The following is a 56,619-nucleotide window of genomic DNA, read 5'->3' as shown; positions in this document are numbered from 1 at the left end:
AGAGCGCTTGATCGGCGACATGCTGGGCCGCGGCGCGCCGTCCTGGCGGCGCGGCGCGCTCGGCGCCACGCTGCTGAAGGACCTTTCGCCTGCAGATTTCACGCAGCTCCGGGGCTATGTGCATCGCGAGATCTTCGCGCCGCAGGAGGTCATCTGCCGGCAGGGTGATACCGGTTCCTCTGCCTATTTCATCCATCACGGCCGGGCCGAAGTCTTCATTAGACTCGGCGGCGCGCGCCAGACTAAGCGCCTCCATACGCTGACACCCGGCGCCCTCTTCGGCGAAATCAGTCTGCTCGACGGCAAGGCACGCACGGCCAGCGTCATCGCCCAGACTCCGGTGGTCTGCTATAGCATCGACCGAGACGGGTTCGCGCGCCTGCGTACCGAGCACCCGGAAATAGCCGGGCGCCTGCTGCAGAATCTTTGCATCATCCTGTCGCAGCGCCTGCGTGACGCCAATGATTTGATTGTCGAGCTGGAGGCATGACAGCCCCCGTCGCGGGACGAGGGCTGCCGGCTGGTCAGGTTGGCGCTCTGGGTCAGGCCGCGGCGGCCTTGTCCTCCGCTGGGGCGAGGCGGATGAGATAGTCGAAAGCCGACAGGGAAGCCTTCGAACCCTCGCCCATGGCAATCACGATCTGCTTGTAAGGCACCGTCGTGGCATCGCCAGCGGCGAATACGCCCGGTTGCGACGTGGCGCCGCGATGGTCCACCTCGATTTCGCCGCGAGGGCTGAGTGCCACGGCATCCTTCAGCCATTCGGTGTTCGGCATCAGGCCGATCTGGACGAAGATTCCTTCCAGGTCGAGCTGGTGGATGTTGTCGGTGTTCCGGTCCTTGTAGGAAAGACCGGTCACCCGGGTGCCATCGCCGCGGACTTCGGTAGTCAGTGCAGAAGTGATAACCTTGACATTGGGCAGAGAATTCAGCTTGGCGACGAGCACCGCGTCGGCGCGCAGCTTGCTGTCGAACTCGATCAGTGTCACCTGGGCGACGATGCCGGCAAGGTCGATCGCCGCCTCGACCCCGGAATTGCCGCCGCCGATCACCGCGACGCGCTTGCCCTTGAAAAGCGGGCCGTCGCAATGCGGGCAATAGGCGACGCCCTTGTTGCGATACTCGTTTTCGCCCGGCACGTTCATCTGCCGCCAGCGCGCGCCGGTCGCCAGAACGATGCTTTTCGCCTTCAGCACGGCGCCATTGGCGAGATGCAGCTCGGCGAGGCCGCCCGGCAGTCTTGCCGGCACCAATTTTTCGGCGCGCTGCAGGTTCATGATGTCGACGTCATAGGCCTTTACGTGTTCCTCGAGCGCGACGGCGAGCTTGGGACCGTCCGTGTGCGAGACCGAGATGAAGTTTTCGATCGCCATCGTGTCCAGCACCTGGCCACCGAAACGCTCGGCAACGACACCGGTCCGGATGCCCTTGCGTGCGGCATAGATCGCGGCTGCAGCGCCGGCTGGACCGCCACCTACCACCAGCACATCGAACGCTTCCTTTGCCTTCAGTTTCTCGGCCGCACGGGCCTCGGCGCCGGTATCGATCTTGGCGAGGATCTGCTCGAGGTCCATGCGGCCCTGGCCGAAACTCCGCCCGTTGAGGAAAATTGTCGGCACGGCCATCACCTGGCGCGCATCCACTTCCGACTGGAAGAGGGCGCCGTCGATGGCGACATGGCGGATCTTCGGATTGAGGACGCTCATCAGATTGAGCGCCTGCACGACATCCGGGCAATTCTGGCAGGATTGCGAGAAATAGGTCTCGAAATCGTATTCGCCGTCCAGCGCCTGTACCTGCTGGATGATGTCCTGCGCCAGCTTGGATGGATGACCGCCGACTTGCAGCAAGGCGAGGACCAGCGAATTGAACTCATGCCCCATCGGCAGGCCGGCAAAGCGCACGCCGACAGTGGTGCCGGTACGATGAATGGCGAAGGAGGGCTTGCGCGGATCGTCGTCCCGGCGGGCCAGCGTGATCCGGTCGGAAAGGGCTGCAATATCTTCCAGGAGGGCGAGCATCTCGCGCGAACCATCGCTGTCATCGAGCGAGGCCACCAGCTCGATCGGCTGGGTAATACGCTCGAGATAGGCCCTCAGTTGGTCTTTCAGATTGGCATCCAACATGGCGTCATGCTCCTGCGAGGTGCTCGTTGATTGGCTATTGGGTACCCGTCATGGCCGGGCTTGGCCCGGCCATCCACGATTTCGACAGTGATGAGTGAATTTCGTGGATGCCCGCTGCAAGTGCGGGCATGACGGCAACCGAAGTGCGCTTAGATCTTGCCGACCAGATCGAGGGACGGGGCGAGGGTCTTCGCACCTTCCTTCCAGGCGGCCGGGCAAACCTCGCCAGGATGCGCGGCGACGTACTGCGCGGCCTTGATCTTGCGCAGCAGTTCCTTGGCATCGCGGCCGATGCCGCCGGCGGTGATCTCGACGATCTGGATCACGCCGTTGGGGTCAATCACGAAGGTACCGCGATCGGCCAGGCCGGCTTCCTCGATCAGAACCTCGAAGTTGCGGCTGATGTTGAGGGTGGGATCGCCGACCATCGTGTACTTGATCTTCTTGATGGCGGCGGAGGTGTCGTGCCAGGCCTTGTGGGCGAAATGGGTGTCGGTCGAGACGCTGTAGATCTCGACGCCCAGCTTCTGGAACTCGGCGTAATTGTCGGCGAGGTCCTCGAGCTCGGTCGGGCAGACGAAGGTGAAGTCGGCCGGATAGAAGAACACCACCGACCACTTACCCTTCAGGTCGGCATCGGTGACGGTGATGAACTTGCCGTCCTTGAAGGCTTCGGCTTTGAACGGCTTAATGGCGGTGCTGATCAACGACATTCTTCTTTTCTCCAGTTGATAGGTGATTTCCGTGCGAACGGTTCGCACTTGATATAGTGCGCTGCTGCATTGGTGAAATCGATTTTTTAATCGATATTGATCGACCAAACCGATTAATAGGAATCTGGAGAATAAATCATATTTTTCCAATAAGTTAGAAGTGAACGACTATTGTTGTTCGAATTTGCTGCGGCAATGCGCCACGTCCAGGTTGCCAGATATCTGTCTTGGCTATGTCCGCTCGGCTAAAGTCGCGAACTTCCGGATTACTCGCCGCCTTTCCCTGGTACCGCCCATGACCTCCCTTCGTCGTTCGCTGCCTTCTGCCAATGCCCTCTTCGTTTTCGAGGCAGCGGCACGGTATCTGAGCTTCACGCGGGCGGCGGTCGAACTCAATGTCACCCAATCGGCGGTGAGCCGCATGATTGCCCGGCTGGAAGCCCATATCGAAGCCAAGCTCTTCATCCGCACGGCAACAGGCATCGAGCTTACCGATGACGGCCGCCAGCTCTACCACGCCGTGACCGGCAGCTTTCAGCATATCGAGATGGCGTTGGAGGCCATCCGGGCAAGGCGCGGTGACGCCGGCATGGTAACGCTCTCGCTCTCCTCGGCCTTCGCGATGCACTGGATCATGCCGCGCCTCGACCGCTTCCAGGCGCTCTATCCGTCAATCGACCTGCGCTTCCAACTGGTGCGAGGGGAGCCGGTCGGGCCGATCGAGGATGTCGACCTCGCCATCCGCTACAACTTTCCGAGTGACGTCGATCACCTGAGCTGGCCGCTGATGGCCGAGAAAGTGCTGCCGGTCTGCAGCCCAGCCTACCTGGCCTCGCATGGCCCGATCAAACATGACGGCGATCTGGGTCGTCACACGCTGGTGCACCTTTCCGGCTCGACGCGGATTCCCTGGAGCCGCTTCCTGGCCGAGTTCGGCTATCCCGTCGCGGATGGCAGCCGAAGCCTGACTTTTTCCGATTACTCCCTTGTCATCCAGGCAGCGATCAGCGGCCGGGGCGTTGCCCTTGGCTGGTGGCATGTCGTGGCCCATGAATTGGCACAGAAGGAGCTTTTGCCGGCTGCGCCGGAGGTCCTCAGCACGGGCAACCATTATTACCTGGTGGCAAGCACGCGCCGCCCGGTCCGCAATCCAGCCATCCTGGTCCGCGACTGGCTGCTTGCGGAAATGGAAGCATTGCGGACCCGAATTCTCCCAGACTGAAGGCCTCGGCGACGCCTCGCCCATGATCTCAGATCATGGGGCACTGACTATTGCTGACATTTGATCACGGGTCCCCGCTGCTAGGCTTGGTGACTGAAAAATTGTCATCTGGGAGCCGGTCATGGATCTGGAACTGAGCACTCGCGAGAAGGAACTGGCCGCCAAGGGCCGGGCTTTCTGCGACGAGGTGCTGCTGCCTCTTGAACTCATCACCGACGAACACGGCGAACTGCCGATGGAAAAGCGTGCCGCCGTGCGCCAGGCCGTGCGCGATTGGGGCCTCGCCGGCATCAACCACGCCAAGGAACATGGCGGCCTTGGCCTAAGCATGGTCGAGCAGACCGCCATCGAGGAGCAGCTGGGGCGCGTCACCAACGGTCTCTGGTCTTGCGTCTGGCGCGCCCCGGTCAGTCTGAAATCCGGCTCGCCCGCCCAGATCGACCAGTATCTCCGCCCCTCGATCCAGGGGGAGCGGCGCGGCTGCTTCGCCATTACCGAGGCGGAGGCCGGGTCCGACCCGCGCCGGGTCAAGACCAAGGCGATACGGAAGAACGGACAATGGCTGCTCTCGGGCGAGAAGTGGTTCGTCACTTCCTACAACGCCTCGGACTTCATCATCGTGCATGCCCATGTCGACGACGATCCGGACAAACCGACGCTGTTCCTGGTCGACAAGCCGGTGGCCAACATGGTGCATCTGCGCTCGCCGAAATTCATGCACAACTTCGCCTTTGACCATGCCGAACTGCGTTTCGAGGAGACGCCGGTTCCCGAAGACCGGATGCTGGGCCAGGTCGGGCAGGGACTGGAACTCACCAAGGACTGGTTCGTCGAGGCGCGGATGCAGATTGCCTCGCATACGCTGGGCGCCGCCATCCGTGCCGCCGAAATCGCCAACGACTACGCAACGACGCGGCACCAGTTCGAGCGGCCGATCCGCGATTTCCAGGGCGTCGAGTTCATGCTGGCCGACATGGCGGTCGAAATCTTCGCGGCGAAATCCATGCTCTATCGTGTCGCCGCCGAGATCGACCGCGGTCTCGACCGCAAGGTGGTGCATGCCCATGCCAGTGCCCTGAAGCTGTTCTGCTCCGAAGTGGCGGGCCGTGTCATCGACAGGGCGTTGCAGGTTCTGGGTGGTCGCGGCTACATGCGCGAGAACCCCGTGGAGCGGCTCTATCGCGACATCCGCGTCGACCGCATCTGGGAAGGGACTTCGGAAATCCAGCGCGTCGTTGTTGGCGGCCAGATCCGCAAGCGTGGCCTCGACATCTACAGTGGCTGGCAGTGAGCCTACGTTAGGCAACGGGCAATGGCATTCAATCAGGGTGCCTCGAATCCGGGCGCGTCGAACGTTACCGATTTTACCAGGGCAAAAACACCGAAGCCTGGTGCGAGACCCAATTCATGGACTGATGCCCGGGTGATGCGGGCGCGCAGGTGTCGACCATTGCCGATCTCCAGCAGCAAATCTGCCTGCGCTGCTTCCACCGGTGCCACAATCTCGACGATGCGCGCAGCGAGAATATTTCGTATGCTGATGTCTTGCGGCCGCCTAGTCGCAATGGAAACGTCCCGCGCCTTGATCCGCAGGCGCAGGCGGCTGCCGATCGGGCCAGAGACGAGCGGGACGGACAAGTGTTGGCCGTCCAGATCCAACTGGCTCAGCTGATAATGCGGATCATGGGAGACGATCCGCGCGGTCAGTGCGACGCCTGGCTCGAAGCGCTCCCCATTGGCGGGAAGATCCAGTCGCTCCAGCACGTCCTCGACCGGACCGGCGGCAAGCAGGCGCCCGTCGCGCAACACCATCATGCGATGAGCCAGCCGCGTCACTTCGTCGATATCATGGCTGACATAGATCGCCGGCACACCGAATACCACGGGTAGTCGCTCGATATAGGGCAGGATTTCGGCCTTGCGCTTGAGGTCGAGGGCGGCCAGGGGTTCGTCCATCAGCAGCAGGCGGGGCCGGGTGAGGAGCGTGCGGCCAATGGCGACGCGCTGGCGCTCGCCACCAGAGAGCGAGGTGACGCGTCGGCCGAGCAAGGGGGCAAGGTCGAGCGCGCTCACCACCTGGTCGAAGTCGATTCCACTGCTGACATGGCGCGAGCGTCTCTCGGCAAAATGTAGGTTGCCGGCAACGTCGAGATGCGGGAACAGGCGCGCATCCTGGAAAACATAGCCGGCACCGCGTTTGTGGGTGGGCATTGCCTTGGCGCCGGGGCCGGATTGCCAGGTCTCGCCGGCGAAGTCGATCCGGCCCATGGCCTGGCGCTCCAGACCGGCGAGGATACGCAGCAGCGTGCTCTTGCCGCAGCCCGATGGCCCGAACAGGGCGGTGATGCCGTGCAGGGGAATCTCGTGCGCCACATCGAGCGTGAAACCCGGAAAAGCGATGCCAAGATCGAAGGCAAGCGTGTTCATGTGCTGCCGCCGACATGAATCGGAAAGCGCCGGTTCATCACATAGACAAACAGCAATACCAGGAACGAGAAAGCCAGCATGCCGGCCGAGAGGATATGGGCTTCGGCATAGCGGATCGTCTCGACATGCTCGTAGATGGCGATGGAGATGACCTTGGTCTCGCCCGGGATATTGCCCCCGACCATGAGGACGACGCCGAACTCGCCGATAGTATGCGCGAAAGTCAGCACGACGGCGGTGAGATAGCCGCGCGCCGCCATTGGCGATATGACCGTGAGAAAGGCGTCGAGTGGCCCTGCGCGAAGGGTTGCCGCCGCCTCCATCGGTGCCCGGCCCAGAGTCTCGAAGGTCGACTGGAGGGGCTGCACGGTGAAGGGCAGGGAATAGATCGCCGAGCAGACCACGAGGCCGGTGAAAGAGAAGGTGAGCTTGGTGCCGGTTGCCTCGACCCAGAGCCCGCCGATCGCCGAGTTGGGGCTGAAGAAGACCAGCATGTAGAAGCCGAGCACGGTCGGCGGCAGGACCAAGGGCAAGGCGGTCACGGCCTCGACCACCGCCTTGAGGCGAGAGCGCGTGACGGAGAGCCACCACGCGATCGGCGTTCCCACGATCAGCAGAATTATCGTGGTGAGGGCGGCGAGGTGCAGCGTGAGCCAAAGGGGGCCGAGGTCGGGAATGGTCATCACCCGGATTGTATCCGCCGCTCCCGGCTCACGCGCAACCCCTAAACGGGACTAGAAGCCGTAGCCGAAGCTGTCGATGATGGCATGGGCCTCGTCGGATTTGAGGAAATCCAGGAAGGCCCTGGCGGCGGCGTTGTCCTTGCCCGCATTAGTCAGGATGGCATCCTGCCTGATCGGCTTGAACAGATCCTGCGGCACGATCCAGAACGAGCCTTCCGATGGCTTGGTCGGGCTTTGCACCGCCGAGAGGGCGACAAACCCGAGTTCCGCATTGCCGGTTGCCACCATGCTATGGGTCTGGCCGATGTTCTCGCCCATCACGATCCTGGACTGCAGCGAATCCCAAAGCCCAAGGGCCTGCAGAGTCTGCCGTGCCGCGACACCATAGGGCGCCAGTTCCGGATTGGCGATGGCAAGATGCTGGAAGCTGCCGGCCTTCAGGGTCTCGGCCCCGTCGCTGCCGATCATTTCCTTGTTGCCGCTCCAGAGCGCCAGCTTGCCAACCGCATAGGTGAATTGGCTGTCGCCGTCGCCCGCCCCTTCCTCGGCCAGCTTGGCCGGGGTCCTGGCATCGGCCGAGAGCAGGATATGGAAGGGCGCTCCTTCCTTGATCTGGGCGTAGAGCTTGCCGGTAGAACCGGTGGTGGCTACGATCCTGTGGCCGGTGGCGGCTTCGAATTTTGGCGCCAGTTGTTCAATCGCTTCGGCGAAATTGGCTGCGACAGCGACCAGCGCCTCGTCAGCCCTGGCGCTCGAACTGCCAGCAAGAATGGCCATGCCGAGAACGCCGGCGATGAACAGCTGGATGGCGCGCAGGCGCAACATGTTGGATCTCTCCCGTCAGACGTTATATGCAACCGTATATATCGAAACTGAACCGCCGTCAAAGCGCTCGCTTCACGGCTGTTTCGCGTTGATTTTCTTGGATAATCGAATCACCTCGATTAACATCCCGGGCAGCGCGATTCCGCGCGAGAGAGGGAGATTTCCATGGCGCATGACGCACCCGCCGGCAATTCCGGCCCCGGCAAGCTGGCCATCCGCAATATCGGCATGATCCTCTCGGGCGATCTTGAAAACCCGATCCTCGACGGCGACGCGCTCCTCGCCGAAAACGGCAGGATTACCGCCTGGGGCAAGGCCAAGGACCTCGATCTCGACAATGCGGCGACGGTGATCGACGCGCAGGGCGTCACCCTGGCGCCGGGCCTCATCGACAGCCATGTGCATCCAGTAGCCGGCGACTGGACGCCGCGCCAGAACCAGATCGGCTGGATCGATTCATCGCTCCATGGCGGCGTCACCACCATGATCTCGGCGGGCGAGGTGCATATGCCCGGCCGGCCGAAGGACATCGTCGGTCTGAAGGCGATGGCGATCTTCCACGCGCGCGCCTTCGGCGCCTTCCGCCCCGGCGGCGTCAAGCTGCATGGCGGGGCACCCGTGATCGAGCCCGGCATGACCGAGCAGGATTTCAAGGAACTCGCCGATGCCGGTGTCAAACTGCTGGGCGAGATCGGTCTGGGTGGCGTCAAGGACGGGCCCACCGCGCGACAGATGGCGGGCTGGGCCAGGAAATACGGCATCCAGACGACCATCCATACCGGCGGCCCCTCGATCCCCGGTTCCGGCCTCATCGACAAGGATGTGGTGCTCGAGGTCGACGCCGACGTCGTCGGCCATATCAATGGCGGCCACACGGCCCTCCCCGACAATCAGATCCGCTGCATCTGCGAGGGCTGCCAGCGCGGGCTCGAAATCGTCCATAACGGCAACGAGCGCGCGGGACTTTTCACCCTGCGCACAGCGAAGGAAATGGGCGAACTCCGCCGCGTCATCCTCGGCACCGATGCGCCGGCCGGTTCCGGCGTACAGCCACTTGGTATCCTGCGCATGGTCTCGATGCTTTCCTCGCTGGGCAACATCCCGGCGGAGGTCGCCTTCTGCTTCGCCACCGGCAATACCGCGCGCATGCGCAGTCTCGACACCGGCCTCATCCGACAAGGCATGGCGGCGGATTTCGTCTTCCTCGACAAGGCGCAGCATTCCGCCGGCAGGGATTTGCTCAATTCCGTCCAGCTCGGTGATCTGCCGGGCGTCGGCATGGTCGTGATCGACGGCGTGCCCCGCATCCAGCGGAGCCGCAACACACCGCCCGCCACGCGCATCCCTGATCTGGTGAAGGGCAAGCTGGGGTAGATCCAACGTGCCGCCGCTCGCTTCAGGGGGGAGCGCTTCGGCTCTCAGCTCAACGCCTTCAAGAGCGCGATGAGTTGTGCCCGTTGCGTTGCATCGAGCGGGGCCAGTGTTTCTTCCGTTATTCGGCGCGCAACCGCAAAACCCTTTTCGGCCTCGGCACGGCCGGCTTCGGTCAGCGCTACGACCACCCGGCGCGCATCATCGGGGTCCGGGCTGGTTTCGGTGAGGCCACGAGCGGTCAAGCGGTCGACGACACCCTTGATGGTGGCGGCGTCGAGGGCGATCAGGCGCCCAAGCTGGTTCTGCGAGGTCGGCCCCATTTCATGGAGCTTGGCCAGCGTCGACCATTGCGGCGCGGTGAGGTCGCTGCCGAAGGCGGCAGTGAAAATCGCGGTATGGCGCTGGCTGACCTTGCGCAGGATGAAGCCGATCTGCTCGTCCAGCGTATAACTGGCGTCGGCATGCGCCTTGCTGCCGAGGGGGGCGGCCATCAGCGTAAGCCGTCCTCGCCCTTGATCTCGGCCTTGGTAAGCCCGCCGACGCGGGGCAGGGGGCGGCCGCTATCGGTGACGGCGATCGCCACCATGATCTCATTGGCGCGCGGCGCGTCGTTGATCTGCACCTCCATCCCGTCGAAATGGCTGCGTACATAGGCGGCGTCCTTGTGGCCCAGCGGCACGTCGAGGACGCAACCCAGGCCACCGCGCTTCTTCGAGGAGGGGATGAGGGCGGCGCCCTTCTCGAGTACCTTCCGGACCGGCGCGCCCATCTTCGGGTGCAGGATGGCGGCGGCGTGTTCCAGTTCGCCGTTCTCGCCGACGGCAGCCGCCTTGCCGTAACTCTCGGCCCTGGCGCCCTCGATGCCCAGTGCGGCGACCGCCTTCTCTGTCAGCAGCCTGCCCAACTCCTCGCCGATTTCCATCAGCGGCGTCAAATCCTCGACATACTTGCCGGCGAACGGATTGGCGATCACGGCGACGGCGGCGGCACGCCGCGTCGGCGGGTTGATACCCTTGTCCATTTCGCGATGGGTTTCCTCGACGAAGGTAGCAATCTTGCGGATCTCGGCTTTCATCGCAATCCGTCCTCTCCCTTGATCTCGCTGGCGGCAAGGCCGCCCATACGGTTGTGAATGCGGGCGCCCGTCGTCATGACCAGAGCAAAAAGCAGTTCGTCGGCGCGCGGACTGTCCGGAATGCCGATCTCGACCGCGTCGAAATGGCTGCGCACATAGGAGGCATTGACATGCGTCACCGGCACGTCGAGGCGGGTACCCGGTCCACCCACTTTCTTGGTGGAAGGCACGATGGCCTTGCTGTTGCCGAGTACCTCTCGCATGGCATAACCGCCCGGCGCATGCCACAGGGCGCCATGTTCCAGTTCACCCGCCGACCCGACGATGGACCCCTTGCCGTACCCCTCGACGATCGAGCGGTCGCCACCAAGTGCCGTCACCATGTCCTGGGCAAGGGCGAGGCCGACGGGCTTTAGGTCCTCCATGAAGGGGGCGATCTCTTCGACATAGCGGCCGGCAAAGGGGTTGCGGATGACGACCAGGCCGGCACAACGGCGCAGCGGGGTGTTGGCCCTGGGGCCGCCTTCGTGAAAGATCTCCTCGACGGAGATCAGGCGCTTGCGGATCTCAACCTGCGGCATGGCTGCGCCACTCCTTGTTCGTTTTGTTCGCTTTGTTCGTTTGTGTCGTCGGGGCCCGCGCGATGCCTGCGACAGGACCGGACAGGCCGACCAGCCGCGTCGATCCAGCGAGGCGCAGCGCGGCGGCGCGAATGAGTCCGCTTTCGACCAAAAGTCCGGCATGGCGGGCGCCATGATCAAGGGCCTCTTCAATCTCGTCTTGAGAAAGCGCGGCAACCGCGCGGGTGACGAGTCGCTCACCCAGATCGCTGTCCGGCTGGATCGAGATTGCCTGGGCGCGGGTGATTGCCGGATGTCCAGGCAGGTCGACGCGGTTGGCGATCATGGTCGCGGCGGCATCGGCCTCGGCAGCGCTGTCCGCCAGCACGGTGACCGCGTCGGCAATGCCCAGCGAGAACGACCGGCCGTGCCGGCCGCTGGTCGCGATGCCATGGATGCCATCCTCGGCCTGGATGACGATCTGGCCATCCAGGATCGTTGACAGTTCCGGGCGCACCATCATGCCGATGGCGAAACTCTGCCCTGGCGCCAGATGCAGGGCAATGTCGCCGCCATTATTGACATAGGCGCGGGTGAGGGGTGCCGCGCGCAGCATGGCGGCAAGGATCGTGTCCGCCCCGGCACCGGCCACCGCCGCCATCGGCGTGATGAAGTCCAATGCCGCAAAGGGTCTTGTTGCCAACAACATCTGGCGCGCAGTTTCGCCGGTGGGTTCCTGCCCGGCTTCCTGCCGCAGCAGCGGTAATTCCGCGCACAACTCATCCAGCAGCGTGGCGAAGCGGGCGCGCGCGGCTTGATAGGCGGCCGTCACTGCTTCCCACGTGCCCTCCGCGCCGATAACGAGATCGATCGGCCCATCCTGCAGATGCAGGCGCTTGCCGTCCGGCAACAGGCGCATCTGCTGGCGTGGCATCAGCGCCCTCCGCCCTTGGTCGGCTGCATGTTAAACGGCCAGGGCGAATCCCGACGCGTTGCTACGCGCAGCCTCTTGTTGTTGTCGCCCGCCAGGGTCTCCAGCCGCCGCACGTGATCCATATGGCCGCCGAGTGTCGCGTAATCATCCAGCCGCAGCGTGAACTCGATCGGCGCCACCAGGGCCGGCGTCGGCACATAGCCGAAGGCGTTTTGCGGCAACAATGTCACATCGACCATCAGCGTGATGCCGCCGCCCGGCCAGACATAGGCCGGTGCCCCGCCGCAGGTGACATAGGTCAGCGCGCTTTTGACCGATTGCGTGAGGCGCACCGGGTTTTCGGTAACACCGGCCCGCAGCGACCCGCCGGCCCCACCCATGAAGAGCACCGTGGAGAGGGCCGGCTCGCAATTCTCCTTGATCCGTGCGACGGAGTCCTGCAGTGCCTGCGGCATGTCCGTTTCGACCGGCTGCAACGCGTCGTCGAGCACGTAATAGCCGGCATGCTCGCCGGTGGTGCTCACCATCAGCATGGTCGTGCCGGGCTTCGCCACCTTGGCATCGAAGGGCAGCAGGATGGAGAGCGGGTCCGAAATATCGGTGCCGCCCCAGCCGGTGCCGGGCTCGGCCACCTGGAAATAGCGGCCGGGTGTCGATTTGCGGCCCTTGAGCTTGATGCCGGTATCGGGAATGCCCAGCAGCTTGCCAGCCTGGTGCTCGGACAGCACGCCGGTGATGTGGTCGTCGACCACCACCACCTCGTCCACCTTGCCCTGCCATTGCTTGGCGAACATGCCGATGGTGGCCGAGCCGCAGCCGACCCGCATGCGTTCTTCCTGTTGCCCGTTGACGATCGGCGCCTTGCCGGCTTCGACGATCACGGTCGAGCCGCCGTCGATGGTCAGCTCCACCGCCTTGCCGTTGCACAATTCCAGCAGCGTGTCGCAGGTGACGCGGCCCTCCTTCTTGGAGCCGCCGGTCAGATGATGCACCCCGCCCAGCGACAGCATCTGCGAGCCGTATTCGCCGGTCGTCACATGGCCGACGGCCTCGCCTTGCGCACGCACGCTGGCCTGTTCCGGGCCGAGATGCCGGTCGGTGTCGATTTTGATCTTGACGCCGCAATAGCTGAAGATGCCCTCGGTCACCACTGTGACCATATCGACGCCCTCGACCTCGGCGGCGACGATGAAGGGCGCCGGCTTGTAATCGGGATAGGTCGTACCGGCGCCGATCGCGGTGACGAAAGTGTTGCCGGCATGGAGGAGGTCGCCGTCCCAGTCCTGGACGCTACCGCCGAAGGGCACCACCGCCTGGCCTTCCGCCAGCGTCTTGTTGAGGAGCACATGCGGATCGACCCGCACCAGCTCGCCGCCCGCATTGGCATAGCGGTCGCAGGCACCCGTGGCGCCGTCGCGGATATAGCACAGCACGGGGCACGCGTCGCAGCGGATCTTGCCGTCTTCCGTCTTGGCTGGAATGGCGCTCATTTGCGGCTCTCCAGGATCGCGGCACGGATGCGGTCGGGTGTTGCCGGCACGCGGGTGAGGCGCACGCCGGTCGCATCGGCAATGGCATTGAGAATGGCGGGTGCCGTCGGGATCAGCGCCTGTTCGCCGATGCCCTTGGCGCCGAACGGACCGATTGGCGCCGGGTCCTCGATCAGGATGCTTTCGATCGCCGGAACGTCGCCGATGGTTGGGATCAGATAATCGTGCAGGTTCTCGCCGCGCCCCGGGTGGAATTCCTCCATCAGCGCAAGGCCGATGCCCTGCGCGATGCCGCCCTCAATCTGGCCTTCGACCAGTGTCGGGTTGATGGCACGGCCGACATCATGGGCGGCGGTGATCTTCCGGAGTTTGACGGTGCCGAGCTCCGTATCGACCGCCAGTTCCACCAGATGGGCGCCAAAGCCATAGACGGCATAGGGCACGCCCTGACCATCGGCGTCGAGCGGTGCTGTCGGCGGATCGAAGGTTTCCTCGGCCATCACCACGTAGCCGTGCTGGTCGCAGGGCAGGGGACCAAGGTCGATGCGGTGCGCTGCGGCGCCGTCGCGCACGGTGATGTGCCCGTCGCCGAAATCGAGCTTCGCATCCTCGCCGGCATTGGCGAGGCGCAGGATGCGCGCGCGCAAGGCGCGGCCGGCCAGTTCCGCCGCCTTGCCGCTGACGAAGGTCTGGCGCGAGGCGGAGGTCTTGCCGCAATCGGGTGTCTGATCCGTATCGGCCGACAACAGGTCGAAGCGTGCGATGGGCGCCCCCAGCGCGTCGGCGCAGATCTGCGTGATGACCGAGTTCGACCCCTGGCCGATATCGACCGCACCCTGGTGGAGCGCCAGGCGTCCATCCGGCTTCAGGCCGAGGCGCATGGTGGAGGGGTTGGGCAATGACGTGTTGCCGCAGCCATACCACATTCCGGCGACACCAACGCCGCGGCGGGTAAGCGAGGGCACGGCATTGGCCTTCCCCGCCTCGGCCCGCGCGCGCGCCCAATGCGGCTTCAGCGCCTCAAAACAGGCCCGGATACCGGTACCGGGCCCCAGCACCTGGCCGGTCACGGTTGGCTGGTCCGGCCCCAGCGCATTGATCAGACGAAAATCGAGGCGGTCGATGCCGGCCTTGTCCGCCAGCATGTCATAGAGCTGTTCCTGCGCGATCGTTGCCTGCGGCACGCCGAAGCCGCGAAAGGCACCAGCCGGCACTACATGGGTATGAACGGCGCGGGTGAGGGCCCGGTAATGAGGCAGGAAATAGGGCCCCGAAGCATGCACCGGCACGCGGTTGGCGACGGTCGGTCCCCAGGAGGCATAGGCGCCGGTGTTGAAGTCGCCCTCGAAATCCATCGCGACGAGCTTGCCGTGCCTGTCCGCGCCGACCTTCACCCGCATGCGCCCGGGATGGCGCTTGGTGGTGGTGGCGATGGATTCAGTGCGTGAATAGACGAGGCGCACCGGCTTTCCCGTCAGCCAGGCGGCCAGCGCGAGATAGGGTTGGACCGAGAGGTCGAGCTTGGAACCGAAGCCGCCACCCACTGCCGTCGGCACGATGCGAATTGCTTCCGGCTTCAGCCCCATGATCTTGGCGAGATCATCGCGGTCCATAAAGGGGGCCTGGGTGCAGGCATGGATCTCGAGGCGCTCGCCGACCCGCCGGGCAAAGCCAGCCTCGGGTTCGATATAGGCGTGTTCGACGAAACCGGTCTCGAATATGCCCTCGACCACATGGTCTGCACCCGCCAGCGCCGCCTCGGCGTCGCCCTTGACCACACGGCCGCGCACCAGGATGTTGCCGGCTCGCGCCTCATGCACCAGATCAGTTGCAGCGAGAGCGGTGTCGAGGGTGAGGTGGGCCGGAAGCTCGGTCCAGGTGATCGGGAAGGTCTTGAGGTCGAGCGCCTCGATTTCATCCTTGTCGCCCACCACGGCCGCCACCGCCTCGCCCTTGAAACGGGCGTGGGTTGCAGCGAATACCGGCTGGTCGGCGAAGGGCGGAATGACGCCAAAGCAATTCTCGCCCGGTATGTCGGCGGCGGTCAGGATGCGGGCGATGCCGGGATGCGCGCGCTGATAGGCGGCAAGGTCGCCGAAGGCAAAGGCGGCGTGATGATAGGGCGAGCGGATCACCCGCAGCAGCAACGCATCCCGGGGATGCGCGTCGGCGCCGAAGACGTCCTCGCCCTTGACCTTGCGCTGCCCGTCGAGCCGCTCGATGCGGGCGCCAACAGCAGCACCACTGTCCGGCAACTTCGCCGCTTGCTTCTCGGCAGTCGCATCCAGCACGGCGGCGACGATCTTGCGATAGCCGGTGCAGCGGCACAGCACACCGCCCAGCGCGTCCTGCACTTCCGTCTCGGATGGCGCCGCCTTCCGCTCGAGCAGGGCGGTGGCCGCCACCAGCATGCCGGGCGTACAGATGCCGCATTGCGCGGCTCCATGGCGGAGAAAGCTTTGCTGCAGCCGGGCCGCCGTCTTGCGCTGTCCCAAACCTTCGATGGTTACGATCTCGCGCCCGGCCACCTGGCCCAGCGCCACCAGGCAGGCACAGGACGCCTCGCCGTCGATCAGCACCGTGCAGGCGCCGCAATCACCGGCATCGCAGCCGATCTTGGTACCCTCCAGATGCAAGGCATCGCGCAACGCCTTGGAGAGGCGCCAATCCGCCGGCGCGTTCACGGTGATCTGCGCACCGTTGAGGGTAAGGGGAATGCCGGCTCGTGAAGCGTATTTGGGGGAATCGTACATGTCAGTTCCCCGCGGCCAGCATCGCTGCCGCCGCCACGCGCCGCAGCAGGATCAGGGCCGCATCGCGACGATAGCCGGCGGTCGCACGCACGTCGTCGATCGGGGCTAAAGCGGCCAGGTGTCCGGCGTGAAGCCGGCCCGCGATCTCCTCGGCCTTCCGGCAACCCACCAGCGCCGCTTCCGCCTCGGCAAGGCGCTGCGCCACGGCCGAACAAGCGCCGATAGCGATGCGCGCCTGGCCCACGCGGCCATTTTCCAGGGACATGGCAACGGCAATCATGACAATGGAAATAACCAGGTAGCGGCGCGCGCCCAGTTTGCCGAAGGCCGAGGCGTTTTCAGCCACATTGCGCGGCACAAGGATGGCGCTGACCATTTCACCGGGGAGGAGGGCCGTCTTGCGATTGCCGAGGATGAAGGCGCCGAGCGGCAGCCGGCGCGTCCCCGCCGCACTCAGCAATTCGACCTCGGCTTCCAGCGCCATCAGCGGCGGCACGCTGTCGGCAGCCGGCGAGGCGTTGCAGAGATTACCGGCGATGGTGCCTCGGTTCTGGATCTGGATCGAGCCGATCTCTTTTGCCGCCGCCTTCAGGGCGTCGAAACCCCTGGGAAGGGGCTGTGCCACGATCTCGCTCCAGGTCGCGGCGCCGCCGATCCGGATATGTGTGGGCGTGGTGGCGATGCCGCGCAGATCGGCCAGGCGCGAAATGTCGATCACCGGATGTTCGATCACCTGCTCCCCCTGGGCGGGGAAGAAATCCGTGCCGCCCGCCAGCAGGCGCGCGCCCGGTTCGGCCATCATCGCCAGGGCCGCCTCGACCGATTTCGGCTGCAGAAACATGCCGGCTGGAACCCCTCTTGCTTGGCAGCCTCACCCGCAACCTCCCGCCGCCACTGGCGCAATTGCGGAAGATTGTTTGTATGCAAATAATTCTCCCGTGCGCCGCTGCCGTCAAGAGTGGAATCGGAGAAGCCTTCCGCTTCTTGCCCTGCAGCATTAAATCTTCGAAGAATGGCGTCCCATTTCGGCATGAGGTGCGCGCCATTCCCGCTTCCCGGTCCTGGATCGTTGGCCTTGTGGTAGCGGCATCAATTCTTGGCGCCGTGCCGGCCCTGGCGCATACGACCGGCAATGCCTTCGTTCTGCTGCTGCCGACCGGCTACTACCTCGCCGGAGGCACGCTGGCGGTGGCATTCTCCGTCGTCGTCGCCTTCTTCCTGCCGGCGCGGATATGGACATCTCTCCTGCGGCAGCGGGTTGATCTCGGCGCTGTGCCGGAACCGCCGCGCGTGCTGCTCGGTTCCGTCGCATCACTCCTGTTGCTCGGCCTCATCGCCGCCGGCTTCCTGGGCAATCCGGATCCCCCTGCCAATCCGCTCCCCATCGTCTTCTGGTCGCTGTTCTGGGTCGGCTTCCCCTTCGTACAGGCGGTCTGCGGCGATGTCTGGTCATATCTCAACCCGTTCCAGGCGCCTTACCAGCTGCTCCGCCGCCTGACCGGTGGGCGGACATTCGCCTATCCCCCCTGGCTCGGGCATTGGCCGGCGGTCCTTGCCTTCATCGCCTTCGCCTGGTTCGAACTGGTCGATCTGGCGCCCGACGATCCAGACCGACTTGCCTCGGCGGTACTCGCCTATTGGGGGGTCACGCTCCTCGGCATGCTGCTCTTCGGCGGCGAGACCTGGCTTGCCCGGGCCGAGGCCTTCACACTCTTCTTCCGCCTGATGGCCGCGCTGGCGATCTTTCGCCGGGAGGTTGGCGGCGATGGCCGGCCCCGGCTTGTTCTCGGCTGGCCCGGCACCCGCCTGCTCGACCAGCCGCCGCTCGGCTTCGACGGCATCTGCTTCGTGCTGCTCACCCTGGCGACGGTTTCCTTCGACGGCCTATCCAAGACCTTCTGGTGGCTGGCCTTGGGCGGCATCAACCCGCTGGAATTCCCCGGCCGCAGCGCGGTCATGGAACTGAATTCGCTGGGCCTCGCAGGAACATGGTTGGCGCTGCTCGCGGCCTATCTGCTGGCCTGTGGCTGGAACCGGGCCTTGGCCGGTCGCCTTGCCCTCAGCATCATCCCGATCGCACTCGCATATCACTTCGCGCACTACCTGACAGTAATGATGGTCGATCTGCAGTATGCCGCCAGAGTGGCAAGCGATCCCTTTGGCCTGGGCTGGAACCTCTTCGGCAGCGCCTCGCTCTATGTCACCACCTCCTTCCTCACGACCTATTCATCCGTCGTCATGATCTGGAATGCCCAGGCGGGTGCCATCGTGATCGGCCATGTCATCGCCATCGTCCTCGCCCAGGTGATGCATGCCGAGCAGTTTGTCGGCAACCGCCTCGCCCATCTGCCGCTCGCCGCGCTGATGGTGCTCTACACCCTGTTCGGTCTCTGGCTGATGGCGACGCCGGTTGCGGGGTAGACGATCGGCCGCTTGAGTTTTGCGGAGGCCCGTGTTTTATTTGTACACAAATGGTCGCCCACAAGACCAAACGAGGCTGAGTGATTCGAGCGATCCGCTCAAAACCGTCCGCTCAAGACAGGGAGTTGCGACATGAATCCGAAGTCCCCCATACCGGCATCATCCAAATCGGTCACCCGCCGTTCCGCGCTGAAAAAACTCGGCGCCGCCGCCGGCGCTGCCTCGGCGCTGACACTGGCGCCCGGCTTCGTGCGCTATGCCCAGGCGCAATCCAGTGCACCGATCAAGCTCGGTTTCCAGGTGCACAGCACCGGCATCGGCGCCGCCTATGGCCGCTGGTATGACCGCACGACCCAGGCGGCGGTGGCGCTCATCAACGAGGCGGGGGGCATTTCCGGCCGGCCGATTGAACTCGTTAGCGAGGATGACGGCACTGACCCCAAGCGCGGCGCCGAGGTGGTCGAGAAGTTTGCCAGCCAGCACAAGGTCGACCTCGTCTTCGGCACGCTCTTCTCCCATGTCGTGATCGGTGCGGCGCCGCGCGCGGGCGAACTGAAGATGCCCTATTTCGTGGTGAGCGAGGGCTATCACGTCGCCTCCGGCGCCCTCAATCGCTACGTTTTCCAGCCCGGCATCACCGATGTCCGCTCGCAGGTGAGCGCGATGGCGCCCTGGATCGCCGGCAATCTCGGCAAGAAGGTCACCATGATCTTCCCCGACTATGCCTTCGGCCATGACCATCGCGACTTCTTCTCTGCCGCCATCGAAAAGCAGGGCGGTTCCATTGCGGCCCTCCTGCCGATTCCGCCGACGGAAGCCTCCTACACGAAATATTTCCCGCAGATCCCGGCCGATACCGAGGTGATCTATCACGTGATGGTCGGGCCGGGCGTGCTCACCTTTGTCAAGGAAATGGGCGAGCATTTCGGCTCGCAGCGGCCGCAGATCTTCGGCTTCGTCGATTCGCTTGAGGCTGTCGACATCGCCAGTCCCGGCCTCGAATTCCTCGACGGCACCTATTTCTGGGAGGCCAATCCGCGCTATGCCGGACCGAGTCAGACTGAATTCGACAAGTTCTTCCGCGAGAAGGTGGGCGTCGACGCCAACGGCGCCAGCGTTTCTGATCCGAAGGACATTTCGACCTATTCACACATGTTCGGTTGCTGGGAAACGCTCTACGTCATCAAGCAGGCGATCGAGGCCAGCGGCTATCAGGGACCGGCCGATAGGGCCAAGCTGATCGAGGCCACCGAGGCCATGACCACCTTTGCCGCCGGCAACGAGCATCCACAGGGCGACAAGACCTTCGACGGCAAGCGCCACCAGTGCTACGGCCATCAATTCATCTCGAAGGTGGAAAACCAGAAACTCAATGTCGTCCACCAGACCTCGATCGAGGACGGCATGTACGAGAACGATACCGACTACACCAAGCAAGCCCTGTAGCCCCAGTTCTCCCTTGTCATCCTCCGCGAAGGCGGGGGATCCACGAGTTTTTCTGCCTGACGAATTCGTGGATGGCCCGCCTTCGCGGGCCATGACATGGAGGGGCCGACTTCATCGAAGATAGGACATTCCCGCTTGGCATTCGGGCCGCATCTACTTCTTGCTGTGATGGAAGGAACCGTGACCGCCTTCGTGCTGGCCCTCACGGCACTTGGCCTGTCGCTGGTCTTCGGTGTCATGCGCATCGTCAACGTGGCGCATGGCGAGTTCTTCATGCTGGGCGCGGTGCTGGCCTGGGGCTTCACCGCGCTAATCCCCGAACTGCCGTTCTGGGGGTTCATGCTGGCTCTGCTGGCGGCGCCGGTCTGCGTCGCCGCGATCGCGGTCATCGCCGATGCGCTCGTGCTGCGCCGCCTCAATTATGAGCCCGAGGCCACCATCGTCGCCACCATCGGCCTGCTCTACATCCTGCAGCAATCGGTGCTGACGCTCTACGGTCCCAATGCGCAGCCGGTGGTGGCGCCGATCAGTTTCCGCGTCGTACTCCCCTGGTTCGGCTATTCCGGCTACAAGCTGGTCGTCATCGGCGCCGCGGCCCTGCTGCTGATCGGCGTCTGGTATGCCATCACCCGTACCAAATTCGGCCTGGTGATGCGCGCGACGCAGTTCGACCGCGAGACGGCGCAGGCCTTCGGTGTGCCGGTGAAACTGGTCTACGCCGCCGTATTTGCACTGGGTGCCGCACTTGCGGCCATTGCCGGCGTCCTGGTGGTGCCGCTGCAGCAGGCGCACTACCTGATGGGGCTCGACCCGCTGCTGCTCTCCTTCATCGTGGTCATCATCGGCGGCCTCGATTCCCTCAAGGGCACGGTCGTCGCCGCCTTCATCATCGGCCTAAGCGACGGCATCATCTCGATGTTCTTCTCGCCTACGCTGGCAAAAATCATCGCCACATTGGCGGTTGCCCTGGTCCTGGTGTGGCGGCCCCAGGGCCTCTTCGGGGCGCGCGCAAGATGACAGGCAGAGCGCGCGTATGGGTGTTGCACGGCGGCGTCATCCTGCTGCTGTTCCTGCTGCAATTCGTGCTGCCGGACTATCACCACACCAACGTCGCCCGCATCATGGTGCTGGCGACTTATGCCATAGGCTACAACCTGCTCATCGGCTATACCGGGCTCCTGAGCCTCGGCCATGCCATGTTCTTCGCCACCGGACTCTATGGTGCCGGTCTGCCGATCTACTATTTCGGCCTGCACCCCGTGGCTGGCTTCCTGCTCGGGGCGCTGCTCGCTCTCGTGCTGGCGTTCGTCGTCGGCCTGATCGTGCTGCGCACCAGCGGCGTCGCCTTCATGATCGTCACCATGATGTTCGCCCAGGCCTTCTTCCTGGCGACGCTCTATTTCAACGGGGTGACGCGCGGCGATGAGGGGCTGGTGCTGGCAGCCGAAGCGCGGCGCTTCGGTTTCCTCGGCCTCGATCTCGATCTGGCCGAGCCCGCTACCCGCTACAATATGGCTCTTTCGCTGTTCACGGGTGCCCTGCTGATCTGCCTCGCGCTGGTGCGCTCGCCATTGGGTCGCGTCATGATTGCCATCCGCGAGAACGAGGAGCGGACGCGGATGCTGGGCTACAACGCCCGCGACTACAAGCTGCTGGCGCTCTCGCTTTCCGGCTTGCTCTCGGGCGCAGCGGGCGCCGCCTATGTGCTGCTCTTTGCCTATATGGGGTCCAGCTTCGCCGCCATCCAGTATTCGATCCTGCCGCTGCTCTGGGTCCTCCTCGGCGGCATCGGCACGGTCATAGGCCCGCTGATCGGCACCGCGCTGATGTTCTACCTGATCGACAAGACCAGCGAGGTGATGCAGAGCTACCTCATCGTGGTAGGCGCTGTGCTGGTCGCGCTGGTGCTATTTTTCCCGAAGGGGCTCGCCGGAACGCTGCGGCAGCGTTATGCGCGGTGGCTGCCATGAGTTTCCTGCGGACCGAGGCGCTCAGTCGCAGCTTCGGCGGCCTTGCCGCCGTGGCTGGCGTCGATCTTTCCGTCGAGCCGGGCGAGATCCGTGCCATCATCGGCCCGAACGGCGCCGGCAAGACGACTCTGGTGAGCCTGATTTCAGGTCGGGTGCCACCCAGTTCCGGGCGCATCGAATTCGACGGCGACGACATCACCGCGCTGAAGCCCTGGGAACGGGTGCTGCGCGGGATTGTCTACACCTTCCAGATCACCAGCATCTTCCGCAATCTGACCCTGGCGGAGAATGTGATGCTGGCGGCGCAGCGCGCGGCAAGCCGTGACCAGCCGCTCTGGCGCGGGCTCGATGACCGGGCCGTGACGCAGGCCGTCGATGCGGCGCTGGAGCGGGTCGGCCTGGCCTCCCGAGCGCAGGAACTGGCGGGCGAGCTTGCCTATGGCCATCAGCGCCTGCTGGAAGTTGCCATGGGTCTTGCCTTGCGGCCGAAGCTGCTGATCCTCGACGAACCGACTCAGGGTTTGTCGGAACAGGAGATCGCGGATTTCTGTGCTCTGGTACGGTCGATCGCGATGGATGCCACGATCCTGCTGATCGAACATAATATGGATGTGGTGATGGCGCTGGCCCAGCGCATCACTGTCATGAACAACGGCGCCCTGCTGGCGGAGGGGACGCCGGACCAGATCATGAACCACGCCGAAGTCCAGCGCGCCTATCTGGGAACGTGATGCTTAAGGTCGATGCCATCAATGTGTTCTATGGCAGCGTGCAGGTGCTGCGCGATGTTACGTTCGACCTGAATCCGGGCGAGATCCTTTGCCTCTTGGGGCGTAACGGCGCCGGCAAGACGACAATCCTGAAATCCGTCATCGGCCAGATGAAGCCACGGACCGGCCGGATCTCGCTCGAAGATATCGATCTGACAGCGCTGCCGCCGCATGAGGTGCCGAAGCAGGGCATCGGCTATGTTCCCCAGGGCCGGCGGTTGTTCGCCGAACTCAGCGTCGAGGAAAACCTGCAGATGGGCCTGCTGGCGCGCAGGCGCGGCGGCGACGTGCGTGCGCGCGTACTCGATCTCTTTCCGGTCCTGCGAGAACGCCTCGGCCAGCGTGCGGGTACGCTTAGCGGCGGTGAGCAACAGATGCTGGCAACGGCGCGCGCCCTCTGCCTCGAACCACGGATTTTGCTGCTCGACGAGCCGACCGAAGGCCTGATGCCGATCATGATCGCGAAGATCCTCGAGATCGTCGGCACCCTGCGTGAAATGGGGGTCGCCACCATCCTGGTGGAGCAGCGCGTCGAATCGGCCCTCCATGTTGCCGACCGAATCGCCTTCATCGAGAACGGCCGCGTCGCCGAGGTGATGACGCCCGATCGTCTGCGCGACGACCCCAGATTGCTGCATCAGTATGTCGGCGTCGGGGTCAAGGGCTAGAAGCCGCACACCCCGCCGCCATCGACCGAAAGAATGGCGCCGTTGACGAAGCCGGCCTCGGGCGAGGCGAGATAGAGAATTGCCGCCGCCACTTCCTCCGGCGTCGCCATGCGCTTCATGGGCGAGCGGTCATGGGCGGCTTTCAGATACTTGCCGGCATCGCCACTGGCCTCGGCCGCCTGCCGGATCATGTCGGTATCGACATTGCCGGGACAGACGCAATTGATGCGGACCTGCTGCGCCAGTTCCAGCACCATGGCACGGGTCATGTTGACGACCGCCGCTTTCGAAGCGGAATAGATCGACCCCAGCGGATAGCCGATGATGCCGGCATCGGAGGCAAGGTTGACGACGCAGCCGCCGCTTGCCTTCAGCGCCGGGAGGGCGGCCTGGATGGCGAAGAAGGTGCCGGCCACATTGGTTGACATGGTGCGGTCGTAATGCGCCTGGTCCACATCCTCGATCTTCACTTCCGCGAAGAAACCGGCGGAATTCACCAGCACGTCGAGTCCACCCAGCCCGGCGATGGCGCCACTGACGATGGTCGCTGTTTCGCGCTGGTTGCCGATCTCGCCCAGTGCCGGAACGATGCTGGCGCCGGGGTGGCTGGCAGCGAACGCATCATAGCTGTGCCGGCTGCGGGCGCCGACGGCGACCCGCGCTCCCTCGCTCACAAAGGCCGCGACGGCAGCCGCGCCGATTCCGCGTGCGCCGCCCGTGACCAGGATTTTCTTGTTCACAAACCTCATTGCCTTCCCCTGACGGACGAATCTCGGCCGGGCCAGTCAGGAGACTGGCAGGGCCGGTCGCTTGATCTTGATCAAAGATGCCACCCGATGGCCAGATACATCAAGCCGCCGCCCGCCTTTGCCGCATCCTGATCGGCAGATATCGGCCTTCACCGGAGGGAAGCCTGTGAGTGCGCAGCCCGAAGCCCATCTCGCCAGAGCCGGCAACCCTAGCATCCGGCGCCTGTCCGGCCGCATTGGCGCTGAAATCTGCGATATCGATCTGGCTGGGCCGCTGAGCGACGAGACGGTGGCGGCGATCCGCAGCGCGCTGCTTGCCTATCGCGTTATCTTCTTCCGGGGTCAGGGGCATATGACGGACGGGCAGCAGGAAGCCTTTGCCGGCCGCCTCGGCGATCTGGTGCCGCATCCGACCGAGAAGGTGAAGGCCGGCACCATGGGCATCCTGGAACTGGATGCCGCCGCGGGCAACGGCAAGGCCGATGTGTGGCATACCGACGTTACGTTTGTTGATGCCTATCCCCGCTATTCCGTGCTGCGCTCGATCGTCATCCCGGAATATGGCGGGGACACTATGTGGGCCAGTACGGTTGCGGCCTATGAGGATCTGTCGCCCGAATTGAAGCAACTGGCCGAGAGCCTGTGGGCCATTCACAGCAACAAGTATGACTACGCCAGTACCGCGACCAACATGACGGCGGCCGAGAAGGCGCATTACGAGAAGGTCTTCGCCTCCGCGCAATACGAGGCGAAACATCCGGTCGTGCGCATCCATCCCGAGACCGGCGAAAAGTCGCTGGTGCTGGGTTATTTCATCCAGCGTATGGCCGGTCACAACCATGTCGATTCGGCCCATCTCTTCAATCTGCTGCAGAGCCACGTTATTAGGCCGGAAAACACCGTGCGCTGGAACTGGCGCGTGGGCGATGTCGCCATCTGGGACAACCAGGCGACCCAGCATTACGCGCTCAATGATTACGACGGCCAGCGCCGCGTCATGCGCCGTGTGACCATTGCGGGCGAGGTCCCGGTCAGTGTCGATGGTCGCCGGTCCGAACAGCTCCGCAAGGGCGCCTAGTTGATCGGTACGACGGAGATCGCATTGTAGGGTGAGCCGTCGATGAGACGGGTCGACCAGACGAGATAGACCAGGACGTTCCTTTCGGTGTCGAGGAAACGGGTTACCCGCAATTCCTTGAAGAAGAACGAGGTATCTTCGGAGAAGACGACCTCGCCATCTTCGTCCTGCGCGATCTTGTCCTTGAAACGCAGCGGCCCAACAGCCCGGCAGGCGATCGAAAACCGGCTGGGATCCTCTGCGAAACCCATGGCGCCGCTCCACCCGCCTGTTTCCGCCCGGCTGATATAGCAGGCGGCATTTTCCACCTTGGGATCGTCATAGCGTTCTACCACCACCTTGTCGTTCGGACTCATCATCCGCCAAGTGGTGGATACCTCGCCGATCCGATCCTGGGCAAATGCCGGCGCACCCCAGATCAGGAGCAGGGCAAGGCCGGAAATCATCCGATTGGTGCGCATTCAACTCTCCCTGTTGAGGCGGGCACGGGCGTCAAGCTGGTTCGGCCCGCTTTTGTTCCAGGGCCAGAATAACAATGCGACCGGGAACCGCACAGGGGCTGATCCTGTTGCACCCGGAGCGCCAACCGACCACATTCTCCTCATGACGCCAAAGGAAACCATCGCTGAAGACAGGTTGCGGCGCCTGGTCGAAAGGTTGCCGGCCGGGATGGCGCGGTTCGTCCACCGCCTGCGCCGGCCGGCTGCGCGCTGGCTACGCATTCCGGCGGCACTTTTTTTCGTCGCCGGCGGCATCCTGTTCTTCCTCCCCGTGGTCGGCCTATGGATGCTGCCATTGGGTCTGTTGCTTCTGGTTGAGGACGTGCCGGTCCTGCGACGCCGTGTGTATGGGGCCGTAAATTGGCTGGCCGAACGCCGGCCGGACTGGTTTGCATGAGCGACTGGCTGCCGCCACCTCTTGCCTTCCTGTTCTCCACCCTGCACACCGTGCTGGCGCTGGCGGTAAGTATTCATGTATTGCTGCGCAAGCGCGAGGCGGGGTCTGCCATCGCCTGGATGGGCCTCGCCTGGCTGTCGCCGGGCATCGGAGTCATCCTTTACCTGCTGTTCGGCATCAATCGCGTCCATCGCAAGGCATATCGCATTCGCAGCAGGCGCGAACTGCCACGCCTGCTGCGTCTGCCGGATGCACCACGACGCAGCGATCATCTGGCTCCGCTGGAACTGGCGGTCGACAGCCTGACGGGGAGCGCGCTGCCACCGGGCAATCGGATCGATCTGCTGCGCGACGGCGAGGAAACCTATCCGGCCATGCTGGAAGCGATCGACCGCGCGTCGACCAGCATCGCCCTGGCCAGCTATATATTCGAAATGGACGACATTGGCCGGTCGTTCGTCGCGGCCCTGGCGCGTGCACGGGAGCGCGGGGTTGCCATCCGGGTCATTGTCGACGGCGTCGGTAGCGGCTATCTCCTTTCGCCGGCCTATCGGGCCATGAGCGCGCATGGAATCGAGGTTGCGAGGTTCCTGCACTCTCTCCGGCCCTGGCGCATGGGTTTCCTGAATCTCCGCAATCACAAGAAAATCCTGGTGGTCGACGGCCGCATGGCTTTTGTCGGCGGCCTCAATATCAGCATCGACCACCTGCCGGGCAGCGATCCGCCACATCCCATACGCGACGTACATTTCCGCGTCACCGGCCCGGCGGTAACGCAGATTGCCGAGGCCTTTGCAGCCGACTGGTACTTTGCCGTCGGCGAGGAACTCAGCGGGGAAAGCTGGATCCCGCAGCTTGGACCTGCCGGGACAGCCGAGGCGCGCGTCATCACCTCAGGGCCGGATCAGGATCCAGCCCGGCTCAGCCTGCTTCTGCAGCAGGCAATCAACTGCGCCCGCCATTCGATCGCGCTGGTGACGCCTTATTTCCTGCCTGAGGAGCGCCTTGTGACTTCGCTGATGCTGGCGGCGATGCGCGGTGTTGCAGTCGACATCGTACTGCCCCAGTCATCCGACAACTTGCTGGTCGACTGGGCGACGCGGGCGCATGTGGCGCCTCTGTTGGAGGCCGGCTGCCGCATCTGGCGGGCGCCGCGGCCCTTCGATCACTCCAAGCTTCTGTCGATCGATGGCGAATGGTCGCTGATCGGTAGCGCCAACTGGGATGTGCGTAGCCTGCGCCTCAATTTCGAGATCAGCCTCGAGGTTTATGACCGCGACTTTGCCAGGCTGATCGAACAGCAGGTCATGCGGCGCCAGGGACGTCGGCTGACCTTGCGCGGCCTCAGTCGACGCTCACTTTCGATCCGGTTGCGCGATGCCGCGGCGCGGCTCCTGCTGCCCTATCTGTAGTGCGGGGCTTGGGCTCGATCAGCACCTCGATCGGATGATGATCTGACGGTCCGCGTGCGAGTACGCGGCTTCCACTGCAGGAGAGAAACCGGACCAGGCAGCGGTCGAGCCGGGTTTGCAGGCGGTGGGTGGCGCTCCGCGGCCCGACTTCCACAAAATCGGGGATGCGGATGGCGCCGATGGCGTTGCAATCACCGATGATGACGGTCGGTCCCTCGGTTGCATGGGCGACCGCCAGGAGTTGGCGTCGATTGAGGATCTGCCCGTGCGAAAGATGCACATTGGCAAAGGCAATGCCGTCCAGGAAGAGAAGCTGGGCAAGGCGTGGCGGTACCCGCAGCGGGAAGGGCGAAACCGGCAGTGGCACGGAATAGGGGCTCTCGACGTCGTGCGGCGACCAGGCCGCAAGGCCATAAACCCGACGCTGCATCGGTTGCCAGTGCAGCGTTCCGCCGACGAAATGCACCAGGCTTTCCAGCGGCTGCTTGGCTTCCTGCATCAGCAGCAGGTCCGGCCTCTCGGCCTCGACGAGGTCGGCAAGGTCGCCGACCACGGCGCCGCCACGATGCCAAAGATTCCAGGAGATGACCTTGAGTGGCGCAGTCATCCGCTGTTTCTGGCGCCTGTCATGTCCTTCAGGCGGCAAGGGCGGTGGAATCGGTCAGCGTCACGCCGGTCTTCTGCATATCGGCAACCGCCCCGGCCAGCGATCCGCCGAGATCGATGGCACGGCAGGCGTCCATGACGACCCGCGTTTCGAAGCCGAGACGCCGGGCGTCGATGGCCGAATAGGCGACGCAGAAATCGGTGGCGAGGCCCACCAGGGTGAGGCGTCCCAGCCCACGCTCGCGCAGATAACCGGCAAGGCCGGTCGGCGTGGAGCGGTCGTTCTCGTAGAAGGCGGAATAGGAATCGATCGCGTGGCGGAACCCCTTCCGGATGACAAGTTCCGCCCGGGTCCAATCGAGGCCGGCATGAAAGGCGGCGCCACTGGTGCCCTGCACGCAATGATCCGGCCAGAGGGTCTGCGCGCCATAGGCAAGTTCGATGGTCTCGAATGGCGCCTTGCCGGCATGCGAGCTGGCGAAACTTGAATGGCCGTGCGGGTGCCAATCCTGGGTCAGTACGACATGCTCATGGCCGGCGATCAGGCGGTTCACCAGGGGGATGATCGCGTCGCCGTCCTTAACCGCAAGCGCACCGCCGGGACAGAAATCGTTCTGCACATCGATGACGATCAGGCAGTCTTGTGCAGCAGGCATCTCGGCTGACCTCCTGAGTGAATTGTCCGGCCAAGATCATAGAGCGAAAGCCGAGCGTGTCGCAATTCCGCCACTGCTGAGAAAATGGGCAGGCTGTCACCCGATCCGCCGCGATCGACACCGCTCGCCACCCGGCCGGCCTTGCAGGGCTCAGGCCGTCGTGCCGGGATACTAGCCGCGCAGCACCTGGCCGCCATCGACCACCAGCGTTTGGCCGGTCACCCAGGAGGCCTGCGGCGAGGCGAGGAAGAGAACGGCATTGGCAATTTCGTCCGGCCGGCCATAGCGGTCGAAGGGGATGCTCCTGCGTACGTTCTCGTAGGTTTCCGGCTCATTTTCGCGGCAGCGGTCCCAGAAACCGCCCGGAAAGTCGATCGATCCCGGCGCCACGCAGTTGACACGTACCCTCTTGGGCGCGAGGCGCAGGGCCTCGGAAGTGGTGAACTGGATGAGGGCCGCCTTTGCGGCCGCATAGGCGGGCTGGTCGGCCGAGGGCATCAGGCCAGAGATCGAGGAAATGTAGACGATCGCCCCCGCCGGCGCCTGTACCAGGTGCCTCTCGGCCGCTGCACTGCCCCGCACGGCCGCCATCACATCTACCTCGAAGCAGGCCTTCCAGGGATCACCGGTCTCGTCCATGCCAGAGGCATTGCTGACGAAGACGTCGATCCCGCCCAGGGCCGATGCCGCCGCATCGACATAACCGGCAATGGCCTTGTCGTCGGCGAGATCGCAGGTCGCAGCATGCACCTTGCCTCCGATGGCAGCGATCTCGGCGCGGGTCTTTTCCAGCGTCGCGGCGCCACGGGCGCAAATGGAGACGGCGGCACCCGCCTGCGCGAAGCCAAGCGCAATCGAGCGGCCGATCCCGCGACTGCCGCCGGTGACGATAACGCGGCAATTGGTAAAGTCGAATGTCATGATCCCCTGTCCCTCCGGATACTCAGTCCGCCATGTTCCGCTCACGCGAGCATGGCCTCGATCAACTCCACGACGGCCAACCCTTCGTCCAATGTCGCAAGATGGTTGGGTTTGCCGTCCAGCAGCAAAGCGAGATGGTCGAGGGGTGCCGAGGCGGGGTAATGCGGGCCGGCTTCTCCTGTGAATTCGAGGTGCTGCCAGTCGACGATGGCGGCCTCGCCCCTCGAGCCGGTGACGGCAAATCGGATGTCGTCATCCCGGTCGCCGCCGATCGCGGCATCGAGGTGAAAGACGAGATCGCCATGGCTGATCTCGGCCACCAGCGCCGTTTCCGTCCCGTGGGCCGGGCGTGTGACCAGCGCCTTTTGCAATTTACCCGGACCGAACAGCCGGTTGGCGAGAAAGATGTAATGCGAGACGACCTCTCGGGTGAAGCCACCTTCCTCCGCGCCGGCAAGCCAGGCGCCGGCGCCCGATTGCCAGGAACGCGGCCATTGCGCGAAGCGGGCACGCAGGCTGATACCGGTCAGGTGGTCAAGCTGGCCGCTGGCGACTACATAGCCGAGGCGCAGCGCCACGTCGCGGGCGGCGAAGCTGAAATTGACGGCCGCCGGAATGCCGGCTTCGGCCGCGATATCGCGGCAGGCGCGGGCGGAGGCGATGCTGTGGGCAAGCGGCTTTTCGCACAGGATCGGCTTGCGGTGTCTGGCCGCCAGGCGAACCACTTCCTCATGTACCCGCGGTGGCGTCGCCGTGTAGACCGCATCCACGGCCGGGTCGGCAATGACGGCTTCGGCGCTCGGCAATTGGGGAAAGGATACCTGCGGCCGTGCCGGGTCGAAACCGGCGGCAACGCTGAAGCGTGGATGTGCCGCCAGCAAATCCGCCATTTCACGTCCCATCACACCAAGCCCGACGATGCCGAAACGATAGGTCTTCATGAACCCTCCACACCTGAGACTCAGGCCAGTGAATAGAACATGCGCATCGATGTCGCCAGCAGGAACAGGGCGAAGAACTTGCGCAGGATACCCCCCGGCACCGTATGGGCGACGCGGGCGCCCAGCGGCGCACAGATCAGGCTGCCGGGCACCAGCATTGCGACAGCCAGCATGTTGACATAGCCCAGGGACGTTTCCGGCAGGCCGGCGAGACCCCAGCCGGTGACGACGAAGCTGATCGCCCCCGGCACCGCGATGATGAGTCCGACCGCCGAGGCGGTGCCGACCGCGCGTCGTATCGGATAGGAACAGAGGGTGAGGGTGGGCACGGTGAAACTGCCGCCGCCGATACCCATCATGGCCGAGAAGCCGCCGATGGCGATGCAGATCGCCTGCCGCCAGGGTGCCACGGGGAGCGATTTGGCGAGGTGGTAGTCGCTGCGGGCAAAGGCCAGATAGCTGGCGATGACGAGGGCCATGACCGCGAAGATCAACGTCAGGGTGGCACCCTTGGCGATGCTGGCGAGGACCGAGCCGATAACGACGCCGACGGCGATCCAGGGTGCCCATTGCTTCAGCAGCCCCCAATCCACCGCGCCGCGACGATGATGAGAGCGCAGCGAGATGATCGAGGTCGGCACGATCGAGCCCAGCGACGTACCGATGGCGATATGCATCCGGAGGTCGAATTGCACGTCGAAGGCGCCCAGCACATGGAACAGGACCGGGACGACGACGATGCCGCCGCCGACGCCGAGCAATCCCGCCAGAAACCCCGAAAAGCAGCCAGCCAGGGCAAGCATGCCGGCAAGGAGCAGGATATCGTAATCGAACATGGCGCCATTTACCGTCGCCGGCTCAGGCCGGCAGGACGTTCAGTTTTCGGAACTGGAGCGAGATTCGCTGGCCCCGGGCGAGTGCCATCTGCGCGAATTCGGGCGGCAGGGCGACATCCAGCGAAACGGGCGCGTCTGCCAATTGCACCTCCACCCGCGGCAATGCGCTGGCCCGGAAGATCTGCTGCACGATCGCCGGCACGCCTTCCGAACTGATGACGATTTCTTCCGGACGCACATAGGCGATACCGGTGCCCTGGGTGAAGTCCGCCGGCTGCCCTGCCGCGACATAGGTTCCGGCAACCCGGATGCGACCGCCCTCAACCGTGCAGGGAATGCGGTTGGCACCGCCCAGGAATTCGTAGACGAAGGCCGTGCCGGGGCGATGGTAGACCTCCTCCGGCGAACCCACCTGTTCGATGCGGCCGTGGTTCATCACCACCACCTTGTCGGCCAGTTCCAGGGCCTCTTCCTGGTCATGGGTCACGAAAACCGAGGTCAACCCCATGGTGTCGTGCAGGCGCCGCAGCCACTTTCGCAGATCCTTGCGCACCTTTGCGTCGAGCGCACCGAACGGTTCGTCGAGCAGCAGGACCGAGGGTTCGATGGCGAGCGCGCGGGCCAGGGCCACACGCTGGCGCTGGCCGCCGGAGAGCTGGCTCGGGAAACGGCCACCGAGGGAATCGAGCTGGACCAGGCCGAGCAGTTCATCGACCCGGCGCTTGATCTCGGCCTTGTCGGGCCGTTGCCCGCGCGGACGAACGTCAAGGCCGAACGCGATATTGTCGGCGACGCTCATGTGGCGGAACAGCGCGTAATGCTGGAACACAAAGCCAACCTGGCGTTCGCGCAGCTTGCGCCCGGTCATGTCGAGATCGTTGAACAGGATCTGCCCGGCATCCTGTTGCTCCAGCCCGGCCAGGATTCGCAGCAGGGTGGTCTTGCCGGAGCCCGACGGCCCCAGCAGTGCCACGAACTCGCCCTTCTCGATATCGAGGCTCACTCCATCGAGCGCCGCAAAATCGTTGAAGCGCTTGGATATATCCTTGATCTGCAAGCTCATGGCGAGCCACCTTTCTGTTCAAGCTGAAGTGCCGCAGCTTGCTTCGATGCCGCGTGTCAGATGCCGTCGCCCATCGTCATGCCGGCGGAGCGCCCCAGCAGCACATCGGACAGCGACGTGCGGTCGAGAATGCCGGAGGAGGCGTCGCGCACCTGCTTCAGGACGTGCCGGATGGCGCAGGTGGCCTCGTCCTCGCAATCGCTGCAGCGCCGATAGGCGGTAAGGCTAGCGCAGGGTAACTGCGCCAGCGGACCGTCGATCAGGCGAATGACATCACCGAAATAGATATTCTCGGGCGGCGTGGCCAGGGCATAGCCGCCACGCTTGCCGCGGAAGCTCTGCACCAGGCCATGGCGCTTCAGTTCCAGCAGGATAAGCTCCAGGAACTTGCGCGGCACTGCCTGCTTTGCGGCGATTTCGGCAATGCCGACAGGATTCGAATCCGATGGATTGTCGCGGGCCTTGGCCAGATAGATCAGCGCCCGCATGGCGTATTTGGCTTTTTGGGACAGCATGCTCAAATCTCGATAGGGTTACTAGAGAATTGAGCGTTGCGTCCAAAAATGTCAAGGATTTTCAGGGGAAATTTTCCGTGAGCCACCCGAAAGTGGGGCGACAATAGCCAAGCTGTCCGCCGGGTGCCAGTGGATTTGCGATCCCCGATGCAAAGGCGGCTGGAACCATTCGAGCAACAAGGTTCAGTGCGCCATCGCCCGACCGTGGCGGATCAGATCGGCAGCGCGTTCGGCGATCATCACCACGGCGGCGTTGATGTTGCCGGTGATCATGTCGGGCATCACCGAGGCATCGACCACGCGCAGGCTCTCGGCGCCGCGCACGCGAAGCGCGGTGTCGACCACGGCCAGCGGATCAGCGTCCGTGCCCATTTTGCAGGTGCCAAGCGGATGGTGGACGGTGATCGACGTCTTGCGGATATGGGCGTCGATCTCGGCATCCGCATCCTTGTCGCCGCCGGGAAAGAATTCGCGCTCGATGAAGCGCCGCATCGGTGATTGCGCCGCCACCTCGCGCGCCAGGCGCACACCGGCGCGCAGGGCCTTCCAGTCGCTATCCGTCGACATGAAGCGTTGCAGGATCCTGGGATGCGCCGCTGGATCGGCCGATTGCAGGGTCACGGCACCGCGGCTCTCCGGATGCAGCATGACGATGCGGCAGGCAAAGCCGTCCTTGAAGGGCTGCTTGAAGGGCTTCATGTAGGGATAGGCCCCCAGTGGAGCTGCGGTTAGCAGGAACTGGATGTCGGGCAGGGGAACATCGTCGCGGCTCTTGAGAAAGGCGGTGATGCCGCCCGGCACATCGGCGGCAAAACCGGTGCCGAGGAAATAGGCCTTGCCAAGTTCCCGCGCGATGCGGTCGTAGCGCATCATGGGGAGGAACGGCCCCGGTTCCTTGCGGTGGTACATCAGGATCACCGAAACGTGGTCCTGCAGGTTCTTGCCGACCCCCGGCAGCGCCACGCGCACTGGAATATCGTGTTGTTGCAGCTCCGCGGGATCGCCGATGCCCGAAAGGTTCAGCAATTGCGGCGTGTTGACCACGCCACCGGCCAGGATCACCTCGCGCCCCGCCCGCGCTGTCCGGGTGACGCCGTCCTGCACATACTCGACGCCGACGGCCCGATGGCCGTCCATGACGAGGCGTGTGGAAAGCGCCCGCACCTCGATGCAAAGGTTGCCGCGCGACCGCGCCGGCTTCAGATAGGCGGTGGCGCAGCTTGAGCGGCGGCCGTTGCGAATGGTCATCTGCAGGCGGCCAAAACCGTCCTGGCTGGCGCCGTTGTAGTCCGCAGTCCAGGCATGCCCGGCGCGCTTGCCGGATTCGGCGAAGCTTTCCAGCAGCGGATCCTGGTAATGGCAGAATTGCGTGCCGAGCGGCCCGTCGCCACCGCGATAGGCATCGGCGCCACCCTCCCAGCTTTCCTGTTTGCGGAAATAGGGCAGGGCATCGTCATAGGACCAGCCGGCAAGTCCCGCCGCAGCCCAGCGGTCGAAATCACCCTTGTTGCCGCGCACATAGGCCATCGCGTTGGTCGAGGAACAGCCGCCAACTACCTTGCCGCGCGCACACTCCACGGCACGTCCGTCGACGCTGGGCTCCGGCTCGCAGAAATACATCCAGTCATGAAGCCGCTTCTGCAGGATCTTGCCCCAGCCCAGCGGGATATGAATCCAGGGATCTCGATCCCAGTCGCCGGCCTCCAGGATGAGAACCGATGCGCCGCCGTCTTCGCTCAGCCGGTTGGCGAGCACACAGCCGGCAGACCCGGCGCCAACGATGACGTAATCGAATTCCGAAGCCCGCGCCATGACCGCCATCCCTGTTTGCGCAAAAATGGTTCACGCCATCCGGCGGAATGTGAACCAATCCGGCTTTTGCCGTTACCAATCGTTAACACGGGCAAGGCGGGGCGACAAGCGCCCGGGCGCTGAACCTGGACGCCGCGGCTGGTACCGGCAATCGGCTATTGCTGCGCGCTGCCGGCGGGAAAGGCGTGCTGGAAGATATAGCGCTGCACGTCACTGAGGTGCTGCTGCATCAGTTCCTGGGCGCGGTCGCCCTGGCGCGCCGCGATCGCCGCGGCGATGTCGCGGTGAAAATCGGCATAGACCGCCTGGCGCTTGTAGCAATTGGCATTTTCGCCGAGGCGCTGCCAGCCGCTGTCGCGCCGGCTCGATTGCAGCGTATCGTAGATGGCAAGGAACAGCGTGTTGCGGGCGATCTCGGCGATCGTGCGGTGGAAGCGCGAATCGGCCTCCTGATAACTGATCGTGTCGCTGGCGCTGCGCGTTTCCTCGACCAGGATCTGGAGGCGATTGATCTCGGTCTGCGAGGCGCGAAAGGCGGCAAGCCGGGCCATGACCGGCTCGATAGCAAGCCGCACTTCGATAACTTCCAGCGGATTGGTATGGTCGAGAATGCCGTCGAAGGCGCCGGTCACCGCAGCATCGGCGAGGGCGCCGAGAGATACTCTCTCGGCGGCCACCGCAACGGCGGCAAGCCCGCCGCCATTGCGGCCGGAGCCGTTTTCGCCATTGCGCTGGCGGCTGACGAAGGTGCCGCGGCCCTGATGTCGCGAGATCTGGCCTTCCTGCTCAAGCACATCGAGGGCGCGGCGCAGCGAACGCCGCCCGACCCCGAGTTCGAGCGCCAGGGTCCGCTCCGGCGGCACGCGCGAATCGGCCTCCTGGCGCGCGATCAGGCGCCGCAATTTGCTCAAGGTTGGGTCCACGCGTTCCATGCAGTGTTCCGGAACCGGCTTTCTCTTTCAAAGGCGGGCAACAGGGGAAGCATTGGTACCAATGTTCCGACAATTGATACCACGATCTGCAGACTGCGACAATTGTCGCACCATTAGGCCGCAATCTGCTGGATACAACGCTGGCGCCCGATCTGGCTCCGACTTCCCGTTGACGCTGTCGGAAAGAAATGGTTACGTTCTCGGCCAGAAGGACGCCCGGGAAACGAACCAATGCCGAATTGGTTCGGAACGGCGAATAGCGGAGGGTGATGATGTCGGCACAAGGCAAGACCGGCGCCCGGCTCGAGGGTAGCAATCTCCAAGCGGCGCTCGACCAGTTACACGCCGATGTCGAGAAGGCGAACATGGCCGGCTATTGGGTGGTCGACCGTACCGTCAAGAACGACGAAGACCGCCAGGTGATGGACAAGCGCAAGGCCATCCCGTTTTCATGGAAGTACAAGTCCGAGATCGAACCGCTGCTCTACCGCTCGGCCGAACTCATCACCACCGAAAGCTCCGAGCGTCGCTCGCTTGTCCTGGTCAATCCCGGGCTGGCGCCGAAGCGCGCCACCACCACCAACATGTATGTCGCCTATCGGCTGAATGATCCGCGCGAGATCATGCCGCCACACCGGCATTCGCCGAACGCGATCCGCCTTGGCCTAACCGGCAAGCAGAACTTCACCGGCGTCGAGGGCGAGAATATCACCTTCGGACCGGGCGATCTGGTGCTGACTCCCCATGACACGTGGCACAATCACGGCAACCAGGGTGACGACAACGCCATCAACCTCTCGGTCCTCGACCTGCCCCTGGCCGAGACCATGAATTGCATGTATTTCGAGCACGACTACACGGAGGAGGAAGAGGGCATCCGGGTCGCGCGCAAGATGCAGTCGGAGCGCTTTCCGCCGACCTATTCCCAGATGGTCTATGGCCATGGCGGCCTGCTGCCGCGCTTCGTCTCGCATCATCGCGGTGCCGGCGCGGCATCGCCGATGTATGTCTATCGCTACGACATGATGCGCGAGGCGCTAGAAAGGTTCCGCGACTGGGACGGCGACCCGCATGAAGGTATCATGATCGAGTATGTCGACCCGACCAGCGGCCAGCCGGTATTCAAGACCATCACCTTCTTCATGCAGATGCTGCGGCCTGGCGAAAGGACGCTGCCCCTGAAGCAGAGCGCCAGCCTCGTGATCTCCCCCTTCGAGGGTGAGGGCTACAGCATCGTCAACGACCAGAAGATCGAGTGGAACCAGTTCGACACGGTGGCCGTGCCGGGTGCTTCCTGGTGCCAGCACGTCAATACGTCGGATCGCGACCCGGCAATCCTGTTCGTGGCCAGCGACGAGCCGGCGCTGAAGGCGCTCGCCTTCTACCAGAAACACGGCAGAAACCAGAACGGCGACATTGTGAAGCTTGCCTAGGCGCGGCTTCGCTACGGACAGGAAATTATGGCACGCGCGAAGAATACCAAGCTGTTGGCCAATATCGACTGCCCCGGTGGTGGTCAGGTCTGGATCGATGGCAACATTCTCTATATCGGCCACATGCGCCAACCGACGGGAACGACCATCGTCGACGTTTCCGATCCGAAGAATCCGAAGACGCTGGCCCGTATCGACATGCCGGTGGGCTGGCACTCGCACAAGGTGCGCGTTGCCAACGGAATCATGGTGGTCAATCACGAGCGCCAGGGCATGGAAGGCGATGCCGAATTCGGTGGCGGGCTCGGCATCTATGATGTCTCCAGGCCCGCCAATCCGCGCCTGATCTCGAAATGGCGCACCCATGGCAAGGGTGTGCATCGCTACGATTTTGACGGCCGCTACGCCTATATCTCGCCGACCGCGGAAGGATATGTCGGCAATATCGCCATGATCCTCGATCTGAAGGATCCGGAGAAGCCGGAAGAGGTCGGACGCTGGTGGATTCCGGGGCAGTGGCAAGCCGGCGGCGAGGAATATCCCTGGGACAACTGGACGCCACCCCGGTGCCATCATCCCCTGCGCATGGGCGACCGGCTCTATGTCAGCTACTGGCATCATGGCTTCTTCATTCTCGACATCGCCGACATGGCGAAGCCGCAGCTGATCTCCGCGGTCAATACCTCGCCTACCTTCCCGCACCCGACCCATACCTGCCTGCCGATCCCGGAACCCCTGAAGGGGCGCAGGATCATGGTGGTTGCGGATGAGGACGTGGCAAAACTGTGGCCGGCAGCGCCTGCCTTTACCTGGATCTACGACATCACCAACGAGCATTGCCCGATTCCCATCTCGACCTTCCAGGTCGAGGGGCTTGACAGGGACGGGGCGCCGCAGCCGCCGATGATGGGTTGCCACCAGCCTTCGGAGCGGTTCAAGGGAACGACCATCCCCTTTGCCTGGTTCGCGCAGGGTTTGCGCATTCTCGACATTGCCGATCCCTTCAACCCCAGGGAAGTGGCGTTCTATGAGCCGGATCCGCCGAAGGGGTTCGAATTGTCATCATCCAATGATGTCACCATCGATGATCGCGGTCTGTGCTATCTGATCGACCGGCAGCGCGGCGTCGACATCATCGAAACCTCGGTGCTCTGATTTGAACGGCTTGACGGAAGAAACGGGGATCTGAAATGAGCGATATCACCACCATCGGCAAGAAGAACCCCAATCTGCCATTCCATCCGGCGGTCCGTGCGGGCGACTTCATATTTGTATCGGGACAAGTTGCCAAGGATGCGAACGGCAATATGTGCCACGGTAATATCGAGGAGGAAACACGCTGGACGATCGAGTCGATCCGGCGCATCCTGGCCGAGGACGGCGCCGATCTGAGCGACGTCGTGAAAGTGACCGTCTATCTCGAGGACGCGCGCAACTTCGGTCGCTACAACAGGGTCTTCGCCGAGTACTTCCCGGAGGGTCGCGTTTCGCGCACCACCGTCGAGGCGCGCGCGGTGATCGAGTGCAAAATCGAGATGGATGCCGTCGCCTACAAGCCGAAGCGCTGAGGCGAAATCGGGTAGAAATCGAACCGGCGGTTTGTCTCCGCCGTGACAGGGAGAAGAGAGATGCTGCGAGTTCTGGGCCGTTCCACGTCGGGCAACGTGCAGAAGGTTCTGTTCCTGCTGGAGGAACTGGGTGTGCCCTACAACCGCGAGGATTACGGTCGCCAGTTCAACAATACCCAGGACGAGACCTATCTCTCCCTCAATCCGAATGGCAAGGTGCCGACCCTGGTGGACGGTGATGCGGTCATCTGGGAATCGAACACAATCCTGCGCTACCTGGCGTCCAAGCATAAAAGCGCACTCTATCCGACCGATCTCGTCGCGCGGACGCAGGTCGAGCGCTGGATGGACTGGCTGCTGGCCTCGCTGAACGCTCCCTATGTGGCGATCTTCAAGGAATCCAAGAAACCGGCCGCTGAACGTGGGGCCAGTTTCGATGCCGATGCCAAGGAACTGAGGGCGCAACTGGAAATCCTCGCCAGGGGAACCGCTGGCCGGCCGTTCCTTGCCGGCAATGACTTCTCGCTGGCAGATGTCTGCCTCGGGCCCATCGTACATCGCTGTCTCGATTTCCCGGTCGATCTGCCGGGCCTCGACTCCTTGCGCGCCTGGCGCGACAAGGTGACATCGCGCCCGGCCTTCAAGAAGGCCATCGGCTGACGCAGGTTCGGAATTCCGCAGGCGGCAAAAAGACCGCCGACGAAGAAGAAACAAGAACAGGATCTGGCTCTATTCCGTCTGGGGGCGGCATGACCAAGGCAGCCGTTATCGGCTTGGGCACCATGGGACCTGGAATCTGCGCGACGCTGGCGCGGGCTGGGTTGACCGTCGCTGCCTTCGATCTCAGTGCCGAGCAGTGCGCCAGGGCGCCGGCCATGGTCGACATGGCAACGCAGGTGCTGGAGAAGCTCGGCGTTAACCTCGTCCCGGGTGGCTCGGTCGGCATTGTCGAATCGCTCGACCGTGCCGTGGCCGGGGCTGATCTCGTCATCGAGAACGTGCCGGAGAAGCTGGAACTCAAGCGGGAGATCTTCACGGCGATCTGCCGGGTCGCCGGCGATGGCGCGATCTTGGCCAGCGATACCTCCGGCATTCCCATCACCGACATCCAGGCCGGCATGGCAAACCCTGGCCGGATCGTCGGCATGCATTGGTCCAATCCGCCGCATATCATTCCGATGATAGAGGTGATCGCCGGCCGCGAGACCAAGCCGGACACCGTCGACTGGATGAAGGCATTCGCGCGTCGCATTGGCCATCTGCCGGTCGTCATCCGGAAGGACGTGCCGGGTTTCGTCGAGAACCGGGTGCTCTATTCCGTGATGCGCGAATGCGTCGATCTGGTGGAGCGGGGGGTTATAGACGCGCAAGACCTCGATACCTGCGTATCCTGGGGCATCGGCTACAAGCTGGCCGTGGTTGGCCCCATGTCGCTCCTCGATATGGCTGGTCTCGACATTTACAACGCCGTCGGTTCCTATCTGAATCGTGAGTTGTGTGATCGTGCCGACGTGGCACCCTATGTGACCGAGCGCGTCGCTGCGGGCAGGCTCGGCATGAAGACCGGCGGTGGTATCTACGACTATACGCCGGAAGGGATCGCAGCTCTGCGCGACGAGCGCGCGCGCAAGCTGGTGGCGGTACGGCGGATATTGCAGGAATAAGACGGGCGGGAGGAACCAGGAAGTACCGGCGGGAGCCCGAGATCCGGCCGCAAGATGACAACTGAACTCTGCAACAGACTGTTTGCGACGAGTACAACATCGAGAAAGAGCAGGAGGCTTTCGACATGATCAAGATTTCGAGACGGAATGCAGCACGGTCTGCGCTCGCTGCGGCAATGATGACCAGCATGTTCGCGCTTGCCGGCGGTGCGCTGGCGGCGGACGTGAAATCGATCGCAGTGCTGACGCCGGAGGAGCCGACCGATTACGGCTGGAACCAGCAGGGCCATGATGCCGCCAAGGCGGTGGCCGAGAAGTTCGGCCTGGAATTCATCCCGGCCACCGGCCTCGGCTATGGCGATGTCCATCCGCAGCTGCGCGAAGTGGCCGATGACGGCGCCAGCCTGATCATCGCCCATGCCAGCGGCTACAACACAGCCGCACCGGAAGTGGGTGCCGAGAAGGGCGTTCCCGTGGCGATCGTCGACCGCCCCGACGCCAACAAGCCGGGAGCCGTGGCCGATTACACCCTCTCCGGCCATGAAGGCGCCTATCTCGCCGGCATTCTCGCGGCGAAGACCACGACCACCAAGTCCGTCGGCATCGTTGTTTCCGGCGAGCCGCCCTCATGGAACTCGCAATCGGCCGCATTCGCCCAGGGCGTCAAGGCGGCGGATCCGTCCGTGAAGGTGCTCTATGCCGTCATCGGCCCGGCTGCCTATTCCGATGCGGCGGGCGGCCGCCGTGTGACCGACCAGGTCATCGCCGCGGGTGCGGATGTGATCTTCGGTCAGGGCGACGGTGCCACTTTCGGCATGCTGCAGGCGACCGAAACGGCAAAGTCCGCTTCCGGCGGCAAGGTCTTTTTCATCGACGTGATCGGTGACAAGACCGGCATGGAGGGGGCGACCAGCCTGCTCTCCTCGGTGGTCTGGAACCTGGTGCCGGTCTATACGGCCATGGTCGAGGATCTGCAGGCCGACAAGTTCGGCACGCGCGGCTACTCGATCCAGCTGGCCGATGATTCCGTGCAGCTGATCAAGACTGACAACGGCTCTGCCGAGGCCTGGGCCGCTGTGGACGAGGTCAAGAAGCAGATCGTCGACGGCAGCCTGAAGATCGATCCGATCTGGGATGCCAAGGACGTCCGCGCTCTGATGAGCTCGGTGACGGATGCCCCGGCCCAGTAAGTATTGACCAGCAGATACGTCGCCCAACGGCGACGATCCATAGGGGGCCACGCCGCGCCCGTGTGCACGGCGTGGCCCGCCTGTCGAGTGGATAGATGAACGCAATCACCGCGCCCAGCCCAGTTGTCGCCGTTCGTAACGTCACCAAGAGGTTCCCGGGGGTGCTCGCGAACGACCGTGTTTCGCTGGCGTTCCATGCCGGCGAGGTGCATGTACTCCTCGGTGAGAATGGCGCCGGCAAGTCGACACTGATCGGTATTCTGGCCGGCATGCAGCAGCCGGACGAGGGCGAGATCCTGATCGACGGCCAGGCGGTGCGTATCGGCTCGCCGCGACAGAGCCTTGAATTCGGTATCGGCACCGTGTTCCAGCATGTCCTGCTGGTGCCGAGCCTGAGCGTCATCGAAAACCTGATGCTGGGCGGCGGCTGGTGGGGTCGCCTCGTCAAGGCGCCGGCGCTCGCCCGCTTCCGAGAGCTGTCGACGCTGCTCGGCGTCGCCATCGATCCGGACGCGATCGTGGGGCGCCTTTCGCTCGGCGAGCAGCAGCAGGTCGAAATCATGCGCGCCCTCTGGCGCGGCGAGAAGGTACTCATTCTGGACGAACCGACCTCGATGCTGACGCCCCAGGGGGTGCGGGATCTGGGCGAGGTCATCAAGCGCCTGCGCGCCAAGGGGGTAGCGGTCATCCTCATTACCCACAAGCTGCTCGAAGCCTATGAGTTCGGTGACCGCATATCGGTCCTGCGATTAGGCCGCGTCGTCGGCGATATTCCGCCGGAGCGCCTCTCGGCGATGGGCGAGGCGGAAGCGACGGATGCCATCATCGAGCTGATGTTCGGCAAGGAGGCGGCGCGCTCGGGCGAGGCAGAGACCCTGGTCGACACCGCGCATCGGCAGCGCCAGGTGGCGCGCGACCGGGCGCCGCGCCTGACCCTGCGCGGCGTCAGTACCGAGGCGGCGCGTGGCGAGTGTCCGCTCCGCGAAGTGAGTTTCGAGCTCTGGCCTGGCGAGGTTCTCGGCATTGCCGGTGTCGACGGCAACGGTCAGAAGCATCTTGCCGAAGTGCTGGCGGGACAGCGAGGCGTTAGTGCCGGGCGGATCGAACTCAATGGCGGCGACATCACCGGGGCCGGCGTCCCGGCGCGGCGCCAGGCGGGGATCCGCTACGTTACCGACGAACGCCTGGGCGAGGGCACCGTCGGCATCTTCTCGGTCGCCACCAATCTGGTTCTCAAGGAGATCGGCCGGCCGCCCTATTGGAGCAGGGGATGGAGCGATTGGGACGGCATCCACGGCCATGCCCGCGACCAGATCGGCCGCAACGACATCCGCACGCCCTCCGAAAGGACGCCCGTCGCCAAGCTTTCCGGCGGCAACATCCAGAAGGTGCTGCTGGCGCGCGAGATCAACAGCGAGGCGCAGGTGGTTGTCTTCAACAAGCCGACCTACGGTCTCGACCTGCAGAACACGCGGCTGGCCCATGAACGCATCATCGCCAGCGCCGATCACGGAATTGCCATCGTGGTGATCTCAACCGATCTCGACGAACTCATCAAGGTCAGCGACCGCATCGGCGTGATGTTCCAGGGGCGTCTTGCCGGCATCGTCGAGAACGGCCCTGACATCGAACGCCGCGTCGGCCTGCTGATGACGGGAGTGGAAGCGGCATGAGTGCCAGCGCCGACATCGATTTGACCGCTGCCGAGCAGGAGCGGCAGGAACGCCGGCGGGAGATCCTGGCGGCGGTCCTGCGCGTTCTCATTCCGGTCATGGCTGCCCTGGTGATGGGCGGAATCATCCTGCTCATCCTCGGCAAGAATCCGCTCGACTATTACGGTTTCGTCCTGCGGCGCGGCCTGCTCACCTGGGGCGGCCTGCAGGAAACGCTCACCCGCATGGCACCCCTGCTGCTGATTGGCGCCGGGCTCATCGTCGCCTTCCGGGCCGGCATATGGAATCTCGGCACCGACGGCCAGTTCCTGATTGCCGCTGTGCTGTCCGCGGCCTTGGCGCCGGCTCTCATCACCGTCCTGCCGGATGCGTTGACCATCATCATCTGCATGGTGGTGTCGATGCTGGCGGCGGCGATCTGGTCGCTCATCCCGGCAATCCTCAAGGCACGCTATGGCATCAACGAGATCATCACCTCGCTGATGATGAGCTTCCTCGGCGTCAGTTTCGCCAATGTCCTGGTAAAGCTCTTCTTCCGCGATCCCGCGACCACGGTGCCACAGACCATGAGCCTGGCGGTTGAGGATCGCCTGCCGCGCCTCTTCGACACCACGATCCATCTGGGGCTCATCATCGCCCTTGTCGTCATCGTCCTGGTCCATGTCATGATGACGCGGACCGCCTTCGGCCTGAAATTGCAGGTAGTCGGGGCCAATCCGGCGGCAGCTGTCCATGCCGGCCTCAGAGTGGGCTGGCTTACCATCGCCACTTTCGCCATCAGCGCGGGATTGATCGGGCTTGGCGGCGCTGTCGAAATTCTCGGCGTCTGGGGTGTGGTGCGGGCGGATTGGAATCCGGCTTTTGGCCTGCTCGTGGTGCCGCTGGTGTTCCTCGCGCGTTTCAACGGCTATGCGACGATTGGCTTTACGCTGTTCTTCTCGGCGCTCATGATCGGCGGCGACAGCGCTGCACGGCGCGTCGGCGTGCCCAATGACTTCGTCCTGGTGCTGGTGGCATTGCTGCTGATCTTCCTGGCCGTGGTCGAATATCTCGACCATCTGCGCCGCAAGAAAGCGGGGGCCTGACTTCATGAACGCGCTTCTGGCCCAACCCTTCCTCACCGCCCTCGTTTTCGGGGCGATCACCGCCGGCATCCCGCTGCTGCTGGCTGGCCTTGGCGAGCAGATCTCCGAGAAGGCGGGTGTCCTCAATATCGGCATCGAAGGTATGATGTTGTTCGGCGCCTATGCCGGCTTCGTCGCCGCCTATTATTCCGGTTCCTTCCTGGTCGGGTTCGTCGTCGGCGGCCTCGGCGGTGCATTGGTCGCTGCCCTGGTCATGCTGCTCTGCATCCGCTTCGGTCTCAACCAGATCGTGATCGGCATCGCCGTCACCCTCGGCTTCGAGGGCCTGACCGCGATCCTGCATCATTTTCAGTTCAGCCGGACCTATCCGCGCCTTGCTGCGGCACCTGTCGTCGACATTCCGGGCCTTGCCGCCATTCCCGTGATCGGTCCTGGCCTCTTCAGTCACAATGCCATGGTCTATCTGGCTGTCGCCCTCGTGGCGGTGCTGGCCTGGGCTTTCCGCCACACCTATTTCGGCCTCAACCTGGAGGCGGCCGGCAACAAGCCTGCCGCCCTCGACGCCGCCGGTATCGACGTCATGAAGACCCGCACCATCGCGGTCCTTTGCACCGGCTTGCTGGCGGGGGTCGGCGGCGCCTATATGGCCAATGTCGGCGCCGGCATCTTCGTCCCCTTCATGACCGGCGGCGCCGGTTTCATCGGCATCGTGCTCGCCATGCTGGCGCGGGGGCGGCCCCTCTGGGTGCTGCTCGGCGCGCTGCTCTTCGGGGTCAGCCTATCCATGACCACGGCGCTGCAGGTGGCCGGCGTCAACATTCCCACCGATGTGGTCCAGATGCTACCATTCACCATGGTCATGCTGGTTCTGGTAATCTTCGCCCGGCACAGCGTGCTGCCGCCGGCACTGGGATTGCCCTATGTGCGGGGTGACCGCTGACGACGACCCGGATCCGTTTCAAGGGAGGTTGGAGAATGACCGATACGAAAGTCTATCTGCTCGATGGTGGTACATTGGTTATCGACGGTTTCCACGCCTTCTGGAACCGTGGCCCGGCCGGTGAGGTGCGCTTTCCCTGCTATTCCGTCGTGATCGAACACAAGGACGGACGCTACATGTTCGACACCGGCTACGATTTCGACCATGTCATGCGCGTTCTCCCGTTCGAGAAGCCGATCCAGGACGAAAGCCAGAAGATCCCCGGTCAGCTCGCCAAGATCGGCTTGAAGCCGGGCGACATCAACTATGTGATCAATTCGCACTATCATTTCGATCATTGCGGCGGGAACAAGCACCTGCACAATGCCTGCACCATCTGCCACGCCAAGGAGCTGGAGCAGAGTGCCAATTGCCAGCCCTTCGAGCATCTCGGCTATTCGGACCTTACCTTCTCGCCGGAAATCATGAAGGCGAAAGGCGTCGAACTGCCGCCCGATCCCGTGCTCGACGTCTATACCCCGAAATTCGAGACGCTCTCCGGCGATCAGGAGATCGCCAAGGGGCTCTGGCTGTTCGAGACGCCGGGCCACACGGCCGGCCATTACAGCCTGATGGTGGAGCTCAAGAACCGCCGTCCGATGCTGTTCACAGCCGATGCCTGCTACAGTCAGAAGAACATGGACATGATGTGCATCTCCAGCTTCCACCTCGACCCGACGGCGAGCCTCAATTCGATGAAGCGCCTGAAAGCGCTGGCCGAGAAGTACGACGCCGAGTTGTTCTATTCCCACGACCTCGAAAGCTTCAAGACCTACCAGACCGGCGCCAACTACTATTCGTGAGGCAGGCCGGGTAGCAAGAAAAAGGGGCCTGCCTCAGGCAAGAGGCGGGCCCCAGTCTTTAGGGACGTTTCTCCAGGGTAATCCTGCTAGTAGCGCACCATGCCGGCATCGACATTGAGCGCCTGGCCGGTGATCCAATGCGCTTCCTCCGAGGCGAGGAAGGCGACCGCCGGCACGATGTCATTGGGCTTGCCGTGGCCCTTGATCGCCTGCAGCATCTCGACGAAGCCGAAGGCCTCCTTGTGCGGCGTCTGCTGCACGCCTTCGGTATCGACAAGGCCCGGCAGCACTGTGTTGACGGTGATCTTGTAGGCGCCAAGCTCGGTCGCGAGTGCACGGCCGAAGGCCAGCACGCCGCCCTTCGAGGCGACGTAATGCGCCATGTTCGGCGTTCCCGCCAGCATCGAGTTCGAGCCGAAATTGACGATGCGGCCGTAATTGTTCTTGCGCATCATGTCGGAACCAGCCCGGCACATGAGATAGAGCCCGTCATAATTGACGCGGGCGACGCGGCGCCATTCCTCGAAGGTAAGCTCATCCCACTTCACGAAGGGCACGATGGCGGCGACATTGACCAGAACGTCGAGCTTGCCGGCCTTGGCGGCGACCGCCCCGAACAGATTCGAGACCGAGTCCGGGTCGCCGATATCAACTTGATGGCCGAACGACTTGCCGCCGATTTCCCTGGCGGTCGCCTCGGCGCCGGCACCGTTGATGTCGGCCGCGACCACGGTGGCGCCTTCCGAGCCCAGGCGCAAGGCGACGGCCTTGCCCATGCCCTGTGCCGCACCGCTCACCACTGCCACGCGACCTTCAAATCTGCGCATTTCGAACTCCCTGCTCATCGTGTTTGCTGATTGGTTTCCTATGCCTTGCCCTTGGCGATCACCCTGGTTGCCGCCTCGACGCCGGCACCGATATCGACTCTGCGGCCCAGTTTCCGGAGCGCGCCGCCAAAGGCGGTGACAGCGACGACGGCATAGATCGGCTCCGCCACCGGGCCCATATGGCCGATGCGGATGAGCTTGCCGAGGGTGTCATTGCGCCCGGTGGAGAGCACCACGCCGTATTCGGCGCGGGCGGCGGCGATAATGTCGGTATCCTTGAGGCCTTTCGGGACCCTGACCGCAGTGCAGGTGGGCGAGGCGATGGCTTCGCTTTTCGCCCAAAGCTCCAGGCCCATCGCCCGGATGCCGGCGCGGGTCGCCCTGGCGGTCAGCGCGTGGCGATGCCAGACCTTTTCCGGCCCCTCGTCCAGATACTGGTCGAGAGCCGCGTCAAGGCCGTTCACCTCGGCGACCGAGGGCGTGAAGGGGAACGGCTTCTTCCTGCTCCAGGCATCCTTCCAGTCCTTGAGGCTGAGGGCCGAGGCGAACGGCGCCTTCGGATTCTTCTCGATATGCTTCCAGGCCCGGTCGCTGACTGCCATCACGGTGAGGCCCGGCGCGCCGCCGAGGCATTTGCCGGGGCCGGTGATGAAGACGTCGGCGAAGCAGTCGTCGGGATGGATGTCCATGCCGCCGAAGGACGAGACCGCGTCCACGATCAGCAGGGCATTGTTGTCGCGCACGATCTTGCCGATCTCGCGGGCGGGGTTGATCGTGCCGGAGGGGGTGTCGTGGTGCACCAGCGACACGATCTTGATTCCCGGGTTCTTCTTGAACGCGGCAGCAACCGCCTTCGGTGAAATTGCCTCGTTATAGGGGACCTCGATCTCGACCATGTCCTTGTGATAGCGCGCCGACCAATAGCCGAAACCCTTGCCATAGACGCCCGACGCCAGGTTGAGGACGGTATCCTCCGGCCCGATCAGCGATGCGGCCGTGGCCTCGATGCCCGGTGCCGGCTCGCAATGCAGGATCAGCGCGGGCTCCTTCACCCGCATTGCCCTGGCGCATTTGCGGGCGACGGCTTCGTAGAATTCCTGGAACCAGGGGTCGTAGTCGTACTGCACGGGGCGGGAGAGGGCCTGCAGGATGCTGGGATAGGCCGCCACCGGTCCCGCCGACAGGGTGATCACCGGCTCCTTGACGCTGGCTTTGAAAGACATTTGGTTCGGCCTCCCCTGATTTGGTTCGTGGCGGCATCGTTCCGACCGCGACATTTGATATCTACAATGAATGATAGACTGGCGCGGCGGAAAGTGAAAATACTTATCCGCACGATCGGGAAAATTGGTGCAGGTGCCATGGCGACAAGGCGGGATAATTGGTTCGACGTGCTGATTATTGGTTCAGGGACCGCTGGCGCTGTCCTGGCCGCGCGCCTATCCGCCGACCCGGCGCGGCGCGTCGGCCTGGTTGAAGCCGGTGGTGCGGCCACCCATCCGTTCATCGCCGAACCAGCCAAATGGCCGCTGCTACAGGGCAGCGAGGTCGACTGGGGATACCGCACCGTTCCGCAAGTCCATACCGCTGGGCGCCAGCATGACTGGCCGCGCGGCCGCGTGATCGGTGGCTCCACCGCCATCAACGCCATGGCCCATGTGCGCGGCCATCCATCCGATTTCGACCGCTGGGCGGCGGCGGGTTGTGCCGGCTGGGGGTTCGCCGATCTCTTTCCCTATTTCCTGAAATCCGAGACTTATGTTCCCGGCCCGGATCCCTATCACGGGCAGAACGGGCCGCTCCACCTCATCCGGCCGACCGAGCCCCATCCGGTTACCCTTGCCTATATGGCGGCGGGAGAGGAGCGCGGGCGCCAGCCCACGCCCGACCACAACGGGGCGCGGATGGACGGGCCCTGTCTCAACACACTCACCATCAAGGACGGTCGTCGCCAGACCATCGCCGACGCCTATCTCGCTCCCCTACGCGGGCGGCAGAATCTGTTCGTCCTGCAGACGACCGAGGTTTCGCGTCTGGTGTTGGAAAACGGACGGGTCACCGGCATATGCGCCGGCTCCATCACCTATGGCGCCGACAAGGTCGTCCTTGCCGCGGGCGCCATCGGTTCGCCCCTGCTGCTGCTGCGCTCGGGCATCGGGCCGGCCGACGAATTGCGGGCCCTGGGGATCGCCGTCCAGTGCGACCTGCCGGGGGTCGGGCGCAACCTTCATGATCATCTGCTGTCGGGCGGGAATGTCTATCGCGCCCGGCATACGGTTCCGCCCTCGCGCTACCAGAACTCGGAATCGCTCATGTACCTGCACCGTGCCGGCGCGGATCCGGCGGCGGCGCCGGAGATGGTGCTGGCCTGCGTCGTGGCGCCGGTCGTGACCGAGCAGTTCGCGGCCCCGCCCATGGGCGAGGCCTATACGCTGATGTTCGGCTTCACCCATCCCCGCAGCCGCGGCAGCCTGCGCCTGGCTTCGGCCGATCCAGCCGTCCCGCCGCTGATCGATCCCAACTACCTGGCCGAAAGCTACGATCGGGAGGTCTATCTCGAGGCGCTCGACACGGCGCGGGAAATTGGTGCCGCCCGCGCCCTCGACGACTGGCGCGCTGCCGAAATCCTGCCGGGCGCGGCCAGCCTCGGCCGCGCCGACAAGTTCGCCTTTCTCGCGAAAGCGGCATTCACGCACCATCATCCGGTCGGCACCTGCCGCATGGGCGTGGATGCCGGTTCGGTGGTGGGGCCGGGCCTCGCCCTGCGCGGAGTCGACGGGCTCTATGTCTGCGATGCCTCCGTCATGCCCACCATTACCACCGGACCAGTCAACGCCGCTATCGTGGCCATGGCCGAGCGCTTCAGCGATCTGCTGGCGGATCGCGTGCCGCTTGCTCCAAGGTTGCCGCATGGTCAGGTGCATGTGCCGTGAGGCAATGCTTGACAGGATGGTCTCTCTCGGGCGCCATGCGCACCACTTCTGGCGGATTTCACGAACAAGGACGGGATTGGGTGTGCGGATAGGACCTGCTTTCTTGCTGCCATTGCTGGCTTTGACTGCCGCCTGCACCGGCGTGGCGGGTCAAACGGACGCTGCCCCGGTCCGGTTCAGTTTGCAGAATACCGGCACGACACCCATTTCCTGTCGCCTGATCTATGGCCATTGGGTCGAGCGCGATTACGGCGAACTGGCACCGCGCGAAAGCCGGCAGGACAGTTTTGCCCAGCAGGGCGACGGTGGCCTCTTCACCATGCGCCCCGATGGCGCTGCGCGCATGATGATCGAGACCGTGCAATGCGCCCAATATCCGGATTGGCTGGGCACGGTCGGGCAGGTTGACTTCACGCCGGCGCGACGCGGGAAAGTGCGAGCGCTTGCGGCGCGCTGCGCCATGCCGTCACAGGGTGGCAGGATCGCCTGCGAGCCGCTAGAAATGACGACTGCCCCATAACGCGGCGCAGCCGAAAACGTTAAACGATCGGGAGGATGGATAGATGAGTCAGTTTTCCGCCATTGCCGAAATGCTCAGCGACGGCGACGCAAAGGCGCCGGCGATCGGCGCGCCCGATCGCCGTGACATGTCGCGCGGTGAACTGGCGGCATTGGCGAGAAGGGTCGGCGCCGATCTGCGGGGCATCGGTATCGCCCGCCGCGACGCGGTCGCCATCGTCATGCCAAATGGTCCGGAAATGGCCGCAGCCTTCCTCGCCGTTGCCGCGAACTGCGTCGCCGCCCCACTCAACGCCGCCTATCGTGCCGACGAATTCGATTTCTACCTCTCCGACCTCGACGCGCAGGCACTGATCCTGCCGGCAGGCGCCGAATCGCCGGCGCGCGAGATCGCCGCCAAGCGCAAGATCCGCGTGATCGAACTCGCCCCCGATCTCGCCGGCCCGGCCGGCGCCTTCTCGCTTTCGGTGCCGGCGGGCGGCGATGTAGCGGACGCTGCCTCGCCCGATGACGTGGCGCTGGTGCTGCACACCTCCGGCACGACCTCACGGCCGAAGATCGTGCCGCTGACCCAACGCAATCTGATGACCTCGGCCGGCAACATCGCGCGCACGCTGGCGCTCACGCCCCGGGACCGCAGCCTCGTCATCATGCCTCTCTTCCATATCCACGGCCTGGTGGGCGCGCTCCTGTCCTCGCTTCATGCCGGCGGCTCGGTCTTCTGCCCGTCTGGCTTCAATGCGCTAAAATTCTTCGCGCAACTGGATGAAGCGGCGGCCACCTGGTACTCTGCCGTGCCGACCATGCACCAGACGGTCCTGGCGCGCGCCAAGGGCAATGCCGAGATCATCGCCCGGCGCAAGCTGCGCTTCATACGTTCGTCCTCCGCCTCGCTGCCGCCGCCGGTGATGAAGGAACTGGAAGCGACCTTCGGCTGCCCGGTAATCGAATCCTACGGCATGACCGAGGCCGCGCATCAGATGGCCAGCAACCCGCTGCCGCCGGCTGCGCGCAAGCCAGGTTCGGTCGGCATCGCCGCCGGGCCCGAGGTCGCCATCATGGGCGAGGACGGATTGTTCCTGAAATCCGGTGAGGTGGGCGAAATCGTGATCCGGGGCGCCAACGTGACGCCGGGCTATGCCAACAACCCGAAGGCCAATGCCGAGGCCTTCCGCGACGGCTGGTTCCGCACCGGCGACCAGGGGGTGATGGACGGCGAGGGCTATGTCAGCCTGACCGGCCGCCTCAAGGAGATCATCAACCGCGGCGGCGAAAAGATTTCGCCCCGCGAGGTCGATGACGTGCTGATGGAACACCCGGCGGTGGCGCAGATCGTCACCTTCGCCATGCCGCACGACAAGTTGGGGGAGGAGGTGGCGGCGGCCGTCGTGCTGAAGGACGGAACCGCTGCGACCGAACGTGACCTGCGCGAGTTTGCGGCACAGCGTCTTGCCGATTTCAAGGTGCCGAAGAAGATCCTCTTCCTGGCCGAAATCCCCAAGGGTGCCACCGGCAAGCTGCAGCGAATCGGCCTGGCGCAGAAGCTGGGCCTCTCTTCATGAAGATCGCGATCTACGGTGCCGGTGCCATCGGCGGCCTCATGGGTGCCTATCTCGCCCGCGCCGGCGAGGAGGTGACCCTGATCGCGCGCGGCGCACATCTCGCCGCCATGAAGCAAAACGGCCTCGTCGTGCAGCATGGTGGGGACAGTTTCACCGTTCGGCCCCAGGCAACTGACGATCCCGCCTCTGCCGGTATCCAGGATTTCGTCATCATCGCCCTGAAGGCGCAATCCGTACCGCCGCTGGCCGACAAGCTTGCCCCCATGTTCGGCCCGGACACGGCTGTGGTGATGGCGGTCAACGGCGTACCCTGGTGGTATTTCCATGGGGTGGGCGGCGCGCTTGAGGGCCGCCGCCTAGCCAGCGTCGATCCGGGTGACGCGCAATGGCGGCATATCGGGCCGGAACGGATAATCGGCTGTGTGGTCTATCCGGCGGCCGAGATCGTTGAACCTGGCATCCTGAAGCATGTCGAGGGCGACCGCTTTACCCTCGGCGAGCCCACCGGCGAGAAATCCGATCGTGTCACGAAATTCAGCCGCGCTCTCATCGCTGCCGGCCTCAAGGCGCCGGTCCGCACCGACATCCGCACGGAAATGTGGGTCAAGCTCTGGGGCAATGTCGCCTTCAATCCGTTGACGGCGCTGACCGGCGCCACCCTCGACCGCCTCTGCACCGAACCCGGCACCCGCGCCGTCGCCAAGGCCATGATGCTTGAGGCCGAGGCGGTGGCGAATGCGCTGGGAGTCAAGATGCCGGTTGATATCGAACGCCGCATCGACGGTGCCGCCGCCATCGGTGCCCACAAGACCTCGATGCTGCAGGATTTCGAACGCGGCCGGCCAATCGAACTCGACGCGATCGTCGGGGCCGTCGCCGAGCTTGGCCGCCTGGTTTCGGTGCCCACGCCTGCGATCGACATGATCTATGCGCTCACCCGCCAGAAGGCGGCGGTGGCCGGGCTTGTCTAGGCGCTCACCTTAGCCACCAGGCGCTCCAGGAACGCCTCGCATTGCGCGATCTGGTCGAGCGCCACCCATTCATCGGGTTTGTGCGCCTGTTCGATCGAGCCGGGCCCGCAGATCACGGTCGGGATGTCGATCTGCTGGATAAGGCCGCCTTCCGTACCGAAGGCGATCTTGATCGTGTCATTGGCCTGGGTCAGCGCCTTGGCGATCACCGTGATCTCGGCATCCTCGGCGGTATCCAGGCCGGGAAAGGCTGAAATCGGCTCCCAGGAAAACCCGCTCTCGCCATTGACGGACCGCATCTCGCGCAGCAATTCCTGCTCGGCAAAGCGCTTCACCTCGCCCACCAGGTCGTCCGGTTTCTGCATCGGCAGATAGCGGAACTCGAAGTCGAAACTGCAATCCTTGGGCACGATGTTGAGCGCTGTGCCGCCTTTGACGATGCCGGTATGCACGGTGGTATGTGGCACGTCGTAGTCGTGGTCGAAGGGGCCTTCCTTGGCGAAGCGGCGGCCCATGCGCTTGAGGTAGCCGATTACCTCGGCGGCATATTCGACCGCATTGACGCCCTGCGGCGCCAGCGAGGAGTGGCACTCGAAACCGTGGACATGGCAGCGCAGGCTCTTCTTGCCCTTGTGGGCGATGGCGACCTTCATCGCCGTGGGCTCGCCGATGACGCAGCCCTTGGGCTTGACGGGAAAGTCCTTGATGACCTCCAGCGCCTTGCGCACGCCAAGACAACCCACTTCCTCGTCATAGGAGAACAGCAGGTGGACCGGTGTTGAAAGTTCCCGCGCGGTCAGTTTCGGCACGATATTGAGCACCGCCGCCACGAAACCCTTCATGTCGGTGGTGCCGCGGCCGTAGAGACGCCCGTCCGCCTCCCTGACGGTCCAGGGATCGCTCGACCAGTCTTGCCCGTCCACCGGCACCACGTCGGTATGGCCGGAAAGGGCATAGCCCGCCCGGTCATCCGGCCCGATGGTGGCATAGAGATTGGCTTTCTGCCCCGTATCGTCCTTCATCAACTGGCTCCTGATACCGAAGCCGTCGAGGTAGTCCTGGACGAAGGCGATGAGATCGAGATTGGAATTCCGGCTGGTGGTGTCGAAGGCCACCAGGCGGCGGATCATTTCCAGGCTTTCCGGTCGCGGGGCCAATATGCGAACTCCTATTGACGGACGAATGGGGAGAGCATACCGGGGAGGCAGGTATTGGCAAGTCAGGTACGGCGACCTTGGTGGAACGGATCAAGCACCTGCCAGGTGTCCTGGTGCGCTACGAGCCCGATGCAGACATCGCGGCGGCGCCGGTCGTATTCGATTCGCCCCATTCCGGGTATGCCTATCCGACGGATTTCAATCATGCCGTGCCGCGCGACCTGTTGCGCCGGGCCGAGGATGCCTTTGTCGACGACCTCTATGAAGCGGCGCCCGAACGTGGCGCCGGGTTCCTCAAGGCGCTGTTTCCGCGCGCCTATATCGATCCCAATCGGCACGAGGACGAGATCGATTGCGCCATGCTGGCGGAACCCTGGCCGCGTCCCGTTCGCGCGACGGAGAAGGCCGAGATGGGCCTCGGCCTGGTGCGCCGGCTGATCAAGGGCCGCGTCGACATCTATGACCGCCCCTTGCGCGTCGCCGAGATCATGGCCCGGATCGAAGGCTATCACCGTCCCTATTTTGCCGAACTCGAAGCCATGCTGGACGACCGCGTGGCGCGGTTCGGCGCCGTCTGGCACGTCAATTGCCACTCCATGCGCACGACCGGACGGCAGCAGGGCAGGAGCATCCCGCGCGACGATTTTGTTTTGGGCGATCGCGAGGGGGAAAGCTGCGATCCGGCCTTCACCGAATTCGTGGCAATGCGCCTGCGCGACATGGGCTATTCGGTGGAGATCAACCACCCGTTCAAGGGGGCCGAGCTGGTACAGCGTTTCGGTCGCCCGTGGCAGGGGCGCCATTCCCTGCAGATCGAGGTCAATCGCGGCCTCTACATGGACGAGGACCGGATCGAGAAGCATGACGGCTTTCCCGGCCTGAAGGCGGATATCGAGCGGCTGATGGGCGACATCTGCAGCTTTGCGCAGGAACAGGCTGGCGGACAACGATAGTGGATGCCGGGGACCAGCCCGGGCATGACGGCCTTATCGATTTCGGCGCAATTTCATTTTCGTCTCGGGGCTTGACCCGGCGATCCAGCCTCGCGGCATAGAGCCCGCTACCCCTGGAACTGCTCCTGCAGGATGCGCTCTTCCAGGTGATGCTCGGGGTCGAAGAGCAGGGTGAGCGCGATGCTCTGATCCTGGCACACGGTCACTTCCGAGACGGCGCGGACCTCGGTGAAATCGGCGGTGGCGCTGACCGGCCGGCGTTCCGGCTCGTGGATGACGAAACGCAGCCTTGCGCGCTGCGGCAGGATGGCGCCGCGCCAGCGCCGTGGCCGGAACGGGCTGATCGGCGTCAAGGCCAGCACGGCCGAGGAAAGCGGCAGGATCGGCCCATGGGCTGACAGGTTGTAGGCGGTACTGCCGGCCGGTGTTGCCACGATGACGCCGTCGCAAACCAGTTCGTCCATACGCTGGCGACCGTCGATCTCCAGCTTGATCTTGGCGGCCTGGGCGGATTCGCGCAGCAGGGACACCTCGTTGACGGCCAGCAGGCGATGTTCGACGCCGTCGCTGGTCTTGGCCACCATCTGCAGCGGGTGCAGCGTGACCTGCTCGGCTCGCGCAATGCGCTCGGCAAGGCCGGCCGCGTCGTAGCGGTTCATCAGGAAGCCGACGGTGCCGCAATTCATGCCGAAGATGCGCACCGGCCGGGTCATCGTGTCATGGAGGGCGCGCAGCATGGTGCCGTCGCCGCCCAGTACCACGATTGTTTCCGCACCGGGATCTCCTGGCCCATAGCGGGCGGTCAGCTCCCTGAGGGCTGCCTGGGCATCCGGGGATTCGGCGGCGACAAAGGCGATGTTGGACAGGCTCAAGCTTTTATCCCCCTCTGCCCCCGGCCCCAGGTTCTCTGGCGGGCGGCAGTATAGCCAGAGGATTGCGGCGATAGGTAGTGGCTTGCGGAGCGGCTTGCCAAAGCGGCCGGGGCGACGCAGTCTAGGCCCCGCTTCGTTTATGGCCATTGGGGGATGGTATGCGTGCTTTGGGGATTTTCCGGCGAGGATTGTGCCTGGCGGCGCTGTGCGGGGGCGTCCTGCTGACGGCGTTTCCTATTGGCTCCAGCCTGGCCCAGGAAACCCAGACCGGGGCGCCAGCGATCGAGACGCCGAGCACCGACATCATCATCGATCCCGATCTGATCCTGCCGGAGGGCACCTCGATCGAGGACATGGCGCAACAGGCCGATGAAGAGGTGGGCGACCACCACGAGGGCTACTACTATCCGAAACCGGAAACGGTCGAACATTATCCGAGCCGCGTCGTGACCCTGCCCGACAGCGACGAGATTCGTCGCCAGGGTTTCGTCATCGGCATGGCGCGCCAACAGTTGGCGGCGCAATACGCGCCCGATTACGCTATCTTCACCAAGG

At 64.1% G+C, this 56,619-nt stretch carries 56 protein-coding genes (2 of these 56 only partly in view); 29 read left to right on the top strand and 27 right to left on the bottom strand.

The window, feature by feature from the left end; all coding sequences use genetic code 11:
* Positions 1-490, top strand: partial view of an SLC26A/SulP transporter family protein gene (locus tag A8950_RS15850; protein WP_243735670.1) — the end only. Its footprint begins 1,799 nt before the window's first position; 490 of the gene's 2,289 nt are visible here — the last part of the coding sequence; its start codon lies off the left edge, out of view; its stop codon occupies positions 488-490.
* A 52-nt stretch (positions 491-542) separates the two neighbouring features.
* Here A8950_RS15850 and ahpF read toward each other — a convergent pair whose 3' ends face one another.
* On the bottom strand, positions 543-2,126 hold the full coding sequence (gene ahpF, locus A8950_RS15845) for an alkyl hydroperoxide reductase subunit F (RefSeq protein ID WP_133614649.1): 1,584 nt from the start codon (positions 2,124-2,126) through the stop codon (positions 543-545).
* A 149-nt stretch (positions 2,127-2,275) separates the two neighbouring features.
* On the bottom strand, positions 2,276-2,839 hold the full coding sequence (ahpC, locus tag A8950_RS15840; RefSeq protein WP_133614648.1) for an alkyl hydroperoxide reductase subunit C: 564 nt from the start codon (positions 2,837-2,839) through the stop codon (positions 2,276-2,278).
* A 295-nt stretch (positions 2,840-3,134) separates the two neighbouring features.
* On the opposite strand from ahpC, the gene A8950_RS15835 reads away from it, so the two are divergent.
* A complete protein-coding gene (locus tag A8950_RS15835) occupies positions 3,135-4,061 on the top strand; it encodes a LysR substrate-binding domain-containing protein (RefSeq protein WP_133614647.1) in 927 nt (308 codons plus the stop codon).
* Positions 4,062-4,182: 121 nt separating this feature from the next.
* Entirely contained in the window at positions 4,183-5,352 is a 1,170-nt protein-coding gene (locus A8950_RS15830; RefSeq protein WP_133614646.1) for an acyl-CoA dehydrogenase family protein, read from the top strand.
* A gap of 32 nt (positions 5,353-5,384) precedes the next feature.
* Here A8950_RS15830 and modC read toward each other — a convergent pair whose 3' ends face one another.
* The 3 genes from modC to modA are packed head-to-tail and all read right to left on the bottom strand — an operon-like array spanning position 5,385 to position 7,996.
* Positions 5,385-6,488, bottom strand: a complete 1,104-nt coding sequence (gene modC, locus A8950_RS15825) for a molybdenum ABC transporter ATP-binding protein (protein WP_133614645.1) — start codon at positions 6,486-6,488, stop codon at positions 5,385-5,387.
* Entirely contained in the window at positions 6,485-7,171 is a 687-nt protein-coding gene (modB, locus tag A8950_RS15820; RefSeq protein WP_133614644.1) for a molybdate ABC transporter permease subunit, read from the bottom strand. Before modB ends, modC begins: the two co-directional genes overlap by 4 nt.
* A gap of 51 nt (positions 7,172-7,222) precedes the next feature.
* Entirely contained in the window at positions 7,223-7,996 is a 774-nt protein-coding gene (gene modA / locus A8950_RS15815) for a molybdate ABC transporter substrate-binding protein (RefSeq protein ID WP_133614643.1), read from the bottom strand.
* Between the two features lie 165 nt (positions 7,997-8,161).
* On the opposite strand from modA, the gene A8950_RS15810 reads away from it, so the two are divergent.
* Positions 8,162-9,370 carry an amidohydrolase family protein gene (locus tag A8950_RS15810; RefSeq protein WP_133614642.1) on the top strand — a complete coding sequence of 403 codons (1,209 nt, stop codon included), beginning with the start codon at positions 8,162-8,164 and terminating at the stop codon, positions 9,368-9,370.
* Between the two features lie 44 nt (positions 9,371-9,414).
* Here the strand turns inward: A8950_RS15810 and A8950_RS15805 are convergent, their stop codons facing one another.
* Genes A8950_RS15805 through A8950_RS15775 form a run of 7 tightly spaced genes read right to left on the bottom strand, consistent with a single transcriptional unit; the run spans position 9,415 to position 17,023 of the window.
* A complete protein-coding gene (locus A8950_RS15805) occupies positions 9,415-9,861 on the bottom strand; it encodes a MarR family winged helix-turn-helix transcriptional regulator (protein WP_133614641.1) in 447 nt (148 codons plus the stop codon).
* A complete protein-coding gene (locus A8950_RS15800) occupies positions 9,861-10,445 on the bottom strand; it encodes an amino acid synthesis family protein (RefSeq protein WP_133614640.1) in 585 nt (194 codons plus the stop codon). Before A8950_RS15800 ends, A8950_RS15805 begins: the two co-directional genes overlap by 1 nt.
* Positions 10,442-11,026, bottom strand: a complete 585-nt coding sequence (locus A8950_RS15795) for an amino acid synthesis family protein (protein ID WP_133614639.1) — start codon at positions 11,024-11,026, stop codon at positions 10,442-10,444. The genes A8950_RS15800 and A8950_RS15795 overlap by 4 nt, the downstream gene beginning before the upstream one ends.
* The gene (locus tag A8950_RS15790) at positions 11,013-11,939 is read right to left on the bottom strand and encodes a UPF0280 family protein (protein WP_133614638.1); all 927 of its coding nucleotides are present in this window, start codon (positions 11,937-11,939) and stop codon (positions 11,013-11,015) included. Before A8950_RS15790 ends, A8950_RS15795 begins: the two co-directional genes overlap by 14 nt.
* On the bottom strand, positions 11,939-13,429 hold the full coding sequence (locus A8950_RS15785; RefSeq protein ID WP_133614637.1) for a 6-hydroxynicotinate reductase: 1,491 nt from the start codon (positions 13,427-13,429) through the stop codon (positions 11,939-11,941). The genes A8950_RS15790 and A8950_RS15785 overlap by 1 nt, the downstream gene beginning before the upstream one ends.
* A complete protein-coding gene (locus A8950_RS15780; RefSeq protein WP_133614636.1) occupies positions 13,426-16,182 on the bottom strand; it encodes a molybdopterin-dependent oxidoreductase in 2,757 nt (918 codons plus the stop codon). The genes A8950_RS15785 and A8950_RS15780 overlap by 4 nt, the downstream gene beginning before the upstream one ends.
* Position 16,183: 1 nt before the next feature.
* Entirely contained in the window at positions 16,184-17,023 is an 840-nt protein-coding gene (locus A8950_RS15775; RefSeq protein ID WP_133614635.1) for an FAD binding domain-containing protein, read from the bottom strand.
* A 236-nt stretch (positions 17,024-17,259) separates the two neighbouring features.
* Here A8950_RS15775 and A8950_RS15770 point away from each other — a divergent pair, with 236 nt between their 5' ends.
* The 6 genes from A8950_RS15770 to A8950_RS15745 all read left to right on the top strand — a co-directional run bounded on the left by A8950_RS15770 (position 17,260) and on the right by A8950_RS15745 (position 23,457).
* Positions 17,260-18,603 (top strand): hypothetical protein, encoded by a 1,344-nt coding sequence (locus A8950_RS15770; protein ID WP_133614634.1) that lies wholly within the window; start codon positions 17,260-17,262, stop codon positions 18,601-18,603.
* A gap of 132 nt (positions 18,604-18,735) precedes the next feature.
* The gene (locus A8950_RS15765) at positions 18,736-20,049 is read left to right on the top strand and encodes an ABC transporter substrate-binding protein (RefSeq protein ID WP_133614633.1); all 1,314 of its coding nucleotides are present in this window, start codon (positions 18,736-18,738) and stop codon (positions 20,047-20,049) included.
* Positions 20,050-20,229: 180 nt separating this feature from the next.
* Positions 20,230-21,066 (top strand): branched-chain amino acid ABC transporter permease, encoded by an 837-nt coding sequence (locus tag A8950_RS15760; protein WP_208109887.1) that lies wholly within the window; start codon positions 20,230-20,232, stop codon positions 21,064-21,066.
* The gene (locus A8950_RS15755) at positions 21,063-22,019 is read left to right on the top strand and encodes a branched-chain amino acid ABC transporter permease (RefSeq protein WP_133614631.1); all 957 of its coding nucleotides are present in this window, start codon (positions 21,063-21,065) and stop codon (positions 22,017-22,019) included. Before A8950_RS15760 ends, A8950_RS15755 begins: the two co-directional genes overlap by 4 nt.
* Complete coding sequence (locus A8950_RS15750) at positions 22,016-22,750, top strand: ABC transporter ATP-binding protein (RefSeq protein ID WP_133614630.1); 735 nt, start codon at positions 22,016-22,018, stop codon at positions 22,748-22,750. Before A8950_RS15755 ends, A8950_RS15750 begins: the two co-directional genes overlap by 4 nt.
* Positions 22,750-23,457, top strand: a complete 708-nt coding sequence (locus A8950_RS15745; protein WP_133614629.1) for an ABC transporter ATP-binding protein — start codon at positions 22,750-22,752, stop codon at positions 23,455-23,457. Before A8950_RS15750 ends, A8950_RS15745 begins: the two co-directional genes overlap by 1 nt.
* Here A8950_RS15745 and A8950_RS15740 read toward each other — a convergent pair.
* Entirely contained in the window at positions 23,454-24,197 is a 744-nt protein-coding gene (locus A8950_RS15740; RefSeq protein ID WP_208109886.1) for an SDR family NAD(P)-dependent oxidoreductase, read from the bottom strand. The genes A8950_RS15745 and A8950_RS15740 overlap by 4 nt on opposite strands.
* Positions 24,198-24,372: 175 nt before the next feature.
* Between A8950_RS15740 and A8950_RS15735 the strand changes: the two genes are divergently transcribed.
* The gene (locus tag A8950_RS15735) at positions 24,373-25,284 is read left to right on the top strand and encodes a TauD/TfdA dioxygenase family protein (protein ID WP_133614627.1); all 912 of its coding nucleotides are present in this window, start codon (positions 24,373-24,375) and stop codon (positions 25,282-25,284) included.
* Here the strand turns inward: A8950_RS15735 and A8950_RS15730 are convergent.
* A complete protein-coding gene (locus A8950_RS15730; RefSeq protein ID WP_208109885.1) occupies positions 25,281-25,745 on the bottom strand; it encodes a CreA family protein in 465 nt (154 codons plus the stop codon). The genes A8950_RS15735 and A8950_RS15730 overlap by 4 nt on opposite strands.
* Before the next feature lie 142 nt (positions 25,746-25,887).
* Here A8950_RS15730 and A8950_RS15725 point away from each other — a divergent pair, with 142 nt between their 5' ends.
* Together A8950_RS15725 and cls are read left to right on the top strand one after the other, a co-directional pair.
* Positions 25,888-26,181: a hypothetical protein gene (locus A8950_RS15725; RefSeq protein WP_133614626.1), complete on the top strand. Its 294-nt coding sequence runs from the start codon at positions 25,888-25,890 to the stop codon at positions 26,179-26,181.
* On the top strand, positions 26,178-27,593 hold the full coding sequence (cls, locus tag A8950_RS15720; RefSeq protein ID WP_133614625.1) for a cardiolipin synthase: 1,416 nt from the start codon (positions 26,178-26,180) through the stop codon (positions 27,591-27,593). The genes A8950_RS15725 and cls overlap by 4 nt, the downstream gene beginning before the upstream one ends.
* Here the strand turns inward: cls and A8950_RS15715 are convergent.
* The 9 genes from A8950_RS15715 to A8950_RS15675 all read right to left on the bottom strand — a co-directional run bounded on the left by A8950_RS15715 (position 27,526) and on the right by A8950_RS15675 (position 35,875).
* On the bottom strand, positions 27,526-28,200 hold the full coding sequence (locus tag A8950_RS15715) for an endonuclease/exonuclease/phosphatase family protein (protein ID WP_133614624.1): 675 nt from the start codon (positions 28,198-28,200) through the stop codon (positions 27,526-27,528). The two genes, cls and A8950_RS15715, sit on opposite strands and share 68 nt — an antisense overlap.
* A gap of 28 nt (positions 28,201-28,228) precedes the next feature.
* Positions 28,229-28,855 carry a bifunctional nicotinamidase/pyrazinamidase gene (pncA, locus tag A8950_RS15710; RefSeq protein WP_133614623.1) on the bottom strand — a complete coding sequence of 209 codons (627 nt, stop codon included), beginning with the start codon at positions 28,853-28,855 and terminating at the stop codon, positions 28,229-28,231.
* Between the two features lie 171 nt (positions 28,856-29,026).
* The gene (locus A8950_RS15705) at positions 29,027-29,776 is read right to left on the bottom strand and encodes an SDR family NAD(P)-dependent oxidoreductase (RefSeq protein WP_133614622.1); all 750 of its coding nucleotides are present in this window, start codon (positions 29,774-29,776) and stop codon (positions 29,027-29,029) included.
* 41 nt (positions 29,777-29,817) lie between these two features.
* Positions 29,818-30,717, bottom strand: coding sequence for a Gfo/Idh/MocA family protein (locus tag A8950_RS15700; RefSeq protein ID WP_133614621.1), 900 nt, complete (start codon positions 30,715-30,717; stop codon positions 29,818-29,820).
* Positions 30,718-30,737: 20 nt separating this feature from the next.
* Positions 30,738-31,553, bottom strand: a complete 816-nt coding sequence (locus A8950_RS15695; protein WP_133614620.1) for a sulfite exporter TauE/SafE family protein — start codon at positions 31,551-31,553, stop codon at positions 30,738-30,740.
* Positions 31,554-31,575: 22 nt separating this feature from the next.
* Entirely contained in the window at positions 31,576-32,616 is a 1,041-nt protein-coding gene (locus tag A8950_RS15690; protein ID WP_133614619.1) for a sulfate/molybdate ABC transporter ATP-binding protein, read from the bottom strand.
* Between the two features lie 56 nt (positions 32,617-32,672).
* Entirely contained in the window at positions 32,673-33,131 is a 459-nt protein-coding gene (locus tag A8950_RS15685; RefSeq protein WP_133614618.1) for an RrF2 family transcriptional regulator, read from the bottom strand.
* Between the two features lie 183 nt (positions 33,132-33,314).
* A complete protein-coding gene (locus A8950_RS15680; RefSeq protein WP_133614617.1) occupies positions 33,315-34,943 on the bottom strand; it encodes a GMC family oxidoreductase in 1,629 nt (542 codons plus the stop codon).
* 155 nt (positions 34,944-35,098) lie between these two features.
* Complete coding sequence (locus A8950_RS15675) at positions 35,099-35,875, bottom strand: FadR/GntR family transcriptional regulator (RefSeq protein ID WP_133614616.1); 777 nt, start codon at positions 35,873-35,875, stop codon at positions 35,099-35,101.
* Between the two features lie 269 nt (positions 35,876-36,144).
* Here A8950_RS15675 and A8950_RS15670 point away from each other — a divergent pair, with 269 nt between their 5' ends.
* The 10 genes from A8950_RS15670 (at position 36,145) to pldA (ending at position 46,270) form a co-directional block, all read left to right on the top strand.
* Entirely contained in the window at positions 36,145-37,308 is a 1,164-nt protein-coding gene (locus A8950_RS15670) for a cupin domain-containing protein (protein WP_208109884.1), read from the top strand.
* 27 nt (positions 37,309-37,335) lie between these two features.
* On the top strand, positions 37,336-38,463 hold the full coding sequence (locus A8950_RS15665; RefSeq protein WP_133614615.1) for an LVIVD repeat-containing protein: 1,128 nt from the start codon (positions 37,336-37,338) through the stop codon (positions 38,461-38,463).
* A gap of 35 nt (positions 38,464-38,498) precedes the next feature.
* Positions 38,499-38,876, top strand: coding sequence for a RidA family protein (locus A8950_RS15660; RefSeq protein ID WP_133614614.1), 378 nt, complete (start codon positions 38,499-38,501; stop codon positions 38,874-38,876).
* A gap of 60 nt (positions 38,877-38,936) precedes the next feature.
* Complete coding sequence (locus A8950_RS15655) at positions 38,937-39,536, top strand: glutathione S-transferase family protein (RefSeq protein ID WP_133614613.1); 600 nt, start codon at positions 38,937-38,939, stop codon at positions 39,534-39,536.
* Between the two features lie 89 nt (positions 39,537-39,625).
* Positions 39,626-40,540, top strand: a complete 915-nt coding sequence (gene fhmpcd1 / locus A8950_RS15650) for a 5-formyl-3-hydroxy-2-methylpyridine 4-carboxylate 5-dehydrogenase (protein WP_133614612.1) — start codon at positions 39,626-39,628, stop codon at positions 40,538-40,540.
* Between the two features lie 125 nt (positions 40,541-40,665).
* Positions 40,666-41,730, top strand: a complete 1,065-nt coding sequence (locus A8950_RS15645) for a putative B6 ABC transporter substrate-binding protein (protein WP_133614611.1) — start codon at positions 40,666-40,668, stop codon at positions 41,728-41,730.
* 95 nt (positions 41,731-41,825) lie between these two features.
* Complete coding sequence (locus A8950_RS15640; protein WP_133614610.1) at positions 41,826-43,403, top strand: putative B6 ABC transporter ATP-binding protein; 1,578 nt, start codon at positions 41,826-41,828, stop codon at positions 43,401-43,403.
* Positions 43,400-44,488 (top strand): putative B6 ABC transporter permease subunit 2, encoded by a 1,089-nt coding sequence (locus A8950_RS15635; RefSeq protein WP_133614609.1) that lies wholly within the window; start codon positions 43,400-43,402, stop codon positions 44,486-44,488. Before A8950_RS15640 ends, A8950_RS15635 begins: the two co-directional genes overlap by 4 nt.
* 4 nt (positions 44,489-44,492) lie before the next feature.
* Positions 44,493-45,428 carry a putative B6 ABC transporter permease subunit 1 gene (locus A8950_RS15630; RefSeq protein WP_133614608.1) on the top strand — a complete coding sequence of 312 codons (936 nt, stop codon included), beginning with the start codon at positions 44,493-44,495 and terminating at the stop codon, positions 45,426-45,428.
* Positions 45,429-45,463: 35 nt separating this feature from the next.
* Positions 45,464-46,270 carry a 4-pyridoxolactonase gene (pldA, locus tag A8950_RS15625; protein WP_133614607.1) on the top strand — a complete coding sequence of 269 codons (807 nt, stop codon included), beginning with the start codon at positions 45,464-45,466 and terminating at the stop codon, positions 46,268-46,270.
* A gap of 86 nt (positions 46,271-46,356) precedes the next feature.
* Here pldA and pldH read toward each other — a convergent pair whose 3' ends face one another.
* Complete coding sequence (gene pldH / locus A8950_RS15620) at positions 46,357-47,097, bottom strand: pyridoxal 4-dehydrogenase, SDR-type (protein ID WP_133614606.1); 741 nt, start codon at positions 47,095-47,097, stop codon at positions 46,357-46,359.
* Between the two features lie 38 nt (positions 47,098-47,135).
* On the bottom strand, positions 47,136-48,320 hold the full coding sequence (ppaT, locus tag A8950_RS15615) for a pyridoxamine--pyruvate transaminase (RefSeq protein WP_133614605.1): 1,185 nt from the start codon (positions 48,318-48,320) through the stop codon (positions 47,136-47,138).
* 168 nt (positions 48,321-48,488) lie between these two features.
* On the opposite strand from ppaT, the gene A8950_RS15610 reads away from it, so the two are divergent.
* The 4 genes from A8950_RS15610 (at position 48,489) to A8950_RS15595 (ending at position 53,082) form a co-directional block, all read left to right on the top strand.
* Positions 48,489-50,030 (top strand): GMC family oxidoreductase, encoded by a 1,542-nt coding sequence (locus tag A8950_RS15610; protein WP_133614604.1) that lies wholly within the window; start codon positions 48,489-48,491, stop codon positions 50,028-50,030.
* A 103-nt stretch (positions 50,031-50,133) separates the two neighbouring features.
* Positions 50,134-50,550 (top strand): hypothetical protein, encoded by a 417-nt coding sequence (locus tag A8950_RS15605; protein WP_133614603.1) that lies wholly within the window; start codon positions 50,134-50,136, stop codon positions 50,548-50,550.
* Between the two features lie 43 nt (positions 50,551-50,593).
* Entirely contained in the window at positions 50,594-52,111 is a 1,518-nt protein-coding gene (locus A8950_RS15600) for an acyl--CoA ligase (protein WP_133614602.1), read from the top strand.
* The gene (locus tag A8950_RS15595; RefSeq protein WP_133614601.1) at positions 52,108-53,082 is read left to right on the top strand and encodes a 2-dehydropantoate 2-reductase; all 975 of its coding nucleotides are present in this window, start codon (positions 52,108-52,110) and stop codon (positions 53,080-53,082) included. The genes A8950_RS15600 and A8950_RS15595 overlap by 4 nt, the downstream gene beginning before the upstream one ends.
* On the opposite strand, the gene argE is transcribed toward A8950_RS15595, so the two are convergent.
* Positions 53,079-54,239, bottom strand: a complete 1,161-nt coding sequence (gene argE / locus A8950_RS15590) for an acetylornithine deacetylase (protein ID WP_279513063.1) — start codon at positions 54,237-54,239, stop codon at positions 53,079-53,081. The two genes, A8950_RS15595 and argE, sit on opposite strands and share 4 nt — an antisense overlap.
* 80 nt (positions 54,240-54,319) lie before the next feature.
* Here argE and A8950_RS15585 point away from each other — a divergent pair, with 80 nt between their 5' ends.
* Entirely contained in the window at positions 54,320-55,192 is an 873-nt protein-coding gene (locus tag A8950_RS15585) for an N-formylglutamate amidohydrolase (RefSeq protein ID WP_243735665.1), read from the top strand.
* Positions 55,193-55,299: 107 nt separating this feature from the next.
* On the opposite strand, the gene A8950_RS15580 is transcribed toward A8950_RS15585, so the two are convergent.
* A complete protein-coding gene (locus A8950_RS15580) occupies positions 55,300-56,064 on the bottom strand; it encodes an NAD kinase (RefSeq protein ID WP_133614599.1) in 765 nt (254 codons plus the stop codon).
* A gap of 158 nt (positions 56,065-56,222) precedes the next feature.
* Here A8950_RS15580 and A8950_RS15575 point away from each other — a divergent pair, with 158 nt between their 5' ends.
* A protein-coding gene (locus tag A8950_RS15575) for a hypothetical protein (RefSeq protein WP_208109882.1) crosses the window boundary here: on the top strand, positions 56,223-56,619 show its 5' portion. The gene runs 236 nt beyond the window's last position; 397 of the gene's 633 nt are visible here — the first part of the coding sequence; it begins with the start codon at positions 56,223-56,225; its stop codon lies beyond the right edge, outside the window.

This window comes from Dongia mobilis, assembly GCF_004363235.1.
Taxonomy (GTDB): domain Bacteria; phylum Pseudomonadota; class Alphaproteobacteria; order Dongiales; family Dongiaceae; genus Dongia; species Dongia mobilis.
This window is presented reverse-complemented; position numbering and strand designations above follow the sequence as displayed.

Bases quoted from the DNA above. Each gene is read 5' to 3' on its own strand.
- ahpF (WP_133614649.1), bottom strand. From the start codon at position 2,126: ATGTTGGATGCCAATCTGAAAGACCAACTGAGGGCCTATCTCGAGCGT.
- ahpC (WP_133614648.1), bottom strand. From the start codon at position 2,839: ATGTCGTTGATCAGCACCGCCATTAAGCCGTTCAAAGCCGAAGCCTTC.
- A8950_RS15835 (WP_133614647.1), top strand. From the start codon at position 3,135: ATGACCTCCCTTCGTCGTTCGCTGCCTTCTGCCAATGCCCTCTTCGTT.
- A8950_RS15830 (WP_133614646.1), top strand. From the start codon at position 4,183: ATGGATCTGGAACTGAGCACTCGCGAGAAGGAACTGGCCGCCAAGGGC.
- modC (WP_133614645.1), bottom strand. From the start codon at position 6,488: ATGAACACGCTTGCCTTCGATCTTGGCATCGCTTTTCCGGGTTTCACG.
- modB (WP_133614644.1), bottom strand. From the start codon at position 7,171: ATGACCATTCCCGACCTCGGCCCCCTTTGGCTCACGCTGCACCTCGCC.
- modA (WP_133614643.1), bottom strand. From the start codon at position 7,996: ATGTTGCGCCTGCGCGCCATCCAGCTGTTCATCGCCGGCGTTCTCGGC.
- A8950_RS15810 (WP_133614642.1), top strand. From the start codon at position 8,162: ATGGCGCATGACGCACCCGCCGGCAATTCCGGCCCCGGCAAGCTGGCC.
- A8950_RS15805 (WP_133614641.1), bottom strand. From the start codon at position 9,861: ATGGCCGCCCCCCTCGGCAGCAAGGCGCATGCCGACGCCAGTTATACG.
- A8950_RS15800 (WP_133614640.1), bottom strand. From the start codon at position 10,445: ATGAAAGCCGAGATCCGCAAGATTGCTACCTTCGTCGAGGAAACCCAT.
- A8950_RS15795 (WP_133614639.1), bottom strand. From the start codon at position 11,026: ATGCCGCAGGTTGAGATCCGCAAGCGCCTGATCTCCGTCGAGGAGATC.
- A8950_RS15790 (WP_133614638.1), bottom strand. From the start codon at position 11,939: ATGCCACGCCAGCAGATGCGCCTGTTGCCGGACGGCAAGCGCCTGCAT.
- A8950_RS15785 (WP_133614637.1), bottom strand. From the start codon at position 13,429: ATGAGCGCCATTCCAGCCAAGACGGAAGACGGCAAGATCCGCTGCGAC.
- A8950_RS15780 (WP_133614636.1), bottom strand. From the start codon at position 16,182: ATGTACGATTCCCCCAAATACGCTTCACGAGCCGGCATTCCCCTTACC.
- A8950_RS15775 (WP_133614635.1), bottom strand. From the start codon at position 17,023: ATGTTTCTGCAGCCGAAATCGGTCGAGGCGGCCCTGGCGATGATGGCC.
- A8950_RS15765 (WP_133614633.1), top strand. From the start codon at position 18,736: ATGAATCCGAAGTCCCCCATACCGGCATCATCCAAATCGGTCACCCGC.
- A8950_RS15755 (WP_133614631.1), top strand. From the start codon at position 21,063: ATGACAGGCAGAGCGCGCGTATGGGTGTTGCACGGCGGCGTCATCCTG.
- A8950_RS15750 (WP_133614630.1), top strand. From the start codon at position 22,016: ATGAGTTTCCTGCGGACCGAGGCGCTCAGTCGCAGCTTCGGCGGCCTT.
- A8950_RS15745 (WP_133614629.1), top strand. From the start codon at position 22,750: ATGCTTAAGGTCGATGCCATCAATGTGTTCTATGGCAGCGTGCAGGTG.
- A8950_RS15730 (WP_208109885.1), bottom strand. From the start codon at position 25,745: ATGCGCACCAATCGGATGATTTCCGGCCTTGCCCTGCTCCTGATCTGG.
- A8950_RS15725 (WP_133614626.1), top strand. From the start codon at position 25,888: ATGACGCCAAAGGAAACCATCGCTGAAGACAGGTTGCGGCGCCTGGTC.
- cls (WP_133614625.1), top strand. From the start codon at position 26,178: ATGAGCGACTGGCTGCCGCCACCTCTTGCCTTCCTGTTCTCCACCCTG.
- A8950_RS15715 (WP_133614624.1), bottom strand. From the start codon at position 28,200: ATGACTGCGCCACTCAAGGTCATCTCCTGGAATCTTTGGCATCGTGGC.
- pncA (WP_133614623.1), bottom strand. From the start codon at position 28,855: ATGCCTGCTGCACAAGACTGCCTGATCGTCATCGATGTGCAGAACGAT.
- A8950_RS15705 (WP_133614622.1), bottom strand. From the start codon at position 29,776: ATGACATTCGACTTTACCAATTGCCGCGTTATCGTCACCGGCGGCAGT.
- A8950_RS15700 (WP_133614621.1), bottom strand. From the start codon at position 30,717: ATGAAGACCTATCGTTTCGGCATCGTCGGGCTTGGTGTGATGGGACGT.
- A8950_RS15695 (WP_133614620.1), bottom strand. From the start codon at position 31,553: ATGTTCGATTACGATATCCTGCTCCTTGCCGGCATGCTTGCCCTGGCT.
- A8950_RS15690 (WP_133614619.1), bottom strand. From the start codon at position 32,616: ATGAGCTTGCAGATCAAGGATATATCCAAGCGCTTCAACGATTTTGCG.
- A8950_RS15685 (WP_133614618.1), bottom strand. From the start codon at position 33,131: ATGCTGTCCCAAAAAGCCAAATACGCCATGCGGGCGCTGATCTATCTG.
- A8950_RS15680 (WP_133614617.1), bottom strand. From the start codon at position 34,943: ATGGCGCGGGCTTCGGAATTCGATTACGTCATCGTTGGCGCCGGGTCT.
- A8950_RS15675 (WP_133614616.1), bottom strand. From the start codon at position 35,875: ATGGAACGCGTGGACCCAACCTTGAGCAAATTGCGGCGCCTGATCGCG.
- A8950_RS15670 (WP_208109884.1), top strand. From the start codon at position 36,145: ATGATGTCGGCACAAGGCAAGACCGGCGCCCGGCTCGAGGGTAGCAAT.
- A8950_RS15665 (WP_133614615.1), top strand. From the start codon at position 37,336: ATGGCACGCGCGAAGAATACCAAGCTGTTGGCCAATATCGACTGCCCC.
- A8950_RS15660 (WP_133614614.1), top strand. From the start codon at position 38,499: ATGAGCGATATCACCACCATCGGCAAGAAGAACCCCAATCTGCCATTC.
- A8950_RS15655 (WP_133614613.1), top strand. From the start codon at position 38,937: ATGCTGCGAGTTCTGGGCCGTTCCACGTCGGGCAACGTGCAGAAGGTT.
- fhmpcd1 (WP_133614612.1), top strand. From the start codon at position 39,626: ATGACCAAGGCAGCCGTTATCGGCTTGGGCACCATGGGACCTGGAATC.
- A8950_RS15645 (WP_133614611.1), top strand. From the start codon at position 40,666: ATGATCAAGATTTCGAGACGGAATGCAGCACGGTCTGCGCTCGCTGCG.
- A8950_RS15640 (WP_133614610.1), top strand. From the start codon at position 41,826: ATGAACGCAATCACCGCGCCCAGCCCAGTTGTCGCCGTTCGTAACGTC.
- A8950_RS15635 (WP_133614609.1), top strand. From the start codon at position 43,400: ATGAGTGCCAGCGCCGACATCGATTTGACCGCTGCCGAGCAGGAGCGG.
- A8950_RS15630 (WP_133614608.1), top strand. From the start codon at position 44,493: ATGAACGCGCTTCTGGCCCAACCCTTCCTCACCGCCCTCGTTTTCGGG.
- pldA (WP_133614607.1), top strand. From the start codon at position 45,464: ATGACCGATACGAAAGTCTATCTGCTCGATGGTGGTACATTGGTTATC.
- pldH (WP_133614606.1), bottom strand. From the start codon at position 47,097: ATGCGCAGATTTGAAGGTCGCGTGGCAGTGGTGAGCGGTGCGGCACAG.
- ppaT (WP_133614605.1), bottom strand. From the start codon at position 48,320: ATGTCTTTCAAAGCCAGCGTCAAGGAGCCGGTGATCACCCTGTCGGCG.
- A8950_RS15600 (WP_133614602.1), top strand. From the start codon at position 50,594: ATGAGTCAGTTTTCCGCCATTGCCGAAATGCTCAGCGACGGCGACGCA.
- A8950_RS15595 (WP_133614601.1), top strand. From the start codon at position 52,108: ATGAAGATCGCGATCTACGGTGCCGGTGCCATCGGCGGCCTCATGGGT.